The sequence below is a fragment of the Paenibacillus sp. cl123 genome (assembly GCF_900101595.1).
Taxonomy (GTDB): Bacteria; Bacillota; Bacilli; order Paenibacillales; family NBRC-103111; genus Paenibacillus_G.
The window spans coordinates 1-43,147 of the sequence record NZ_FMYY01000035.1 but is presented as its reverse complement, the minus strand read 5'-3'; the positions used below and the strand labels follow the sequence as shown (position 1 = coordinate 43,147).

36 protein-coding genes and 1 pseudogene are annotated in these 43,147 nt (G+C 56.8%); 8 read left to right on the top strand and 29 right to left on the bottom strand.

What is annotated here, in order from left to right:
- Nucleotides 1-262, top strand: a pseudogene (locus BLR08_RS31510) (integrase); the annotation flags it as partial.
- Between the two features lie 160 nt (nt 263-422).
- Here BLR08_RS31510 and srtB read toward each other — a convergent pair.
- From srtB to isdC, 8 genes are all read right to left on the bottom strand, one after another.
- Nucleotides 423-1,232, bottom strand: coding sequence for a class B sortase (srtB, locus tag BLR08_RS29425; protein ID WP_072338139.1), 810 nt, complete (start codon nt 1,230-1,232; stop codon nt 423-425).
- A gap of 28 nt (nt 1,233-1,260) precedes the next feature.
- Nucleotides 1,261-5,820, bottom strand: a complete 4,560-nt coding sequence (locus BLR08_RS29420; protein ID WP_072338138.1) for an NEAT domain-containing protein — start codon at nt 5,818-5,820, stop codon at nt 1,261-1,263.
- 115 nt (nt 5,821-5,935) lie between these two features.
- On the bottom strand, nt 5,936-6,394 hold the full coding sequence (locus tag BLR08_RS29415) for a hypothetical protein (protein WP_072338137.1): 459 nt from the start codon (nt 6,392-6,394) through the stop codon (nt 5,936-5,938).
- 448 nt (nt 6,395-6,842) lie between these two features.
- Entirely contained in the window at nt 6,843-7,619 is a 777-nt protein-coding gene (locus BLR08_RS29410) for an ABC transporter ATP-binding protein (protein ID WP_072338136.1), read from the bottom strand.
- Nucleotides 7,609-8,592, bottom strand: a complete 984-nt coding sequence (locus tag BLR08_RS29405) for a FecCD family ABC transporter permease (protein ID WP_072338135.1) — start codon at nt 8,590-8,592, stop codon at nt 7,609-7,611. The genes BLR08_RS29410 and BLR08_RS29405 overlap by 11 nt, the downstream gene beginning before the upstream one ends.
- 65 nt (nt 8,593-8,657) lie before the next feature.
- Nucleotides 8,658-9,566, bottom strand: coding sequence for a heme ABC transporter substrate-binding protein IsdE (gene isdE / locus BLR08_RS29400; RefSeq protein WP_072338134.1), 909 nt, complete (start codon nt 9,564-9,566; stop codon nt 8,658-8,660).
- A gap of 35 nt (nt 9,567-9,601) precedes the next feature.
- Nucleotides 9,602-10,741, bottom strand: a complete 1,140-nt coding sequence (locus BLR08_RS29395; protein ID WP_072338133.1) for an S-layer homology domain-containing protein — start codon at nt 10,739-10,741, stop codon at nt 9,602-9,604.
- 1 nt (nt 10,742) lies between these two features.
- Entirely contained in the window at nt 10,743-11,534 is a 792-nt protein-coding gene (gene isdC, locus BLR08_RS29390) for a heme uptake protein IsdC (RefSeq protein ID WP_083537570.1), read from the bottom strand.
- Nucleotides 11,535-11,934: 400 nt separating this feature from the next.
- On the opposite strand from isdC, the gene BLR08_RS29380 reads away from it, so the two are divergent.
- The 3 genes from BLR08_RS29380 to isdG are packed head-to-tail and all read left to right on the top strand — an operon-like array spanning nt 11,935 to nt 15,087.
- Nucleotides 11,935-12,891: an ABC transporter substrate-binding protein gene (locus BLR08_RS29380; protein ID WP_072338131.1), complete on the top strand. Its 957-nt coding sequence runs from the start codon at nt 11,935-11,937 to the stop codon at nt 12,889-12,891.
- 4 nt (nt 12,892-12,895) lie between these two features.
- Nucleotides 12,896-13,894: a FecCD family ABC transporter permease gene (locus BLR08_RS29375; RefSeq protein ID WP_072338130.1), complete on the top strand. Its 999-nt coding sequence runs from the start codon at nt 12,896-12,898 to the stop codon at nt 13,892-13,894.
- A complete protein-coding gene (isdG, locus tag BLR08_RS32050; protein ID WP_083537569.1) occupies nt 13,891-15,087 on the top strand; it encodes a heme oxygenase in 1,197 nt (398 codons plus the stop codon). The genes BLR08_RS29375 and isdG overlap by 4 nt, the downstream gene beginning before the upstream one ends.
- A gap of 123 nt (nt 15,088-15,210) precedes the next feature.
- On the opposite strand, the gene BLR08_RS29365 is transcribed toward isdG, so the two are convergent.
- From BLR08_RS29365 to BLR08_RS29345, 6 genes are all read right to left on the bottom strand, one after another.
- Nucleotides 15,211-15,627: a VOC family protein gene (locus BLR08_RS29365; RefSeq protein ID WP_072338129.1), complete on the bottom strand. Its 417-nt coding sequence runs from the start codon at nt 15,625-15,627 to the stop codon at nt 15,211-15,213.
- 234 nt (nt 15,628-15,861) lie between these two features.
- Nucleotides 15,862-17,817, bottom strand: coding sequence for an FAD-dependent oxidoreductase (locus BLR08_RS29360; RefSeq protein WP_072338128.1), 1,956 nt, complete (start codon nt 17,815-17,817; stop codon nt 15,862-15,864).
- Between the two features lie 285 nt (nt 17,818-18,102).
- Nucleotides 18,103-18,279, bottom strand: coding sequence for a hypothetical protein (locus BLR08_RS31355; protein ID WP_176835632.1), 177 nt, complete (start codon nt 18,277-18,279; stop codon nt 18,103-18,105).
- 107 nt (nt 18,280-18,386) lie between these two features.
- Nucleotides 18,387-18,836 carry a D-aminoacyl-tRNA deacylase gene (gene dtd / locus BLR08_RS29355; protein WP_072338127.1) on the bottom strand — a complete coding sequence of 150 codons (450 nt, stop codon included), beginning with the start codon at nt 18,834-18,836 and terminating at the stop codon, nt 18,387-18,389.
- A gap of 139 nt (nt 18,837-18,975) precedes the next feature.
- Entirely contained in the window at nt 18,976-21,174 is a 2,199-nt protein-coding gene (locus BLR08_RS29350) for a RelA/SpoT family protein (protein ID WP_072338126.1), read from the bottom strand.
- A gap of 159 nt (nt 21,175-21,333) precedes the next feature.
- The gene (locus BLR08_RS29345) at nt 21,334-22,398 is read right to left on the bottom strand and encodes a CotH kinase family protein (protein WP_072338125.1); all 1,065 of its coding nucleotides are present in this window, start codon (nt 22,396-22,398) and stop codon (nt 21,334-21,336) included.
- Nucleotides 22,399-22,804: 406 nt separating this feature from the next.
- Between BLR08_RS29345 and BLR08_RS31350 the strand changes: the two genes are divergently transcribed.
- Nucleotides 22,805-23,437: a hypothetical protein gene (locus BLR08_RS31350; protein WP_143151570.1), complete on the top strand. Its 633-nt coding sequence runs from the start codon at nt 22,805-22,807 to the stop codon at nt 23,435-23,437.
- Nucleotides 23,438-23,537: 100 nt separating this feature from the next.
- Here BLR08_RS31350 and BLR08_RS29335 read toward each other — a convergent pair whose 3' ends face one another.
- The 6 genes from BLR08_RS29335 to BLR08_RS32215 all read right to left on the bottom strand — a co-directional run bounded on the left by BLR08_RS29335 (nt 23,538) and on the right by BLR08_RS32215 (nt 30,934).
- Nucleotides 23,538-24,050, bottom strand: coding sequence for an adenine phosphoribosyltransferase (locus BLR08_RS29335; RefSeq protein WP_072338123.1), 513 nt, complete (start codon nt 24,048-24,050; stop codon nt 23,538-23,540).
- 49 nt (nt 24,051-24,099) lie between these two features.
- Complete coding sequence (gene recJ, locus BLR08_RS29330; protein WP_072338122.1) at nt 24,100-26,514, bottom strand: single-stranded-DNA-specific exonuclease RecJ; 2,415 nt, start codon at nt 26,512-26,514, stop codon at nt 24,100-24,102.
- Nucleotides 26,515-26,546: 32 nt separating this feature from the next.
- Nucleotides 26,547-27,488 carry a cation diffusion facilitator family transporter gene (locus BLR08_RS29325; RefSeq protein ID WP_072338121.1) on the bottom strand — a complete coding sequence of 314 codons (942 nt, stop codon included), beginning with the start codon at nt 27,486-27,488 and terminating at the stop codon, nt 26,547-26,549.
- 95 nt (nt 27,489-27,583) lie between these two features.
- Nucleotides 27,584-28,525, bottom strand: coding sequence for a protein translocase subunit SecF (gene secF, locus BLR08_RS29320; RefSeq protein WP_072338120.1), 942 nt, complete (start codon nt 28,523-28,525; stop codon nt 27,584-27,586).
- On the bottom strand, nt 28,515-29,747 hold the full coding sequence (gene secD / locus BLR08_RS29315) for a protein translocase subunit SecD (RefSeq protein WP_072338119.1): 1,233 nt from the start codon (nt 29,745-29,747) through the stop codon (nt 28,515-28,517). Before secD ends, secF begins: the two co-directional genes overlap by 11 nt.
- A 302-nt stretch (nt 29,748-30,049) precedes the next feature.
- Nucleotides 30,050-30,934 carry a post-transcriptional regulator gene (locus BLR08_RS32215; protein WP_371117864.1) on the bottom strand — a complete coding sequence of 295 codons (885 nt, stop codon included), beginning with the start codon at nt 30,932-30,934 and terminating at the stop codon, nt 30,050-30,052.
- Between the two features lie 175 nt (nt 30,935-31,109).
- On the opposite strand from BLR08_RS32215, the gene spoVB reads away from it, so the two are divergent.
- Nucleotides 31,110-32,690: a stage V sporulation protein B gene (spoVB, locus tag BLR08_RS29305; RefSeq protein WP_072338118.1), complete on the top strand. Its 1,581-nt coding sequence runs from the start codon at nt 31,110-31,112 to the stop codon at nt 32,688-32,690.
- Between the two features lie 12 nt (nt 32,691-32,702).
- Here the strand turns inward: spoVB and BLR08_RS29300 are convergent, their stop codons facing one another.
- Nucleotides 32,703-33,389 (bottom strand): DUF421 domain-containing protein, encoded by a 687-nt coding sequence (locus BLR08_RS29300; protein WP_072338117.1) that lies wholly within the window; start codon nt 33,387-33,389, stop codon nt 32,703-32,705.
- A gap of 152 nt (nt 33,390-33,541) precedes the next feature.
- Here BLR08_RS29300 and BLR08_RS29295 point away from each other — a divergent pair, with 152 nt between their 5' ends.
- Nucleotides 33,542-33,901, top strand: coding sequence for a TIGR04086 family membrane protein (locus tag BLR08_RS29295; RefSeq protein ID WP_083537568.1), 360 nt, complete (start codon nt 33,542-33,544; stop codon nt 33,899-33,901).
- A gap of 155 nt (nt 33,902-34,056) precedes the next feature.
- On the opposite strand, the gene yajC is transcribed toward BLR08_RS29295, so the two are convergent.
- The 8 genes from yajC to BLR08_RS29255 form a co-directional block, all read right to left on the bottom strand.
- The gene (gene yajC, locus BLR08_RS29290) at nt 34,057-34,362 is read right to left on the bottom strand and encodes a preprotein translocase subunit YajC (RefSeq protein WP_072338116.1); all 306 of its coding nucleotides are present in this window, start codon (nt 34,360-34,362) and stop codon (nt 34,057-34,059) included.
- A gap of 45 nt (nt 34,363-34,407) precedes the next feature.
- Entirely contained in the window at nt 34,408-35,541 is a 1,134-nt protein-coding gene (gene tgt, locus BLR08_RS29285; protein ID WP_072338115.1) for a tRNA guanosine(34) transglycosylase Tgt, read from the bottom strand.
- A gap of 15 nt (nt 35,542-35,556) precedes the next feature.
- Nucleotides 35,557-36,615 (bottom strand): tRNA preQ1(34) S-adenosylmethionine ribosyltransferase-isomerase QueA, encoded by a 1,059-nt coding sequence (gene queA / locus BLR08_RS29280; RefSeq protein ID WP_072338114.1) that lies wholly within the window; start codon nt 36,613-36,615, stop codon nt 35,557-35,559.
- Nucleotides 36,616-36,704: 89 nt separating this feature from the next.
- Nucleotides 36,705-38,840 (bottom strand): SpoIID/LytB domain-containing protein, encoded by a 2,136-nt coding sequence (locus BLR08_RS29275; RefSeq protein WP_176835631.1) that lies wholly within the window; start codon nt 38,838-38,840, stop codon nt 36,705-36,707.
- Nucleotides 38,841-38,898: 58 nt separating this feature from the next.
- A complete protein-coding gene (ruvB, locus tag BLR08_RS29270; RefSeq protein ID WP_072338113.1) occupies nt 38,899-39,903 on the bottom strand; it encodes a Holliday junction branch migration DNA helicase RuvB in 1,005 nt (334 codons plus the stop codon).
- 147 nt (nt 39,904-40,050) lie between these two features.
- The gene (gene ruvA, locus BLR08_RS29265; protein WP_072338112.1) at nt 40,051-40,686 is read right to left on the bottom strand and encodes a Holliday junction branch migration protein RuvA; all 636 of its coding nucleotides are present in this window, start codon (nt 40,684-40,686) and stop codon (nt 40,051-40,053) included.
- Nucleotides 40,683-41,186, bottom strand: coding sequence for a crossover junction endodeoxyribonuclease RuvC (gene ruvC, locus BLR08_RS29260; RefSeq protein WP_072338111.1), 504 nt, complete (start codon nt 41,184-41,186; stop codon nt 40,683-40,685). Before ruvC ends, ruvA begins: the two co-directional genes overlap by 4 nt.
- A gap of 224 nt (nt 41,187-41,410) precedes the next feature.
- On the bottom strand, nt 41,411-42,124 hold the full coding sequence (locus BLR08_RS29255) for a BofC C-terminal domain-containing protein (RefSeq protein WP_072338110.1): 714 nt from the start codon (nt 42,122-42,124) through the stop codon (nt 41,411-41,413).
- A 127-nt stretch (nt 42,125-42,251) separates the two neighbouring features.
- On the opposite strand from BLR08_RS29255, the gene lepB reads away from it, so the two are divergent.
- Nucleotides 42,252-42,800: a signal peptidase I gene (lepB, locus tag BLR08_RS29250; protein WP_072338109.1), complete on the top strand. Its 549-nt coding sequence runs from the start codon at nt 42,252-42,254 to the stop codon at nt 42,798-42,800.
- Nucleotides 42,801-43,147 lie beyond the last annotated feature (347 nt).

Here is a 43,147-nt window from a genome sequence, read left to right as displayed (position 1 = left end):
CGTCGAAGTCCGTGTGACGCTAGACGAAGAAGTCATTTTGTGGTTTCAGGGCAAGGCAGTTGCGCTTAAGCCAACGGAACGGCCGAAACGGATTTCTGCGCCAAAAGAAAAAGCGGGCTCTGCGCAGCCACGCAAACCCGCCAGCAGTCATCCGTGGAGAACCGCGGAGACTCAAAACCAATCCAAGCGTACCACATCCAAGAGCTCATTCCAAGATGCCATCTATTCACAGCACAACCGCTATTCGGAGGCCTCCTGGTAGGCGGCTTCCATTTATTCTAAAAGTGACATTTTCTCGGAAAAGTTAAGGTGACATTTTCTCAGACGATTGACAGCCGTGCACTTCACTTAGAAGAAAGTACTTTGGACCGCGGACTGTGAGCGGAGTGCTGTCAAGCAAATCCAGGCGGGATCAAGTCCGGTCACTCCGCCCGCTTCAGCCGGGCATGCACGACAAATCGTCCGTTTACCGGATCGAGCAAATAATCGCAGGTCGACAGCGTCACGATCCGGTCCTGCACGGAAATCCCCATGTCGCCGTTATACAGCGAGCGCCGCTTGATTTGCTCCAGAAATGCGCCGAAGGCCGCGTCGTCGGCAAATTCCGTTTCAATATAGTTAAATTCCGTCGTCGTGTAATAGGCTGAAAAAACTTCGGCGATATAGGATTCATACAACGTATCCAGCCGAAATTCACGATGCGCGTCGTAATACTCCCGCTCCGTATAATACTTCAAATCGCCGAACATCGTGCCATCCTTCATCCGGTGGCCGTACAAAATCGTATGCCGTTCCTCTGCCCCCGGCCGATTGCGGAAATCCATAAAAATGCTGCCTGCCCGCGACTCTTCACCTTTATAATTGCGATGCAAATACCATTCGTTATCGGGCCCCTGAACGACCGGATAATCGATCCGGCTGCCATTCAGCTTGATCCAGCCGGCGATATCCGGGTTCAGCTTCAGCAAGGGCTGGAATATAGAGCGAGGCTGCGGCAGCCGCTCCGGGTGTCCGTCTTCCCCATAAGCGTAAACGCCAACTGTAACCGGAAACTCTCCTCCCCATGCTGCATCCGGTCGCGCCTCCATCCATAAATCCCTGGCTTCGCCCAGAGCTTCGCGGTTCTCATAATATCCCCAGCCAATCGCCGCCAGCCGGATTGCCGCATAGAGAAAGACCGCAATCGCCGTCATCGTCCAGCAATGGCGCCCCAACAGCCGCTTAACCCGCATCGCTCGATTCAGCCCTCCTAGCTGCCGGTTATTTTACTTCATTAAATAAAGCAAGCATTAACGTGACGGCCTCCGCTCGCGTTGCGCTTTCATTAGGTGCAAAAAGATTGTTGTCTCTGCCATTAATGATTCCACGCTCATGCGCTGCCGCAACTTCCCTCAGCGCCCATGCCGGGATGCTGTCCGTATCCGCGAAGCTTGGTCCTGCCATGGCGTCGAGCTCCAGCTCCAGCGCCCGGGATACGATAACCCCCAGCTCGGCCCGGCTGATCCTTCGTCCTGGGCGGAACGTGCCGTCTTCATACCCTCCGATCAATCCTGCCTTGGCGACCGCGCTCAAATACGGCTTTACCCAATCCGGAATATCCGCTGTATCGGCGAAGCTCAGCTCCTCCGCGCTTTCTTCCAGCTTCAGCGTACGGCTCAGCAGCGCTGCAAACTCTGCCCGGGTTACGACGTCGTCCGGACGGAACGTTCCGTCTTCGTAGCCGTTAGCCAGACCAAGGCCGACAGCACGCTCGACCACCGCTTTCGCCCAGTGATTTTCCACATCGGCGAAGCTGCTCGCGAGAACGATTCCAGGCTTGCTGCCCGGCTGTACGCCGGCTTGGCCCTGCCCGTCAGCCTGCTCCTTGTAAGGTTTAATGCTTGTTCCATCGAGAATAAATTCTACCTCATATTCGCCGTTATACTTGCCGGGCACAGCCATGACCAGTTGAGCAAATACTTTGGATTTCGTATCCTTGACTTCAAATCGTACCGTTCTTTCATTACGCTCCTCATTCGTCGAGATCACTTCCGCATCGGTCAGCACGCCGTCTGTTTCAATCTTCAGCCCCGTGACTTCCTTATGCGACACCGTGACCTGCATATAGCTTTTGCCGTCCTTCACCACCAGCTTGGCCGGCTGCTTGATATAATCGCTTGTCACCGACTTCCGGCTGGTTCCGCGCAGATTTACCGCGAAGTCCAAGGAGTAATCGCCCGGTGTATAAGCTTGAACGAATGGCTTCGCATCCACTTCGCCCGGATTTTGTCCGGGATCAAGCCGCTTGAGGGACGAACGGTCCAAAGTGAGATGTATATCGTATTGATGATCGTACAGGAAATCTGGGGTAACCTGCCAATAAACTTTCACCCAGCCCTTCAGCTTCGTATCCAGGTTGCCGATCTGGAATTGAACCGTCCGGGTGTTTGCCTTTTCGTCTTCCTCTACTGTAGTTGGCGTGGAAAGCCCGCTGCCGTTGTCGATTTGGAAGTCAGTCACTTCCTTGCTTTGCTTCAAGGTCATTTGAAAACGCATCGTTCCGTTTTCGACGATAAGCTTACCCGGCGTAATAACGTAATCCTGCATCACTGAAGTGTCGTTGATGGTTCCATACTTCACAACCTTATAGGCAATGCTGTAAGTGCCATCCGAGATACCATGTATATTCACCGGCCCCGGGTTACCTGTTCCAGGTCCAGGACCCGGATTGCCGCCAGGATTGCCGCCTTCTTTAGTAACGGTGAGCTGGGCAAATGGAATTTCGAACGCCTTCTCCTGACTGTCAGCCCCAATCAAAGTCAGCACGTAGTCAGCCGTCCGATCCACTTCAAAGCTGATTGTCGTACCTGCTGTGCTCAAAATGGTTACGAGTCCGGCTTGTTTGAAAGCCAGCTGCGGCTGGATTGCGACATCTTCCAGCGTTCCGTCTGCCTTGCGCTTCTCCACCTTCTTCAGCGTTACTCCGCTGGCCAGCCCGAACTTGGCGACCTGCTTGCCTGCGGAAATTTCCAGCTTGGCTCCGCCGGATACATAGCTGCTGATCGGCGTTCCGTCAGCGGACTTGATCGTGTCCGGAAGCTCCACTTTATAGCTGGCTTCTTCCAGCCTACTAGAGGCGGCAAACCGGCTTACCGCCTGCTGCAAAGCCCCAACAGCCGCGTCTACCGTCTGCTGCGAAGCCGACACGCTCGTATTCGCCGCCTTGGCCGCATCGATCGCCGTCTGCAGCGCCGCCTTGGCCCCAGCTGGGTACTGGCCGACCTCCGTTCCTTCGACTGCTGCGTCATGCTTGCCTTGCGCCGATGCGATCAACGCCGCAAGAACTGCTTTATCCGCTTCATACAGCTTCAAGCGGATCGCGTGATCCATTTCATACGGCTGCCCGTTAGCGACGGTCGAGATATGCACTTGACCGTTCAGCAAGGTCGCCAAGTCCGCCGTCTCGAATTGCACAACCCGGGTATTGGCGGCCGTATCCGTGCTGATGACCGTCGTTTCCGTCAGCACGCCGTTTTGCTCCACCTTAAAGCTTGGAATTATCGTGCTGTCTTTCAGCGTCAATGTGATCCGCTTCTTCCCGTTGACATCGCTGTAAACACCCGGCTTCAGGAAATAATTATTCATCGAGGACAGCTGGTCCTTCGTGCCATGAAGCACCGAGAAATTCAGTTCACGCTGCTCAGGCTGATTCGGAATAACCGGCTCGCCGAAGCCAAGCTGCACTTCATATTCATGATCATACAAGCCGATTGGCGGAGGCAGCAGCCAGTAAATTTTCACCCAGCCGTTCAACCGCGCCTTCAGATCGCTGACCGGGAAGCTGACAACCCGCGTATTCGCCGCCAGATCCTCGCTGACTTTGTCCGTCTCTACCAGAGCGCCGCTGCGTTCGGTCTTGAACGACAAAATCTCCGCGTTTTGCTTCAGCGTAAACGAAACGACCTTCTGCCCGCCCTGAACCGTCAGCTTGCCGCTGTCCTTGACGATATAGTCGTACATGACGGACGCGTCATTGCTTCCTTTTTTATAAATATTGAAAGGGATCGCATACTCGCCGTCAGGAAGCTGCTCGCCGCCTGCAGCCGGACCTTCCACAATGCCCGACGCCTTGAAGGTGTCAACCGCCGTTTGCAAAGCAGCCTGGGCAGCCCGGATCGCCGGCCGTCTGGCCGCCAAATTATCCGCTACCGGCTGGGCCGTATCGATAGCCGTTTGCAGCGCCGCTTTTGCATTCGCATAGGCCGCAGCGTCCAGGCTGCCGGCCAGCGCCGTATTGTGCAGCCGCTGGGCCCCGGTAACCGTCAGCTTCAGCTCCTCGAGCATATCCGCATTGAAGCTCAAATACACATCCCTCGTAACGTTCCCCACGCTGTAACGGATCATGCTGACGCCAAGCCAGGTGCTGTCGACCGGAGTGACCACGCTGACAGGCATCATCTGATATACTTTCTTCGTATCCGTGGACTGCTCGGGGACGAATCCTACCGGCAGCGTGAGCTGATAAATCGGCTCCAGGCCCGGATAAGCCTGAACGATCGGACCGCTTGGCGTCACGTTCAAAGTCAGATTAAAACGGGATTCCATCATATCCGTCAGATCGCTTTTTTTGGCCAAAGTAGCTGCCGTCGCTTCCAGTTCGTCTGCATATTGAGACAGCTTGTCGGTTGGCTCCAGCGTATCGAGCGCATAAAGCTTAAACGGCCTTGCCTGCACAAATTGTCCCGGCAGCACCGCTTGGTAGGCGCTCTCGAGCGTAGTTACGGCGCCGCTGATCTGCTCGGGCGTGCTGGAGCCTTTATCCAGTATGCCTTGAGCCCGCGTCAGCTCCGACTGCAGACTGTCGATGCGGGTACCCTCATACTCGCCTTCCTGAATCGGCGCCACCGCCGAGCCTGGAGAGCCTGCCGCCGTCCCTTGCTTGGAGGCTGTTTTCAGAAAGCTTTTGACCGCGTTCACACCCGAAATCAACAAGGTGCGGTCGGCCAGCTTTTGCGCCGTTTGGAAAAAAGCCAATGAGCCGTTCAGCGCATTGTAAATTTGCCCGTATGCCGTTTCATTGCCGTCCTCGGTCATCGAAAGCATGTATTCGGCCTGGGTAATGCCGCTCCAAATGATCGATTTGCTTCCGGGCGAATAATCCCCGTACTCCGTCCCTTCCCGGGCCGCTTCGTATACCGAGCGGGATACGCTGATCAGCGTCTTCACTTGTTCATAGGTCGCCTGGGTCACCGTGCCTCCGCCCGGAGACGGTTCCTCTTCGCCGCCCGACTGACCGGGAAGACTGGAGAGATCAAGCTTCAGACGCACATGATACCAATGGATATAGCCAAGCACCGGAATGTTGATATGCATAATTAAATCGTGCAGCTCGGCTACGCCAGCCAGCTTGTATCGAACAAGATAGTTGGAGCCCTCGCCGCCCGGCTGAGCGGCAGCAACCGCTTGATAATTTTCAAGTCCAGCAGCTTCTTCCCGCTGTGTAGCGGGATTCGTCGTAATGGTCGCCTTGGGCTTGCCGTCCAGTCGTGCCCCCAAGTACATAAAATAGCCGTATTCGACAGGCTTCACTTCATGCTCAAAAAACACTTCGCCGTTTTGGACCACGAGCGAGCCCTTCTGGCCCGCGGATTTCAAGTAATCATTGGCAACCGAAACGGTGTTGGAAGCAGCATGCATATAAAAATAATCGACAGGATAAGTTCCATCCGGCACAGCCGCCGCAGCCGCTTTACCGACGCCTAGCTGCAGCGAAGACAGAAGCAGCATCAGGATAAGCCCAAGCAGGGCCGCCTTCTTAAGCGTATGGGATTGCAATTGCATTATCACGTTGTTTAGCACTCCTTAGAATCATAATAGACCAGGTTTACGCTCGCTCCTGCAAGGAAACGAAGAGCGCAGCAGCGCGCCCTTCGTTGTGAATCATTTTGCCTGCGGCTTAGTTCCAGTCGATGACCAGCGTATGCACCGAGGAGTGGAAGCCGGCTACCGTTGTTTGCAGCTGGATCGGCACATTGTAAGTGCTGTTCGTCAGGCCGCTGAAAGTGAAGGTTGTATGCGTGCTTGTTGCAGAGCGCGTAGCCGTCACTTCGTAGACGCCGTCGCCTGATGGCGCGCCGTTGACGTCGGCATTCAGATAAGCGTAGGAAGCAGGCAGCGTAATGCCCATATAAGTGCCTTGGTTCTTCAAAGTGATCTGAACTTGGTAGTTCCCTGGCGATACTTCCGTAACGACGGCCGGACCGTCGATCGAAGAGGAGGCGTGCGATGTGGAGCTTGTAGCCGGATTGTAGAACGTATAGTCTTGGTCAGCTGCCGAAGCAGGGATAGCAATCGCCAGCGCAAGAACGAACAGCATCAGCATGGAAACGATCGTTTTCTTCTTGAACAATTTCATTATTGGACACACTCCTTGATTTTGGTTTTGGACTGCCATCAGCTCTGCCGATACAATGGATCTACTGTCTCACCATGCAATTTCCGGTTTCTCCCCTGCCTCCTTCCCTGTTTGATAACAGCGGCGCCATAGAAACAGGTCGTTATGTTTAGATAATGATAATCATTATCAATCATGCTGCAAAAAAAAAGCTTCTACGGCTGAGAGCATCTGATCCGGCCAATAATCAGCGTCTCATCTCTGTACTAAGCATCGAGGATGTGTACACCACCTCTCGACATCCCTATATTAGCTGTGCATTTTTAAATTTGTCAACCTTTTATTTCTATATTTTATATAAATTTCCTTGTGTAATTTTTTATCGGTTTTTCGCGCAGCAGCTAGCAGACATAGAGAATTTCCTCTATGCCTGCGGCCACCCACTCCCCTGCCCCCGTCCCATCCTCATTTATATGCCCACAGGCAGCACGGTCAGACCGGCCTCCTCATCCTCGCGGATGACGGACCTCACCCCGTAAACGTCCTGAATCGTCTCCTCCGTGATCACGTCCCGGGGAGCGCCCTGCAGACGGACTCGGCCGTTCTGCATCACTACGATATCGTCGCTGTATCGGATGGCTTGATTGATATCATGCAGTACCATGATAATCGTCAGGCCATGCGACCTATTCAAGGCTTTGATGAGCTCCAGCACCTCCAGCTGGTAATACATATCAAGAAACGTCGTCGGCTCGTCGAGAAATAAAATCCTCGTCTGCTGGGCGAGCGCCACCGCAATCCATACCCGCTGCCTCTCGCCTCCGGATAGCTGATCGAGTGTCGCTTCCCGCTTCTCCAGCAAATTCGTGCAGCGCAAAGCCCATTCCACAGCCTTGTCATCGGCTTCCCCGTGGGCAGAGAACAGCCCCTTATACGCCATGCGGCCGAAGCTCGTCAGCTTCTCCACGGTCAGATCATGCGGAGCCTCGTTCTGCTGATGAACGACCGCCAGCTTCTGCGCCAGCTCCTTCGGCTTGTAGCCGGCAATCGCTTTGCCATCCAGAATAACCTCTCCGCTGCGAGGCGTATAGTTTTGGGACATGACTCCGAGCAGCGTCGATTTGCCGCAGCCGTTGGGACCGATGATGGTCGTAATTTTGCCGTGCCGAAAGCTGCAGCTGATCTCCTGAAGCTGGAGCTGTCCGCGCTTCGGTTCGTATGAGAAGCTCAGCTCCTTAATGTCCATAGACGCGATCACTCTTTCTCAGCAAAAAGATTAGAAACGGACCGCCGATCACGGTCATAATAATCGAGGCGGGAATTTCCGCAGGGGCAAGCACTGTTCTTCCGAGCGTGTCCGCCGTCAATATAAGCAATGCTCCCGCCAGCGCCGAGAACGGAATCAGCACCTTATGATCGGAGCCGACGAGCAGACGGGCGATATGAGGAACGAGCAGCCCGACGAAAGCGATCAGCCCGCCCACCGCAGTCGCTACCGCCGCCAGCAGCACTGCAACAGCCGATATCCACAGACGGGCCCGCGACACATTCAGCCCGACATTGCGGGCCGACTTATCCTGCAGCGCGAGCAGATTGCACCAGGGACTCACGATCCACGCCAGCACCAGCCCGATCAAGCCGTAGAGCAGCATGATGCGCACATCTCCCCAGTTTTTCATCGTCAAAATCGACGTTACGGCTTGATTGACACTCGTGACCGCGTAGCTGCCCCGGTAATTGAACGATTGCCCCAACCCGCTGAAGGTAGCGTTGACGGCGATGCCGACGAGAATAATCCGAATCGGACTTAGTCCCGACTTCCACGCGAACGAATAGACGAGGAAGCAAGCCACTGCTCCTCCCAGGCACGCGAACAACGGCATCCAGAAGAACAGATTGGGGAAGATCGAAATTGTTAGAATCGAGACAAAACCCGCCCCGGACGAAATGCCGATCACGCCCGCATCCGCCAGCGAGCTGCGCATGACCGCCTGCAGCAGAACGCCGGACACAGCCAGCGCCGCCCCGACGAGCAGCGACACGATAATCCGGGGCAGCCGCAGATCGCGGATAACCTCCACCTGCTTGTTCGTGCCGGTAAACAACCCTTCGATCAGCTCAAGTCCGCCGACCTTGATGCTGCCTGTGCAGGCCGAGTAGATTGCTACTCCGAGCAGCAGTGCGAGCACGCTCCATATGCTCCAAACTTTTTTAGTCATATCCAGCTTCCTTCATCCGGTTAAAATGTTTCATGGCAATCTGCCCCGCCTTAAAGGCAGACTGTCTACGGATACAGCATTTTCACCGCAGCGTCCAGCGCCTCCGCCACCGCGAAATTGCCCGTCGTCGGGAACAGCTCCTCCGGCAAGTCATACACTCTGTTGTTCTGCACGGCCGAGAAATGCTTCCAGATGTCGTTTTTCTTAAACTCCTTCTCGAACATCTTCACAACCTCCTCCGGCATGCCATGGGCTGCGCGCAAAATAACATCCGGATTGGACTGCTGCAAATATTCCGTATTCGAAGCCAGATACTCGACCTTCTCGCCTTGCACGATATTTTTGCCGCCTGCCAGCCGCACCAGATCGCCGATGTACGAATGTTCCGTAGCGACCAGATAACTGCCCGGCACGCCAAGCAGAATAAGCACCGTCGGCTGCGGCTTGCCTTCCGTTTGCTTACGAATCTGCTCGACCTTGGCGTTATAGCCGTCGACCAGAGCCGAAGCCTGCTTCTCGCGCCCGTACCGCCGCCCGATATCCAGGATCGCCTGATTCATCTTCTCCAGGCTCGTAAAGTCCAGAAAATTCCCCTGAATGCCCGCGTTCTTGAATACCGGGGCCAGATCATATTCCAGCGTCGTTACCGACAGCACTTCGGTCGGGTCCAGCGACTTCACAATTTCCATGTTCGGGGTCATCGGATTGCCGACCTTCGTTACGCCGTCATAGCGCTTCGGCAGCTCCTTGGAGCTGGTCGGAATGCCCACAAGCGCCAGCTCCAGCGCATCGGTAAATTGGGTGGCAGCCACCGTCGTAGACACGATGCGGTGCTGCTCCTCTGCCGGCTTACCGCCTGCTCCGGCTGCGGCAGGAGCCTCTCCGCCCGCAGGCGCGCCCGTCGCCGAATCGCCGGAGCAGCCGGACAAGAGCAGCGCCAGCGCCAGAAACGATGCGCTCCATCCTATTTGCATACTTTGCCAACGCATAAGCCATGCACCGCTCCCTTCTACTTGCCCGACAACTGGTGCAGCGCCATAACCAGACTGACCGCCTCGGCTCGTGTCGCGCTTGCCTCCGGATCGAACCGGTTGTTGTCCCGCGCGCCGATCAAGCCCGCCTCATGGGCGGCAGCCGCTTCAGCCTGCGCCCATAACGGGATGGCAGCCGCATCCGCGAAGGCCGGCTTCTTCCCGGGCTCCACTGTCAGCTTGGATGCCCGTACCCCGATCACCGCCAGCTCCGCCCGGCTGATCTTGCGTGCCGGACGGAAGGAGCCGTCCTCATAGCCGCCGATCAACCCGGACTCGGCAATGGGCGCCAGATGCGGCTTCACCCAGTCGGGGATGTCGGCCAGATCGGTGAAGCTCAACTGCTGCGAGCCTGCCTCCAGCCCAAGCGCCCGGCTGAGCAGCGCGGCAAATTCCGCCCGGTTAATCTCGCCGTCCGGCCGGAAGGTGCCGTCTTCATAGCCGCCGGCAATGCCGAGGCTCACAGCCCGCTCCACCGCTTCCTTCGCCCAGTGACCGCCCAGATCCTTGAAGCTGACTTCCGACGAAGACTTCGTTTGCCCGGATTCAGGCTGCGTTTCCTTGCCGGGACTTGGCGAAGCCGGTACTGCCAGCTCCTTCAGCGACGATGGATCGAAGGTCAGATGGATGTCGTATTCGTGATCGTACAGAAACGTCGGAGTGACCTGCCAATAAATTTTGACCCAGCCCTTGATCGTGGCAGTCAAATCTTGAACCGCAAACTCCACCGTGCGCGTATTGCTCTGCTCATCGCTCGCCACGACTTGCGGTTCAACGAGGCTTCCGCCCCGCTCCAGCTTGAATCCGGTAATTTCCTTGCCCTGCTTAAGCGTAATCTGCACGAGCATCTTTCCGTCCTTGACCGTCAGGCGGCCTGGGTTCACCACATATTCCTGCATCACGGAAGCTTGATCCGTATTGAACTTCTTGAACGTGTACGCCATGCTGTACACGCCGTCGGCGATGCCGTGAGGATTGGAGGATGCTGCATCCGCCGTCCGGACGGCCGCATGGCCGCCAGCCGGCTCCAGCGCGTATGCTCCAGTTCCGGGTGCCGCAGCCAGCAGCGCAAGCGCCAGCACGGATAAGGCTGCATGCTTGAACATACGATGAGTCATGCTAATGCCCCTTTCTCAGTCGATAAGCGATATATAAACCCGATGCCGAAAGCAGCCCAAACAGCGTCGCCAGCGGAGCCTCGTCCCCGGTCGCCGGATTCAGCGCAGCTGCAGCCGCAGGCGGTCCGCCGGAGGAAGATTGTGCGCCCGCTTGGCTCTTCTCGGAGCCTGAGCCGGCTACCGTTGAAGCTTCGGCTGCCGCAGGTTTTTTGACGGCAGCGGCCGCGCCTTCCGGCTTCGTTCCCTGGGCGGCGGCATTAACGCCCGAGCCGCTTTTCGCTCCCTCCCCCGTCTGTTTCTCCGCTAGCGCAGCCCCCGTACTTTTCAGCGTTTTCTGGTCGAATACAAACCGGATCGTATAATCATGGTCGTAGTCGATATCCGGCACCGTCACGTGAATTTTAGAAAGCAGCGGCTTGCTCAGATCCTCGATTTTGAACTGCACGATCCGTGTGTCCTCGTCCTTGTCGCTGCCGACAACCTTGGCGTCAGAAAACTCCCCGCCCGCAGCGGTCTTGAACACCGTAATCCATTTGCTGTGATTCAGCTGAATCCGGGCCGTAATATCCCCGTTTTTCACCGTCAAAGCAGCCGGCTTTTCAAAATAATCGTTGGCCATGGATACCGAGTCATTTTCGGCCTTCGTAATGACATAGCTGACCGTATGCGTCCCGTCCGCCAAGGCGGAAGCAGCCTGCCCCGAAGGAACGGTCCACAGTTCCAGCGCCTGAACAGCCACCAGCAGGGAAAAGGCCAGCATGGATTCCCGCAGCTTCTTTTTCCAAAACAGCATGATTCTCTTTCTCCTCCTGTGTCCGTCGCTCCGGCTTTTCAACTCGCGAGAAACGAGACAATGATTATCATTCTCAATTAAATCTCTTAAAAAAGACGCTTCTGATTGCGTCCGGCTTCCATTTTCAGCATCGGGTTCTTTGACATCGAGTTCTTCACCATCGGGTCATCGGCATCGGGTTCATGATAGTTCAAGCCATTGGAAAATGTCAACCGTTTCAAGAAAAATTGTTTACTTCTCCCATTCTGGGTAATCATTCCAAAATTGTTGTTGACATTGATATTCATTCTCAATTATTATTCAATGTGCAAGTTGCCCATCACCATTCATTCACCATCCTCGATTGCCCAGCCCATGCCTGCGCAATCGTTAAAACCATTGTCAGGAGGACTCTCGACCCATGATGAACAAAGCGGCATGGCTAAGCTCCGCTCTGGCCCTCTTGCTTGTTGCGGGCTGCAGCCAGTCCCCGGGCGCTGGCGACGGAGCTCCCGCTGCGGCCGCCCGGGCTCAAGCTGTCACCGTACAGGACTTCGCCGGAAGAAGCGTCGTCTTCAATCAGGCGCCCCGCTCCATCGTTGCGCTGAGCAGCGGAGAGCTGGATATTGTATATGCGCTTGGAGCAGAAGTTACCGGAAGACCGACCTCTGCTTCCCCCGTACCCGTGAAAGATGCCGAGAAAGCTGTGCAGGTGGGTACGGCCCACGGCATCGATCTGGAGAAAATCGCTTTGCTCAGTCCCGATGTCGTGCTCGGCAATTACCCGATGAACGCCAAGGATATCCCGTCGCTTGAGGCGCTTGGCTCCAAGGTCGTGCTCTCATCGGCTAATTCCATCGACGATATCAAGAAGCAGATTCAGCTTCTCGGCCAGCTGCTGCAGCGGGAAGCAAAGGCCGCCGAGCTGATCAAGCGGCTGGACGACAAGCTTCTCGCCCTCGCCCCCAAGGATGGCGCCGCCCGTCCCCGGGTGCTGCTCGTCTACGGAGCTCCCGGCACGTATATGGCGGCGCTGAACAACTCGCTTAGCGGCGACCTTCTCGTGAAAGCCGGCGGAGACAATATCGCGGCCGATTATCCGAAGCTGGAGAGCTACCCCCAATATGCGCAGCTCAATACGGAGAAAATTGTGCAATCCAACCCTCAGCTTGTTCTATTGATGAGCCATGCGAATCCCGATCAGGTGAAGGATGGCTTCATGAAAGAAATGGAGCAGAATGCAGCCTGGAGCAGTCTGGACGCGGTGAAAAACAAGCGGGTTGAGGTGCTGCCCGCCGACCTGTTCGGTACGAACCCCGGGACGCGGGTAATCGAAGCGCTCGAGCTGCTCGGCAAGCTGCTGCAAACGGTGAAGTAAACCGATGAATCTCGAACAACGCAGACTTCGCCGAAAATGGGCGTTCATCATCGCCCCGCTGCTTTTGTTTGTCGCAGCCTGCTCCGGCTTGACCTACGGCTCTGTGCCCATCTCGCTGCGCGATATCTGGGAAGCGCTGAGCGCAGGCGGCGATCCGCTGCATCAGAAGATCATTATGAACCTCCGAATGCCCAGGGTGTTGATCGGCCTGCTCGTCGGGGCCTGTCTGGCTGCCTCCGGCGCCCTTCTGCAAGGCGTCATGAAGAACCCGCTGGCCGATCCGGGCATCGTCGGAGTGTCCGCCGGCGGAGGGCTGGCTGCCATTTTGGCGATGATCGTCTTCCCGCAGTTCAGCTACCTGCTGCCGGCGCTGGCCTTCGCCGGCGCGCTCGCCGCCTCGCTGTGCATTTATTTGCTGGCATGGGACCGGGGCTCTTCCCCGCTGAAGATCGTGCTGGCCGGCGTCGCCGTCAATGCGCTGCTGGGCGCCGTCACCAACGGGCTGATGGTCGTGTACAGCGACCGAGTTCAGGCAGTGCTGCCCTGGCTCGCGGGCGGCCTGAGCGGCCGCAGCTGGCATCATCTGTCGTTCATGGCTCCTTATGCCATCGCCGGACTTGCTCTCTCCCTGCTTGCTATCAAGCCGGCGAACCTGCTGCTGCTCGGAGACGACGAGTCCAGACTGCTCGGGCAGAAGGTTGAGCTGCAGCGGCTGCTTATCATCGTACTTTCTTCGCTGCTCGCGGGAGCCGCGGTCAGTGTCGCCGGTCTCGTCGGCTTCGTTGGACTTGTCGTGCCTCATGCTGTCAGACTGCTCGTCGGCGACGACTACCGGTTTCTGCTCCCCCTGTCGATAGCGGGCGGAGCGGCCTTGGTCGTACTCGCCGATACGGCCGCCCGTTCGGCTTTCGATCCGATTGAGCTGCCGGTTGGCATTTTGCTGGCCGTGCTTGGCGCGCCATTCTTTCTATATTTGCTGAAGAAACGGGGGATGTCGGGATGAACGCACTAAGACAGACTGCAGCGCCGGCAGGGACGCATATCCAAACCCAATCCGCAGATGAGCCTGCCATCGAAGCCAGACGGCTGAAGCTTCAGCTCGGTCCCTTCGGACTGCAGGATCTGTCCGTGCAGATTCCAGGCGGGAAGATGACAGCGATCGTCGGGCCGAACGGCTCCGGGAAGTCCACCCTGCTGAGGCTCATCACCCGGCTTCAACGGCCGGACAGCGGCGAGGTTTCTGTGCAGGGACGTCCCGTCCAAGCGTACCCTGCGCTGCAATTTGCGCAAACGATCGCCATGCTGACCCAATCGAAGGGTCATCTGCCCGAGCTCACTGTGCGCGAACTTGTAGCCTACGGGCGTTCGCCCCACAAACGGCTGTTCGAGCCGATGAGAGCCGCCGATCATGAGATCGTGGATTGGGCTCTGAATGTGACCGGCACCGCGCGCAACGCGGACCGGATGTTTCAAACTTTATCGGGAGGTGAGCAGCAAAAGGCCCGGATTGCCATGGCACTCGCGCAACAGACGAATATTCTTCTGCTGGACGAACCGACGACCTACCTGGACATGGCTCATCAGCTCGATGTGATGGAGATGCTGCAATCGATCAACCGCGACTACGGCCTGACGATCGTGATGGTGCTGCACGACCTTCAGCAGGCCGCCGCGTACTGCCATCATATGATTGCGATGAAGCGGGGCAAGGTGGTTCAGACAGGGGAACCTCAGAGCATGCTGACCAGCCGGTTTTTGTACGAGATTTACCAGATTCACGCGAAAGTCAAATTCGAGGACGGCTACCCGGTCATTATCCCGGTCAAACCCGCCCCCCCATCCAAGGAGGAAACTACGATGATTATCGTAACCAACACTTCACAAATTACAAAAGGCGAAGCCCACAAGCTGATCGAGCGTTTCGATAAAGTAGGCAAGGTTGAGTATATGGACGGCTTTCTCGGTCTGGAGGTTCACCTGACTGAAAATACGAAGGAGTATGACGAGGTCAGCGTCGTTACCCGCTGGAATTCGCGCGATGACTTCGCGGCCTGGACCAAAAGCGAAGCATTCCGCGAATCCCATGCCCACCGGAGTACACCCGAATATATTATCTCGAATAAAATTACGTTCTACGAAGTCAAAATCGTCCGTCATCCGATCGCAACGGGCGACGCTTCCGCTACAGCCAGCTGACGGCCCCGACCTTTGCGCCGGACATAAGCCAACCAAGCCAAAGAGCGAGTCCTTAAGGACCCGCTCTTTGGCTTGGTCTGCATCGAGCGGCTTCCGCAGCAACGTTGATGCTCACCGTTAGCCTTAGCCCTGTGCCGCATCCATGTTCATGCAGTTAATGGCCCACAGATGGCCGTCCAAGTCCACGAAGCCCCAATGATACATGGACCCATAGTCTTCAGGTTCAGCGTGCAATTTCCCGCCCAAGGAGACCGCGGTATTCACGATTTCATCGACCCTTTCCCGGCTCTCGAAAGCCAATGCGATCGTCATCTGCGCATACTTGCTCGTATCGACGGATTCCTTCTCCGTGAGCGTATTAAAAAATGCTTGATTGATCAGCATAACCTGCAGGTTGTCGCCGATCACAATAGCCACCGAATTTTCGTTCTCGGGGAATTGCGGGTTGAGCTCGAATCCGAGTCCGGTGAAGAACGCTTTCGATTGTTCTACGTTTTTTACAGGCAGGTTGAAGCTCGTGAACGCGGACGTTAATGCCATTTTCAAAACACCTCTTTGTCAAATTAGTTTGTGTTTATGAATGCCTTCGTTTATATAGACGACAGCCGATCCGGGAATTCATCGGTCTCATGGATGCGGAAGCGCAAAATCAGTTCAAAAAAACAGCGACAGTCCGGGACATTATATTCTCGTCCTTGGCCGTCGCTGTTTCAATGTCAAGGCTCAGTTCAGCATAGGGAAATAGCCTCTTAGCTTGCTTGCTCGCTTAAGCTCCTATTGCTGCTTTCTCAACACTTGATAAACGTCTTTGATCAGCATATACGTATCGCCGTTCGTCAATTCCTGCTTATTGGCGATCGAATCGACAGAAGCTTTGGTAAACCAGCCCTTGCTCTCCAGCGCTGCAACAGCCGTCTCCGGAGTCGCCTCTACCTTCAGCAGAAGCGCGAACATATGAGCGGCGATGTCCAGCGTTACCGGCAGCGTCTTCGGATCGGTCCCCTTGGCGATCGCCGACGACGGCGCTCCCGGCAAAGCCTCGGGCTTGAACTTCCGCATACCTTCGAGCATGTTCAGCATGCGCTGCTGGTTGCTCTTCTCATCCAGACGGAAATTATTGTCGTAGCCGCCTGTCGTCAACCCCAGCATCACGGCTGCTTTCAGGCCTTCATAAGATTTATGCTCCATGAAAGGCTCCGGCTTCAGCGTATATTCGTTCAGAACCATGCCCTGCTTTGTCAATACCGCCTGCAGCTCGGCGATCGCCTCCTTGGAAGCGGCCATCTGCCGGAACGAAAGCTTCTTGTCCGCCGCAATCTTCGCGGCCGCGCCCGCCGCCTCTGCCGCCGCCATGCCGACAGGGATAACGCGGGCGGAGCCATGCGGCAGCGTATCAAAGCTGGCTGCCCGTCCGACGACAAGCAATCCGTCCACCTTCAGCGGCACGATGCTGCGGAACGGCACCGCATATTGCTTCGGATCGGTGACGACCGCGCCGGTATCGGCCGGCGAAATCCGCTGAATATCGACCGGATATTCGCCAAAGCCGATGCGGTCCCATTGATCCCGGTTCTCCAGCACATCGATAATGCTCAGACGGTATTCGCCCTGAATATGGCGGGTCTCCCGCACATACAGCTCAAGCGCGGTGGCGTCAAGCTCGATGCCGGCAAACTCCGGATATTTCTGCTTCATGTATTCGACGATATGCGGCAGCTCGTTTTTCGCCAGCTCGAAGGCTTCCGCCTTCGATTTCGGATCGGTGCCGTCAATACCGAACACTTGAAGCGCGTTAATCAGCATCGTATTGTCGTTCTGCCGGCCGATGTTCAGGCCCCGCATCGCGACGCGTTCCTTGTTGACCGGCGGATAATCCTTCATATCCTTGTATCCCCAGGCGCTCATCGCGTTGGCGCCGGTCCCTGCGTCTCCGTCGCCTTCCAGACGCTCCTGCACCTTCTTCCACACATCCGGCGTAATATTCTTGAGCCGGAATACAAGCGTCACCGCCATCCGCGCCTTCTTGTCGCCCAAATCCTCACGGCCAGTCGTATACGGCACGCCGGCCGCAGCCGCAATATCCGCGTCCTGGGTCGCATCGATCACCGAGGCGGCCTTGACGGTTTTCTGCGACCCGTCGGCCAGCGTCAGCTTCAGTCCGGCGACGGCTTGTCCGCTTCCTGCCGCCTGCATCAACGGCTCCATGGACTTCACCTTCAGCAGCACATCAATGTTTGGCTGTGCGGCTACGAGCTCGTGGAACGCGTTGGCAGCCGTCACTACATCGAAGGAATCGCCTTCAATCTTGCTGTACCAGGCGCTGAATATGCCTTTGTTCAAAATTTCCCGCTTATGCAGCACGCCCTTGTCAGGCTCGTAATTCATATCCAGACTGTTCAGCCAGCCAAGCGTCATCAATCCGCCCAATATGGCGCGGTCATGACCGTCAACCAGCAGCGTTTTCTGTCCGTTGCGCGCGGCCGAGACAGCCGCGGCTACGCCTTCGGGGTCCGTTCCGGCCACGATCACATCATATTGATCCTGAGGCGTTTGAACGGTCTGGATTTCCTTCAGCGTCTGCACTTTGCTTGCCGTTACCTTGTGCTTTAATGATTGGGTCTTCCACACATAAAGGCCGCCGGCAGCAGCCGCAATCACTACAAGCGCTGCCAAAATGCCGATATACCCCTTCAGGCTGCCGCCTGAAGCATACCTTGAATTGCCTGCCATGTCACACCTCTTGTATCAGGAATAAGTACAACGAATCCACCGCGGCAATTTCCTTGAAACTGTGCCGCCCATGGACTCCTAACCTATTTATACGATTCAAAAGCCCTCAAAGTTGCAGATTTTGCGGAAATACGACAATATTAGGCCAAATGGGCCCATTCCCCGGCGTTAATCCCTCCGTTTCTTCCCTTGACGGCCTCCAATGCGGTTATTCTCGCTTTGCCTAAGCCGAGAAACGGACCGTCACTTCTGCCGGCTCCTGCGGCAAGTAACGGTCCGTTTCGCTTAGCGGTATGATTTGCGCGGCGTCCGCTTCAACTGCTCCTGCGGGGACGAATGCCCGGCGCTCCACGAGCCGGCACCTCTCTCTGCCGAGATCAGCGCCGCGGCCTCCTCTACATGTCCGAGAGCCAGGTACAGCTCCGGCATAAGCGCAATCTGCTCTTTGGGGGATCGGAACATCGCTTGATTCTCCCTTGCCTGTCAGATTTCGGCCAAGAATGCCTACATCCGATAGGATTCCCCAAAGCGCCCCGATTTACACCCGGTCAGGCATCCGCCGCGTCGCGTTACCCACGGCCCTGACTCTCGAGGATCAGCGTCACGGGGCCGTCGTTCACGAGCGCCACATCCATCATTTCGCCGAAGCGGCCCGTCTCCACATGCAGACCCTGCGCACGCAGAAGCTCATTGAACCGTTCATACAAAGGCTCCGCCGTTTCGGGGCGGGCAGCGGCCATGAAGTTCGGCCTCTTGCCCTTCCTGCAGTCGCCATATAAGGTGAACTGGGAGACGGATAAAATCTGTCCGCCTGTATCCAGCACCGACAGATTCATCTTCCCGCCTTCGTCCTCGAAGATGCGCAAGCCGGCCACTTTCTCCGCCAAGTAGCGGGCATCCTGCTCCGCATCTCCCTCCGCCACGCCTACGAGCAGCACAAGTCCGGAGCGGATGCTGCCCACGATATCGCCGTTTACGCTGACACTGGCTGCCTTGCTGCGCTGCAATACGACTTTCACTGGATGTCATTCCTCGTTTCTCACAACTTAATCTCGGTTCGTAAAGTCCGGCGAATAACACCCAGCCTGCGTCGGATCGGGGGATTCACTCGCTGCTGCCATTCTCCGTCGGCTCTCCGGCCTCTCGTTCGCCGGACTTTTATGCCTGCATAATCCGCTGAACGGAATAAACGTCCTTCACCCGCTTGATCTTCTCCACGACGGCATGCAGATGATCGATATTGCGGATAAGAATCGTCATATGAATCATCGCCATCTTGTTCTTGTCCGAGCGGCCGGATACCGCCGACAGCACCGTTTTCGTTTCCGAAACGGCCTGCAGCACTTCATTCAACAGTCCCCTGCGGTCATGGCCTGTAATCTCAATCTCGACATTGTAGTTGGCTTCGACCTGTTCAGCCCATTCCACATCAATGACGCGGTTGCCTTCATCACTGCACTCCGGCGAAGGGATATTCGTACAATCGGCCCGGTGCACGGAAACTCCGCGTCCACGGGTTATATAGCCGATGATGGCGTCGCCCGGCACAGGGTTGCAGCAGCGGGCGAACCGGACGAGCAGGTTGTCGACTCCTTTGACCCGTACGCCGTTCGTCGGCCGTCCCTTGCGTTCCTTGTCGATCGAAGGAGCCTTCATCTCCTTCACCTCGGAAGTCAGCTGCATCGCCTGCTGCTGTGCTTCCTCCGCTTCCTTCCGCACCTTCTCCGTAAGTCTGGTCACGATCTGCGCAGCCGTAATGCCCGAGAAGCCGACGGCGGACAGCATGTCCTCCACTTCATTGAAGTTGAACTTCTTGGCGACCTCCATCATCTCGTCGTCCTTCATCATCTGGGAAGGCTCGTACCCGAGGCGCTTCAGCTCGCGTTCGATCATTTCATGGCCCTTGACGACGTTCTCTTCACGGCGTTCTTTCTTGAACCACTGCCTGATCTTCGTCCGCGCGTGCGACGACTGGGCAATCTTGACCCAGTCCTGGCTAGGGCCGTAGGAATGCTTGGACGTCAAAATTTCGACGATATCTCCGGTGCTCAGCTTGTAATCCAGCGGAACGATACGTCCGTTAATCTTCGCCCCGATCGTCCGGTTGCCGACCTCCGTATGGATACGGTATGCAAAATCAAGCGGCACCGACCCGGCCGGGAGTTCGATCACTTCGCCCTTGGGCGTAAACACAAATACAAGATCGGAGAAGAAGTCCATCTTCAGCGACTCGACAAATTCGGAGGCATCCTCAGCTTCATTCTGCAGCTCGAGAATTTCCCGGATGAACTGCATCTTGTCCTCGTAGCTGCCGGACGGGACATTCGTGCCGTCTTTATAAGCCCAATGCGCGGCAACCCCGTATTCCGACGTGCGATGCATCTCAAATGTACGGATCTGCACCTCTAGCGGCTCGCCCTTCGGCCCGATCACGGTCGTATGCAGCGACTGGTACATATTCGGCTTCGGCATGGCTATATAATCTTTGAACCGGCCCGGCATCGGCTTCCACAACGTGTGGATGATGCCCAGCGTGGCATAGCAATCCCGGATATTGTCCACGATAATCCGCAGCGCCAGCAGATCGTAGATTTCATTAAACTGCTTGCTGCGCGCGGTCATTTTCTTATATATGCTGTAAATATGCTTCGGCCTGCCTGAAATATCGCCCTCGATGCCCATCTCGCTCAGCTTGTCGCGGACGTTATGAATGACATCGTTGATGTACTGCTCCCGCTCGGTGCGCTTCTTCTGCATCAGATTGACGATCCGGTAATACTGCTGCGGGTTCAGATAGCGCAGAGCGATATCCTCCATCTCCCACTTGATCGCCGAAATCCCGAGACGGTGAGCGATCGGACAGAAAATCTCCAGCGTTTCGTCCGCAATCCGGCGCTGAGCCTCCTCGGATTGATGCTTCAGCGTGCGCATATTGTGCAGCCGGTCGGCGAGCTTGATCAAAATAACGCGTATATCTTGAGCCATAGCAACGAACATTTTGCGGTAGTTTTCGTTCTGATGCTCTTCTTTGCTTTTGAATTTGATCTTCTCCAGCTTGGTCAAGCCATCCACAATCATCGCACAGGTCGCCCCGAACTTGTCCCGTACGGACTCGAGCGAAACCGTCGTATCTTCCACGACATCGTGCAGAAGCGCAGCGATGATACTGATGGTATCCATCTGCATATTGACCAGAATCTCCGCTACGGCGAGCGGATGCAGAATATACGGTTCGCCAGACTTGCGCACCTGACCATAATGGGCTTGATCGGCAAATTCATAGGCTTCCCGAATACGCGCGAGATCCTGCTCTTTGATATATGTGGATGCCTTCTCAAGAAGCTGCTCTATCCCCATGGGTCTATCCATTCCCTTAATAACGATTTTAATCCATTATGCCCTTGAACTATGCCCTGCGTCAAGAATTTGCGGGACAAACCGACATATTGCGGCAAATATGCGGCAGATGACATTCCGCTCAGCCGTTTGCGAAACGCCCTCCCCCGCTTTAGCCCGCTACCAGAGCTCCAGCGCCGCCTTCACGATTCGTCTGCGTTCCTCCACATACCGGCGGATGACATCCCGTTCGCCTTCGAATTCGGCAAAGGTCCATTTCCGCTTCGCATCGCGTCGGACATGCTCCCGGATCGAGTCGTGCATCTCATGGGCCGCCGACATGATCCGTTCGGTCGTGAAGGCGGTTCGCAGCAGGCTGCGAAGCCTGCGCTTGTAAGCCGCACGAAGCTCCGGCACGCCGAGCAGCTTGCCCGTCAGCTCATTGTAGCCCTCGAGGCGGACAAGGTCGCTGCCGCACAGCTTGCCGTAGCAGTTGCGCCCCCAGCTCCCTTCGTAGTCCCACGGAATCATCCGGTACTTGTCCCGGGCGCCTGTCCTCGTCCTGCCGCTGTATAGCGCATAGTTATGCACGAACCCGTCGTAATTGCCGGTCAGCACCGCTCCGGCCAGCCAGCGCATATAGTTATCCGTATCCAGCAGCTGTCTGATGCTCCGGGCTTTCCCCGGGCGAGCGGCGCCGATGCGGCGGATAAACAAGGCCAGCTTGCGGCTGTCCGCTCCGGTCCCAAGCTTGCGCTGGTACCCGCTCAGCAGAGAAGTTTTCCGCCTGCCCGCCTCCGTCCGCAAACTGAAATTCGCGCGATCGTCCACCGCGTAGAACAGCGCCTTCGCCTTCAATCCTCTGCTGCGGAAAAACGCCCGGTTCACCCCCTCGATCTCCAAATAAACGCCCAGCGGCTCCCCGTTCATCACGAGCAGGCAATGCCGGGCTTTCGGGCTGGGCACTCCGATGCGATCGAAGAAGCTGAGCGAGAGCCTGTTCCGCAGCAAGGACGGGTCTTCGTATTCCGCATTGAAATGTCGGGTTCGCGCTCCAGCCCGCACTTCAAAAGACCGTTTGGGATAGGCGCGCGTGTGTCCTCCGCGATAACGGAGCCGGATAGGCATCCGCTTAGCGCCCTCATTCATTTCGGCTGCGACAAACCGGTCGCTCCAGAGATTTTGCTTCAACTGGTTGAGCTGACTTTCCACGATCACAATATGTCTTTGCGGGATATGTGCCATGTCCCGCCGCCCCTTCCATCCTCTCGCAAGATTTGGTCTCCGCCAATCGGATGACGGCTGCCAATCGTGCTATGAGGGCCGCCTTCCGGGCGAGCACCGCGCTTGGTCCATCTCCGCCACTCCCACCTTATGCGCGAATTCTCCATCGGCGACGGCTGCAGCCCTCCGCTTCTCCCCAGGCTGCCCAGCCTCGCTGCGGGCAGTTGGTCGTTCGCGGATGTTGCCGCACCGCTGGATGATTGACCATACCGCAGGGACGAGGAGGTCATATACATAGAGTACGGGTTGATCCCCTGGAGCGAAGCCGATACCTTTCTGCTTGGAGTCAGGGGAGGCCGCTGCTTGCTGACGAAGCCTCAGGGCGCGGAAGGCAGTTGGCCACAGACCCTGGAAAGGAGCACATCCAATGGCTAGCAGCAAGAAGCTTACTAAGGTGAATCGTCCGCGGGTGGCAAGCCTGACGGGAGAATCCGAGCATGCCTCTCATCAAAGCGGACAGACAGGACATCGCTCCTCCTCGCTTGCCCATCGTTCGCCAGGCCATGCGCAGCGCAACGGCCAGCTTGCCCACCGTTCAGGCAGCGGGGAGCAGATGCTCTCCTTCGGGGAACAAGGCCTATGGCCTATGCAGCAGCCAGGCTTGCCGGAAACCTTGCCGCTCCCTGCAGTCGTTCAGCCGGAGGAGGATTGTCCGCCGGAGCCGCCCGGCCATAGAGGCGGGACAGGCGGCGGCGGTTCGAAGCCGCGGCATCGCCGTCATCCCAAAGGGTGCAGGCGGATCTGCCGCTGCGTGAAGCCAGCGGGCTCACGGACGAAGAGACGTACCGGCGCGGCAACGAGGCGAACCGGTACAGGTACAGGCAGCGGAACGGCAAGAAGGAGGACGGGTGGCGCGACAGGCGCACATCGAGGCTGCGGCTGTGCGCCCAGACGCATAGGCTTGCGCCCAGGCTGTAAAAGATGCGGCTTCTCGCCTCTCCGAGGTCTAAGTCCGCTGGGCAGACGCAGCTGCGGATGCCGCAGAAGCAAGTCCAGATAAGAAGTTCCCGGGATAGGCGAAATGCACAAAGAACCGTCAGGCTTCCTAGCGCCGAACGGTTCTTTGTGTTGAAAACCTTGATGGGCTTGCAGCAAAAGGCTTAATATTTCACCAGAGAGAGCACCTCGACGCCGTCCAGCTTATCCCGGCCGTTTAACTCCGCCAGCTCGATCAGAAAAGCTGCGCCAATGACTTCGCCGCCGAGCTGCCTGACCAGGTTGATCGAAGTGGCGATCGTGCCTCCGGTAGCGAGCAGATCGTCGGCAATCAGCACTTTCTGACCCGGAGAGATCGCATCGGCGTGCATGGCCAGCTTGTCATTGCCGTATTCCAGGGCGTAGTCAGCTTCGATGGTTTCCCCAGGCAGCTTACCGCTTTTCCGGATCGGAATAAAGCCCACGCCAAGCGCCACAGCCAGTGGAGCCCCGATGACAAAGCCGCGGGCTTCAGGTCCGGCGATGCAATCGATATGCTTGTCCTTCAAGCGTTCCGCAAGATCGGCAATGACCGCGCGGTACGCCTCGCCGTCCTTCAACAAGGTGGTAATATCTTTGAAGCTGATGCCGGGCTGAGGGAAATCGGCAATTTCCCGAATATAAGATTTGTACTCCATGAAGTAATCTCCTCCAAATTAAGTTGCCTTCCATTGTTGCCTGCCAAACTCAGGCGAATCGCTCCAATAGCTCCTTGGCCGAGGAGTACAGCAGAGTTTGTTCAACTTCCGGCCGCCTCATTCTGGCTTGATACAGCGAGGACGTCGACAGCTCGCGCTTCGCGGCGGCCGGGACGAGCTTGTAGCCTCCTCCGGGCGTCCTGGCGGCAATCCCCAGCTCGGCAAATACCTCCAGCATAAAGCTGACCAAGGAAGGCGATAAGCCGGTGCGATTGGCTACGGTCTGACAGAAGCCTGCGCCGGCAGCGTCCTCGCCCGTCTTCTCCAGCATGGCGACGGCCCCGTAGACGGACTTGAACATATCCCGCCCCGGCATTATCCCGGCTTGGCGGTCATTCTCCGTTTCCCCAAACACGGCATAATAACGTCTTACAGAGCGGGCCAGCTCGGACAATGCCTCGATCTGCTCCAGTTTGTCCGGGACGTTGAAGACGATAATATCCTCCGCTTCGGACAGCGCCGACGAGCGAGCTTGTTCCGTATGCGGGTGAATGTCCAGATGAATGTCCATTGTCCAGATCGCCGTCTCCGCTGCGAAGGGCCTTAGCGCGGGGGGCGGTATACGGCCGAAGACGACAATGGCGGGAGGCGTCTTGCTGCCCGCTTCGCCCGGAGGCTTGCGCTTGCATTTATCCAGCAGCTCGGCAACCCTGCGCTCGGGCTTGGTCGCTCCGCGCCAGTCGAACAGCTGGACCTCGCCAATACGCAGGTCCTGGATCAACAGCTGGGGCCGGCGGATTCCGTTCCATTCGTTGACGGACAACTCGCCCAGCACATCAACTTTCGCCGACGGAGAGATCCACTCCGAGAGCGCCCCCTTGCCGAAGCCGATCGCCTCGATGCTCGCGCCTTGATCCGTTAGCGTCAGCTTCAGATGATTCCTCTCCTTGCCGATCGTCCTCATCTCGCCGAGGTTAAGGCCGGTAAGCATGATACGAGGGACGGGATTGCCCATGCCGAACGGCCCGAGCTGTTCCAGCTGTTGAATATTTTCGAGCGTAAGCTCCTCCGCCGCACAGATCAGATCGGCCTCAATCTTGGGGATCAAGTCCTCGGGACCGAGCCACTGGCGGGCCAGCTCGTTCAGCTGCTTCGCGAGCTCCGGCAGCGAGCCTCTCTCCACCGTCATCCCTGCAGCCATCTGATGTCCGCCGAAATGATCGAGCAACCCATGACAATGCGTCAAAGCCTGGTACAGGTCAAAACCCGGAATGGACCGTGCCGAGCCTTTGGCCATGCCCGTCTCCTTGTCGATGCCAAGCACAATCGTCGGGCGATAATACCGCTCTACCATCTTGGAAGCTACGATTCCGATAACGCCTACATTCCAATCCTCCTGCGCAAGCACAAGAACGTGGGGCGGGTCGCCCTTGTCGTCTTTCAGCTGCTCGGCCATGCCTGCGGCTTCCCGGGTCATATCGTCGACAATCCGCTGACGCTCCTTGTTCAGCGCGTCCAGGCTGTCCGCCAGCTGGTTGGCTTCCTGCTCATTGTCCGTCGTCAGCAGCTTGACAGCCGCATCCGCGCTCAGCAGCCGGCCGCTCGCATTAATTCTCGGCGCCAGGGCAAACCCGATATGCGTCGAATTGACTTCCTTCACGGCAACGCCGGCTACCTCCAGCAGCGCGCGGATACCCGCGTTCGTCGTGCCGCGCATCCGCTCGATTCCCCGCTTGACCATGACCCGGTTCTCGCCCGACAAATGCATCAGGTCGGCGATCGTGCCGATCGCCACATATTCCAGCAGCTCATCCGGCCAGCGGCCCAGCAGCGCGTGCGCCAGCTTGAAGGCAACCCCTACGCCGGCCAAATGCTTGAACGGATACGGGCAGTTCGGCTTCTTCGGATTAACGAGCGCGCAGGCTTCGGGAAGCTGTTCAGGCGGCTCGTGATGATCCGTCACTACGACATCAATGCCCAGCGAAGAGGCGTAAGCTATCTGTTCCACAGCGCTAATGCCTGTGTCGACGGTCACGATCAGGCTTACGCCTTGTTCCTTGGCGGCGTCGATGGCCCCGATATGCAGCCCATAGCCTTCCTGCACACGATGAGGAATATAATAGTCGAACCGGCAGCCAAGCTGACCCAGCAAGCTGACCATAAGCGAGGTGCTGCTTACGCCATCGGCATCATAATCGCCGTAAATCCGGATTTTCTCGTCAGTTTCAATTGCCCGGCGGATGCGCGCCACCGCCTGCTCCATGCCGTCCAAAAGGAACGGATCATGTGCCTGATCCGTTCCTCCGTGTAAAAATTCAGCCGCAAGCCCGACATCCGTAAATCCCCGAACCGCGAGCAAGCGCGACAGCAACGGAGAGACGTTTAATTCCTTCTCAAGCACCTGGGCCTGGGCCTCGCATTCTTCCGCTTGGCCGACGGTCCATCTTGCTTTTCCTTGCAGCATCCGGTAAAGCCTCCTTATGAATTGCCCTTCTGTCAATGAAGCAGCGTAGGCATGTCATCATGCTCCACATTCCCATGCTTGTACGGATAGCCGGGATCATAGGGAAACACCTGCACCATGACATCGGTCACGTGAATAAATCGCTTCATCAAAACCTGCTTGACCGTCTTGGCAATCTCATGTCCTTCATATATCGTGATCCGCGGGTTCACGCTTATTTTCACGTCGACCCGGACATAATGTCCTTCTTCCTTGGCCTGCAGATCGTCGATCGAGATGACCCCCTTAATGCGCTGGACCGTTTCCAGCAGATCCTGGGCATCCTCCTGATGCAGCGTTCTCGGCTGAGTGCGCTGCGCTCCGCTCAATAAAAGACGGTAGCTTCTCCCCATGACGGAAGCCGCAATAATGATACCCGCCAACGGATCAAGCATGTACAAGGCGGGAAGACCTGCGTAGCTGGCAGCCCACGAGCCCGAGATGCCGATACAGGCTGCGAGCGATGCGAGCAAATCGCCTCGCCGTCCAAGAGTCGCCGGGGAAATCTGCGATCCGCCCGTTTGGGAAGCGACCCGCCGCTGATACTGGGCCCATAATTCCTGTACGATGATGGAGCTTACGATAATGATAAGTGCGGTCATTCTCGGGGGATGCTCGACCCCCTGCAGGATCGACTTGACCGCTGTGACAGCGATTTCGACGCTGCCCACCATAAACAGTACGGCCAGCAAAATCGTCGCCACCGGGCTCAACCCGGACTTCGAGATGGGGGAAGCCTCCCGGGAAGATGCGGTTCGACCTTCGTTCATGGCGGCTATCGCGCCTACGGCATGAGCCCCCGTATATAGAGCGTCGGCCAGCAGCGCCTTGCTTTGCGCCGCCAATCCGAACACTCCTTTCACCACCGCCAATGCCAGTTGAAACCCGATTCCCGTCCAGGCGCCTGCCGCCTGCTTGTACCTATCCTCAGTCATGGAGCCACTCCTCTATGAAAAGTGATATCCGCCCAGCGGTGAAAAAGAGAGAAGCCGCCGCATATGGGTTGACGCGACGGCAAGAGTATGTTTGCTTACGCAGCGGCCTTTTTCTTCGAACCCAGCGCTTTGTTTTTCAATTCGTACCAGAGCGGACCTGCAATACAAATGGATGAATAAGCGCCGCTGGTCAAACCGATGATTTTCGCAAGCGCGAACAGCTTGATAGCCGGGCTGCCGAAAATCAGCAGACACACCGCTGCGATCAGAACAGTAATAACTGTATTGATATTCCGTTTCATGGTTTGCCAGATGCTGTCATGCAGCATATTGGACAAATCCTCCGTCGTTTTCAGTCTGGCAAAACGGAGATTTTCCCGGACCCGGTCGAAAATAACGATCTTATCGTTGATGGAATACCCGATCGTAGTCAGAATCGCCGCCATAAACGGAAGATTGACCTCCATCCGGAAGATGGCGAAGAAGCTGATGACGACAAAGGCGTCATGAAGGATCGCGATAATGGAAGCGAGCGCAAAGCGCCACTCAAAACGGATCGTCACATAAAGCGCTATCGCTACGCTCGCCACCCCGATAGCCAGCAGCGCCTTGTTCTGCTGCTCGATCGCCATGTCCGGGGTCACCGTATTCACTTCCTGGGAGACAGTGTCGCCATACGCTGCGATAAAGCCTTGCTTGACCTTCAGGACGGTAGCATCGTCCAGAATGTCACCGAAGCGAACCGACAGTCTTGTCCCATTTTCGCCGCCCAGCGTAATCGTCTCCGGCTCCGCGCCGCTTGCCTTCAGCAGCTCCTCGGCCTTGGCCTTGTCGAAGGACTGTGATGCCGAGATGTCCATCGACGTCCCTGCGCGGAAGTCAACCCCGTAGTTCAGACCTTTCCAGGACAGCATAATTATGCCGAGCAAGCAGATAATCAGAGATACGGCATAAAAGTATTTCCGGTGCTTGACGAAATCGAAATAGTTTTTAAAGTAATCATGGGTATTGGTTACATGTTTGGTTTTAGAGTGCACTTATTTCCGACTCCTTTACGCCAAAGTAAGAAGGCTTCTTGAATACATTGGCGCGAATCAGCAGGATAAGCAATAGCCGCGCGAAGAAAATGTTGGTTACGATACTGAGCGCAATACTTAGCATATTGGTCAGCGCAAAGCCCCGGATCGCGCCGTTCCCGATGTAGAAGAGCACCGCACCGCAAATGATGTTGGTGATGTTCGCATCCATAATCGTACGGAACGAATGCTTGGAGCCCGCCTTGAGCGACGACAGAATGCTCTTGCCGCTGCGGATCTCCTCCTTGATGCGTTCTGCTGTAATAATGTTGGCGTCAACCGCCATCCCGACCCCGAGAATAAAGGCGGCAATACCCGGCAGCGTCAGCGTGGCATTGACCAGCTCGAAGACGAGCAGCAGCAGCCAGGCATACGTGATGATGGAAATCGCTGCGACCAGTCCCGGAATCCGGTAGAAGAACAGCATAAACAGCAAAATAAGGACGGAGCCGATCAGCCCGGCCTTTACCGTCTGATGGAGCGATAACAAGCCCAGCGTAGCGCCCACGCTCTGCGTATATTTTTCCGTCAGCTTGAGCGGCAGCGCTCCGAGATTGATCGTATCGGCCAGCTTCTTCGCTTCATCGTACGTGAAATTGCCCGTTATCGTCGCCTTGCCGTCCGGCAGCACCTCTTGAATCCTCGGCGCCGACAGCAGGGTCTCATCCAGATAGATGGCCAGAGGTTGTCCGAGCAGCTTTTCCGTCACCTTGCGGAACTTCTCTTTATCCTTTACTTCGATAGCGATCATCGCGCGATTCGTCTGATCGAACTGTACGGTTGCCGCTCCTTCGACGAAGTCGCTGCCGAGCATTTCCTTGGTCCCGTCCGGCCCGCGGAATGTGAGCTCCGCCGGTTCTTTAATGACCTTCCGAACTTCCTCTTCATTGCTAACCCCCGGGAATTTCACACGGATGCGATCCGTTCCCTCTGTCGTGACTTCCGGTTCTGTGACCCCCAGCGAGTTGGCACGCTTCTCCAGACTGATAGCCGTCTGGGTGAGCGAATCCTTGTTCACCGTCTTGCCGGCTTCGATAGGCTCCGCCACGTACAAAATTTCGAAACCGCCTTTCAAGTCGAGACCCAGCTTGACGTTTTTGACCAGCTCAGGGCTCGACAGCCCGATCGAAGTAAATACGATCAGGATGATCGCTAGAAAAGCAACGATGCGTTTGATGTCCATAAGGATCTCCTTCCACACTCAATAGTCCTATTATACCCACCTGCGAAAATCGAGTCAATTTGCCTTTTTGACCCATGAAAACCAGATTATCCGCGGATGCGCGCCTGCCGCTTCTCAAAATTATGCCTTTCTGTATTCCCTCCATTGCATGCTATACGATTTAGAGAAAATTTCCCGCATGCTTCGTTCCGTTCTGTTCTGTAGAAAGTTAAAAATTCCGGCTACGCCAAAAAAAGATACAGCGCCTTCTCATTTTTGAAGGACTGTACCTTTATCTAAAGGGGGAATGTTTCAGCGGCTTCTTACCTGAGGCCGGAGTCCTTGTACGCGCTCATCGCCACCCAGTTCATAAAAGAAGTTACTTTAAGCGACAAAATATCATTCACGATCCGGTGGAGCGCAGGAAGCCCTTGCTTGCGGTATTTATCGCTGACGCACTCCCATACTTCCGAGCCCGTCACATATTCGTAGCCCAGCATGTGGAATTCCTGAGCCTTGCTTGTACAAATCTCTTCAATCATCATGCTCAGCTCTTCGCCGCTCATCACGGGCTCTTCTTCCTCTGCGTCGTGCTGCTCGTCTTCCCGCCCTGAGCCGGCCTCCAGCACGAAAACGGCGGCTGCCGCGGCCGCGGCAGCCTCAGCATGTCCTGCAGTCCCGGCCTCCGAACCGTCCTCGCCATCGTCCGTCTCGCCTTCGCCGCCCGCTCCGTCCCTATCCTCTTCACCGTCTTGTGACGCAGCCTCGCTCTCTTGAACCGGGAATTCAGGGAAACCCGCATCCGGCTCCGCCGCATAAAAACGCTCCATATAAGGAATCTCGGCTTGCGAGTCCGCCGGCTTATCCGGCAAAGCATGGTCCCGTATCTGATCTGCATCCGCTGCCGTCAACGAGACAGCCTCCTCGCGATCTTCCGTCTGAATCAACCTGTCCGTGTCGTGCTGATCATCCGTCTGATGCAATCCGTCAGTCCGATGCGAAGCCTCCGTCTGAAACAACTCACCCGCTTCGTGGCGGTCATTCGTCTGATGCAATCCCTCTGCCTGATGCGGCTCTTCGGTTTCCTGCAGCTCGCAGTCCTCATGCTTCCCGGCTGCCGCTTCCGCCGCTCCAAGGTCTGCTTCATGCCCCGGATCTTCATCTGCCGACCGCCGCGGCGCCCCCATCTGTTTGCCGTCGTCCCCCATGCGTTATCCCTCCCGATGCGAAGCCGTTCTGTGCTTGTGCTGTATGTATTCGCTGCTGAGCGCGAATCTCCTGCTTGGCGGCCAAGCAGGGCTTGTATAAAAATGTGTGCATGCTGTCCCACTGGTCCCGCATATCCATTACTATACTCCAGCCGTGAGAAAAGAGGTTATCCCCTTGACCAAACAAACCTTCATCAAAGGAACAATGATTCTTCTCGCCGCCGGTATTATCAATCGCATCCTGGGCTTTATTCCGCGCATGGCCCTTCCCCGGGTTATCGGAGCGGAAGGGATCGGCTTATATCAGATGGGCTGGCCGTTTCTCGTCGTTATTCTAACGGTCGTCACGGGCGGCATTCCCGTTGCGGTGGCCAAGCTGGTCGCGGCGGCCGAGGCGGAAGGCAACGAAGCGCGTGTCCGGAGCATATTCCGCATCGCCCTTACGCTCGCCGGCACCCTGGGGCTTGCGTTCACCGGGATTATCCTGTTCGGCGCGCGGTGGATCACCGACCATCTGTTCACCGATCCTCGGGTGTATTACACCTTTTTATGCATGACGCCCATCGTTCCTTTGGTGGCCGTATCCTCGGTGTACAGAGGTTATTTCCAGGGTAGGCAGAACATGATCCCGACAGCGCTCTCCCAAGTCACGGAGACGCTTGTACGGATCGTCACGGTGCTTGCTTTCGCTTACATGATGCTTCCTTACGGCATCTCTTATGCCGCGGCGGGAGCCATGGTCGGCGTGCTGGCCGGAGAGATCGCGGCGATGCTTGTGCTGCTGCTGTTGTACAAGCGTGACTTCAAGCAGCAAAAGCCTGCAGCTTCCTTATCGGCCGCGCAGACAAGCAGCAAGCGAAAGCCCGCCTTCGGAGGTCCCTCCAACTTCAAGCAGCTGCTGCGGCTTGCTCTCCCCGTGACCGGCAGCAAGCTGGTGGGCTCCGGCTCTTATTTTCTCGAATCGATCCTGATCGTGCAAAGTCTGGCCGCCGCCGGCGTCGCAACCGCCATGGCTACCGCCCAGTACGGAGCGCTGCAAGGAATGGTGATTCCCGTTCTGATGCTGCCCAGCGCGCTCACTTATTCGCTTGCCGTCTCCTTGATCCCTTCGCTTTCCGAAGCCGCGGCCAAAGGAGATATGAAAACCATCCATATGAGACTCCACCAGTCGCTCCGGCTGGCGCTTGTGACCGGCGCCCCGTTCTCCATCCTCATGTATGTGCTGGCCGAGCCGATCTGCACTTATATGTATGCCCAGCCAGAGGTAGGCGCCATGCTGCGTCTGATGGCTCCAGCAGCTTTGTTTATTTACCTGCAGGCTCCTCTTCAGGCGGCGCTTCAAGCGCTGGATAAGCCGGGGGCCGCGCTGATCAACACGCTTATCGGCTCTGCGGTCAAGCTGTCTTTGATCTATTGGCTGGCAAGCCGTCCCGAATTCGGCATTTTGGGGGCTATCGTCGCCATCACGGTCAACATTATGCTTGTCACCATCCTGCATGGATACAGCGTAGCCAGACTGCTGCAGTTCAAGATGTCGGGACTTGACTTCGTAAAGGCCGGTATCAGTATGGCCGGCGCAGGTCTCGTCAGCGCGCTGCTTATGAAGTCGCCCTGGATTGAAGACGGCTTGAGCCGTTTTCTGGCCGCGTGCGCAGCCGGCTTTATGCTCTATTTGGTTTTGGCCCTGCTGACACGGCTGATCGACCGCCAAGACTTCTTCCGGATTTTGTGGCTGAGCAAAAAATTTGTGAAGTAGCCCGCCGGCCGCTTACCGGTTTTTATCGATAAACCATTTGCCCCGATGATCGACCGAACAGAAAAAAACATCCTTGAAGTCCTTGATTCCTCTGGCCCGCAGCTCCTTTTTCAGCCAAAACCGGGTTTGGCCAAGCTTGCTCAAGCTCTCCTCCTGCACTATGCCGTCCATAATCAGCGGAAGCGGCAGCCCTTCGTACCGGAAGGCCCGCTTCGGCTCAGACGAATCGCTTCCATTCGAGGCTGCAGGCGTTTCTTTGGGCTTGACCGTCAGCTTGCCCGACGTTTCCAGGATAGCGAACTCCACATCGGCCGGATTCATGACTTTATTTTCCCTCAGCTGAAGAAGCAGATCGTCCAGGTTGTACCGCTGCCGGGCCATCTCCTTGCGGTTGAGCTTGCCGTTTTCGATCAACGGAGCCTCCCGGCCTTCGATCCAGCGGCGAATTTTTTCATTTTTCAGCGAGACATAGGCGATCAGAATTTGTACGGCGACCAGCGTGACCATCGGCAGAAGCCCCTCGATCATCGGCTTGCCGACGTCCTCAAGCACGAACACGGCGATTTCCGCGATCATGATGGAGATGACCAGATCGAATATCGACAGCTTGCCGATTTCCCGCTTGCCCATGATGCGCATCGTCAAAAACACGATGATATAAACCAGGATCGTTCGCAAGAACAAAGTCCACAGCTCCATGAGACATGCCTCCCGCCTGTCGGTTTATTCACGTATTCTGGCCTTGGCCGGGATTCGGCATTCGGGTGAAATGTTGGTAACCGGACTTGTACTATTCCCGCAGGCAAGCCCATACAATGAAACATGATGATATGGAGGAGGTTCCCGGTCCTATGAGTCGTTCGCCGCTTTTATCCGGCTTGATGCTTTCCGCCGGCGTCGCGCTTATCGGTACGCTGCTCGCTTCGCTTCTCATGCTCGGCACCGGCTTGTCTGAAAATTCCTGGCTTGCGGTCACCCTGATCATCCACGGGCTTGCTTTGACAGCGGGAGGATTCGTAACCGGCAAGCGCAGCGAATCCAAAGGCTGGTACCGCGGCGGCTTGCTTGGCATTATGTATACCTTTGTCGTCTGGCTGATCGGCTTCCTGGCCTATGACAGCAGCATAACCCGCGAGCTGATGATGATCGCCGGGCTTGCGCTTGCAGCCGGAGCATTCGGAGGGATGGTAGGCGTCAATGTCAAGAAATAACCCGCCGCCCACATCGAATAAGCTGCCGGCTCAAATACCGAAGCGGATACGCGGCGGAGCATCCGGCCCTATACGCAGAGAAGACCTGTACCTGCGGAAATTCGCAGATACAGGTCTTCTCTTTGGCAAGCCGGCCGAAGCGCCGGTCAGCGCAGTTATTCTGAAGAGGATTGAACCGCATTGATGGCGGAGCGTTCGAAGGTGAGCTTGGTCACGTCGTTGACTCTCAGGATGACCGTATCGTCCGTCAACTCGAGAATAGTGCCGTGAAGGCCGCCGATCGTAGTGACCTTGTCCCCCTTCTTCAGGTTGCCCAGCATCATGTTCCGCGTCTTCTGACGCTTCTGCTGCGGACGGATCAACAAGAAATACAAAACCACGAACATAAGAACGAGCGGCCCGTAGGTCATCAAATAACTTTCGATGCCGGCCGGAGCCTGTTCTGCCGTTGCCAAAAACATAAACGATTCCTCCCTTTTTGAATAACAGCTCTATATAATGGTTGATTAGAACCCTTTGCTATGCTCGTCAATCCCGTAGCGGGCGAAAAACTCATCCCGGAAATCAAGCAGCCTGTCCTCGCGGATCGCTTGACGCACGCCGCGCATCAGCTCAAGCAGGAAGTGCAAATTATGGTAAGTGGTCAGCCGGATGCCGAACGTCTCATCCGCCTTGATCAGATGCCGGATATACGCACGCGAATAGTTGCGGCATGTATAGCAGCTGCAAGCCGGGTCGAGCGGACCGAAGTCCTCCGCATACTTGGCATTGCGCACCACCAGTCGTCCTTCGCTCGTCATCACGGTGCCGTTGCGCGCGATCCGGGTCGGCAGCACGCAGTCGAACATATCGACCCCGCGGATCGATCCCTCGACAAGCGCATCCGGCGATCCGACGCCCATCAGGTATCTCGGCTTGTTCGCCGGAAGCAGCGGAACGGTGTAGTCCAGCACTTCCAGCATCAGCGGCTTCGGCTCGCCGACGCTCAATCCTCCAATAGCATACCCCGGGAAATCCATGGAAGTCAACTCGGCCGCGCTCTGCTTGCGCAAATCCTCGTACATCCCTCCTTGGACGATAGCGAACAGTCCCTGATCGTGCTTGCGGCTATGAGCTTCGAGGCAGCGTGCCGCCCAGCGCGTCGTTCTCTCCAGCGATTGCTTCGCGTAGGCATGGTCTGCCGGATAAGGAGGACATTCGTCGAACGCCATAATAATATCGGACCCAAGCGCATTTTGTATTTCGATCGACTTCTCGGGCGAAATAAACAGCTTGTCCCCGTTCAAGTGAGAGCGGAACTGCACGCCCTCCTCGGTAATTTTCCTCATCTCGCTAAGCGAAAACACCTGGAAGCCGCCGCTGTCCGTCAAAATCGGCCTGTCCCAATTCATGAACTTATGCAGCCCGCCCGCGCGCTTGACGATGTCATGACCCGGACGGAGAAACAGATGATACGTATTGCTCAAAATAATATGGGCGTCCATCTGCTTGAGCTCTTCCGGACTCATCGTCTTCACGGTCGCCTGCGTGCCTACGGGCATGAAAGCAGGGGTTTCTATCGTGCCGTGCGGCGTATGCACTAGCCCTAGTCTTGCGCCGGACTGCTTGCAGGTTTTAATAGGTTCGTAAGTAATAGCCATTCGGGGTCACTTCCTTTAATAGATAAACATGGCGTCGCCAAAGCTGAAAAACCGGTATTCCCGCTCGACGGCTTCCTTATAGGCAGCCAGCACCCGCTCGCGGCCAGCCAGCGCGCTGATAAGCATCATCAGCGTGGACTTGGGCAGATGAAAATTCGTAAGCAGCGCATCCACGATACGGTACCGATAGCCGGGATAGATGAAAATGCCCGTCCATCCGCTGCCCGCCTCCAGTGTGCCGTCCTCCCGCGCCGCTGTTTCCAGCGTACGCGCGCTTGTCGTTCCGACCGCGACCACACGGCCGCCCCTGGCTCTCGCCTCATTGATTTTCCGCGCCGTCTCCGGGGTTACTTCATAATATTCCTCGTGCATGTCATGCTCTTCGATCGTATCCGCGGCGACGGGACGAAAGGTCCCAAGCCCCACATGCAGCGTAACATACGCTAATTGTATACCTTTTTGTTCCAGCCTATGCAGGTATTCCTCCGTAAAATGAAGCCCTGCCGTCGGGGCCGCCGCCGAGCCTTGATGCTTGGCGTATACGGTCTGGTAGCGTTCTCTCTCCGGCAGCTGCTCCTTGATATAAGGAGGCAGCGGCATATGGCCCAGCCGGTCCAAAATTTCATTGAAAATGCCTTCATACGAGAAGCGGAGCACGCGCGTTCCCATCTCGCCTTCCGATTCCACAGTCGCCGTCAGCAGCGGTTCTTTCCCGCCGTCCTGCCCGTCATCGGAATTTCCGCCAAATTGTATACGGGCTCCGGCCCGCAGCCGCTTGCCCGGACGAACAAGCGCTTCCCAGGCATCGCCTTCCAGCTGCTTTAACAGCAGCACCTCGGCTTTTGCCCCCGTATCCGGCTTCACGCCAAAGAGCCGGGCTGGAATTACCCTCGTGTCATTGAGCACGAGCACATCCCCGGCTTGCAAATATTGCTCCAGCTGCTCGAACCCATGATGCCCGATCTCCCCGGTGCGCTTATCCAGCGTCAGCAGCCGGGACGCTGTGCGGTTTGCCAGCGGCGTCTGGGCGATCAAGGATTCAGGGAGCTCGTAGTCAAACAAATCGACTTGCATGGATTGTTCTCATTCCCTTGGTTTATATAGTTCGCCTCAGCGCGCGTCAGGCCCGCAGAAGAGCCCGCCGCGCGTCACATGGCGACGGATCATGGCGCTGACTTGGTCAATGCAACGCCCGTGTAATAGGTTTTCAGTATATACGTGTAATCATGGCCGAGCTCGGCTAATCCTTTGGCGCCCCACTGGCTCATGCCAAGCCCGTGGCCGAATCCGCTGCCAGTGAACACAAACTGCGGCTTGACCGATACGGCTTTCACCGTTCCGTCTCCGCTCAAGGCGAAAAACTGCTCCGGCTTATAAGCCTGAACGGCCCCCGAGCCGCCGGCGACATACAAAGGCTGGCCCGAGCTCCCGTCGCGGGATGCTCCTCCGGCTCCTTGTATAGTATAGCGTCCCCATTCCTCAATTTCAAACCGGGTGCTCGGCAATCCGCCAAGAAGAGACCGCAGCGCATCCGGATAAGACGACTTGACTGCTTCTCCGTTGACGGATACCTCCAGCGCTCTTCCCGACGGTCCCCGCTTGGAGACTTCCAGGCTGCGTACCCCGCCGGCTGCGCTTGCAGGGAGCGAGCCTCCGAGCAACTCCTTCAGCTTGGCTGCGTCATAAGGTCCGCGTATCCAGGAGTATGCATTTGACTCCATCGTCTCGCCGATAACGACATAACGGCTGCCGGCCTCGGTCTTGGCTATCGCCGGGTTGGCCGTATTATCGACGTAGGGAGCCGAGCGGATGTTGACATCAGCCGCGTTCGCTTCGTAGATAGGGAATCCGGCCGCATTTTTCTGTCCGGTATCCTTGGCATAATCCGAATGAATATAACCGATGGCGCCGCTCGGGAGCACGATCCGGTACCAAAGCTTCTTGCCGTTCTGCGCGCCCTCATCGGGAGAGGGTACGCTAACCAGATAAGGTACGGGATTGCCCCATACTTCCGTGGAATCGGCCGTCAGTCCGCCTGCATTCGAGAAAAACAAAGGATCGATCAGCGCTCCTTTATAGGTCAGCACCTCGCCCCTGGTCGCGTCCACAGCCTGCTGAGCGGCGGGAAATTCAGCCTCGATGCCTTTATAGAACTGATCCAGCGTCGTATCGCTTACATGAGCGATCTCATATTTATTGCCCTGCTTGCCTACAAAGGTGCGGGCGGCGACCGCCTGCGCCTTCAAGGCTTCGATTGGCCACGAGGGGCTCAGCTCCGACCCGAGCACCGCATACAAATAAGAATCCATCGGCACTTCGTTAATGACAGCCAGCTTCCCGCCAAATGCCGACACCTCGATGCCGCCGCGGTAGGAACGGCCGGACCGCTCCGCGACCTTAACGCCCCCGCCTGCTCCGTTCGCCGGAAGGCTCCACAGCTTGGCGTCCCCTCCGGCGATCAAGGCGGCTGCGGCTTGCAAGCCCTGCTCGCCAGGGATAAGCTCCGACCTTTTCAGTACATAGGCCTGACCCGGAGCCACGTCTGACAGCTGTACGGCCGGCAAAGCCGCAGCTATCTTCGTGCGAAGCGAAGCCAGTCCGGCTTCATCCGCTTCTGCGCCGACGAATGCGGCAAAGCCGCCGGCCGTCACCGCCACATCGGCCTCGAAGCCTGCCTGCACGAGCGCCGCCGTCTGAGCGGCAGCCTCGGCCTCTGTAGCAAACATACCCGCATTCAGATGGCGGGGACCAAGCACCGCCCCTCCCTGGACGCCCTTCGCCGCTGCATCGGCGGCCGCCTGGTTGGCATAGGGGCCTTGATAAACCGTATACTGCTGTTTCCCCTGCTTGACTCTCGCTATAATTCCTGCATGCGTCCCCGCGGCTTTCAGCGTCTGGAGCTTGGCGGATGCGGCAGCCGAATCCGGGGTTACGAGCGCTTGTATATAGAAGCCGTCCAGGTAAGCCCGGACGGCTTCCTTGCCCTGGGCGGCATGAACGGGCTTCAGGCCGGACGCCTCGCGCAGGGCTACCGTCAGCCCGGACTCCGACGATAAAGTAACGGCGGATGCGCGGCTCGTGTAACGTCCTGTCTCGATAAATAATGCGACCCGGACGTTATCTGCAGGCTGCCGGGTTTCCGTAACAGCGGCAGCGTCCTTGATCGCTCCGCCACCCGGATTCGGGGCAGCCTCCGCCGCATATCCGGTCCCTGCCGGCCATGCGCCCGCGCTAAGCGCCGTCAGCACGGCGGTACAAACCGCCATATTCAGACTGAATTTATAACTTGATGTCTTCACTTGTATTCTCCTTCCCGGTTGACTTCAAGCCGGTTGAGTTAGTTCCGATTGCTGCCGTCTACGAACGCTTGGGCATGGGCAGACCCAGATGCCGGCAGGCGTTCTCAGTCACCATCCGCCCCCGCGGCGTCCGCTGCAGGAATCCGATCTGGAGCAAATAAGGCTCGTATACGTCTTCGATAGTCTGGCTCTCTTCCCCGATGGAGGCAGCGATCGTATCCAGGCCGACCGGCCCTCCCTGAAAGCTAAGGATGATCGCACGCAGCATCTTGTGGTCAATCTCATCGAGACCCATCGGATCGACCTGCAGGCTGGTCAGCGCCATGTTCGTAATCTCGCGGGTAATAATCCCGTCGCCCTTCACCTGGGCGAAATCCCGCACCCGCTTGAGCAGCCGGTTGGCGATACGCGGCGTGCCGCGAGACCGCAAGCCGATCTCGTAAGCGGCGTCTCCGATGATCTGCGCCTGCAGCAGATCGGCCGTCCGGCTGACGATATAGGACAGCTCGTCCACCGTATAGTACTCAAGCCGGCTCACAACGCCGAATCGGTCGCGGAGCGGAGCTGACAACAGCCCGACTCTTGTCGTCGCCCCGACCAGCGTGAACGGCGGCAGATCGAGCCGCACCGAGCGCGCGCTCGGCCCTTTGCCGATCATAATATCCAGCGCATAATCCTCCATCGCCGGATACAGCACCTCCTCCACCGTACGGTGGAGACGATGAATCTCATCGATGAACAACACATCGCCTTCCTGCAGGTTCGTCAGAATCGCAGCCAGATCACCAGGCCGCTCGATCGCCGGACCGCTTGTTGTCCGCAGGTTGACGCCAAGCTCATTGGCTATGATGTTGGACAGCGTCGTTTTGCCCAGCCCCGGAGGGCCGTAGAGCAGGACATGATCCAACGCTTCCTTGCGCATCTTCGCCGCTTCTATATAAATCTTGAGATTTTCCTTAGCTTGAGCCTGCCCGATATATTCGGCCAAATACCGCGGACGCAAGCTGAACTCCGCTATCTCGTCTTCCATCATCAGATTGGCCGAAATAATTCGTTCTTCCATGGGCGGATCTCTCCTTTCCTTATACTGGCATGCACGCTTCCCCTTGCCTGCGGACGGGACGCGGCTGCCCGTGCTGCGGCAGCCTCCTCCGCGTGATAGAGAAGCTCGGCCTTCTATGCCTCTCCCTGCTCGCGTGGCTCTCTGCCTCTAATTTTTAAAGGTGAACAAAGCCTGCAAAGCAAGCTTCATCACCACGTCGGTCGTCTGAAGTCCCGTCAGCTTCGGCTGAATAGCAGCGCCCGCCCGGTCGGCCTCCGCTTCCGTGTAACCGAGCGCCAGCAGCGCAGCCTTCGCCTCCGCCCAGGCCGTATCGTCGGACGGCATGTCGATCGGGATGCCCGTCGCCATAAAGTTCTCCCCTTCTACCGCCGCTGCATAGGCTCCAAGCTTATCCTTCAAGTCCAGCACCATACGCTGCGCCGTCTTCTTACCTATCCCGGGCAGCTTGGTCAGGAAGGATAAATTCTCCTGCCGGATCGCCGATACGATCGTCTCCGGACGACCGCCCGCCATCACGCCGACAGCCACCTTCGGGCCGATCCCGCTCACATCCAGCAGCAGCCGGAACAGCGACTGCTCCTCTCTCGTACGGAAGCCGAACAGCAGATGAGCATCCTCCCGCACATGATAGTGGATGTACATCGTCACCTCGGCTTCTTTCCCATCCTTGGCCCCCACCGCATAAGGGTTCGGCGTAAACACGCGATAGCCGACCCCCCGGACGTCCAGCACAACATATTCGCTCTCCCGATGAGCTACCGTTCCCCGCAAAAAATCGATCATCTTCTCGTAACTCCGTTCAGTTTGGATTGGAGCGCCGACGAATGCGCATGGCAGATTGCCACGGCCAGCGCATCGGCGACATCGTCCGGCTTCGGGACGGCCGACAGGTGCAGGAACATTTTGACCATCTCCTGCACCTGCTTCTTCTCCGCCTTGCCGTAGCCGACGATAGCCTGCTTAACCTGCAGCGGCGTGTATTCCGCTATCGGCAGCCCCTTCTGCACAGCGGCCAGCATCAGCACGCCGCGCGCCTGACTGACGGTCATCGCCGTCGTCACATTGCGATTGAAAAACAGCTTTTCGATGGCCACCGCATCCGGCTTGTACTTGTCAATAAGCTGCACCAGTGCATCGAATACCTGCTTCAGCCTCAGCCCGTCATCCGTGTGCGCTTCCGTCTGGATAGAACCGTACTGCACCGGCACCAGCTTATGTCCCTGCTTATCGATAAATCCGAAACCGACAATCGCGATCCCCGGATCAATGCCTAAAATACGCAATTCCCCGCAACTCCCCCGTACGTTCCCAAGCCTTGCGCCGCAGCCGGCGGCAGAAGGCGAACATATGTATTCACTTGTCATTATAGCAGAAACCTCGGGCGATGAACACGCGAAAGTACGCCGGCGGACGGCAAACAGCCCGCATAGGGATCGAACGCTTAAGTTCGTTATCCCAATGCGGGCTGCTGCCGCCGCTGATCTGCGGATGGCTGTGCGGACCGTCTCTATGGCTGGTTCGTCTGCCCCATCGTCTTCTCCGTTTCCTCCACTGCAAAATCGCTGAGTGTGGAGAGCACGCTGTTGTAGTCATCCAGATCGCGGATGCGTATCCCCTGGTACAGCTGGCGCACGGTTTCTCTGGGCAGGCTGCTTTCCAAATGTCCGATGTTCAATTGAAAAAATGTGCGCAGCACATTTTCGGAACCGGAGCCCGGTATCCCCTCGAACATCGACAGATTGCCTTTTGCGTCCAGACCGAAATAGGCATGCTCCTTGCAATCCGGCGACAGGTCGTCGATCGATTCCGTGAAGAAGACGGTTCCTCCTTCGCTCAGGCTGACGACCAGAGAAGGATGCTCTTTGTAATAAGCCAAAATTTCTTCGGCGCTCAGCATGCCGATTCTTAGAGTCTCTTCGCCGCAGACATAAGTCTTGCGCGAGAACGCCTCCCGCTCGCCTTCCATTCCCCGGATGAGGCTGCGCACCTCCTCCTCCGGCTGCTTGGCTTCAGCTGGCGTATGGCTGAATACCGCTTGACTTCGCTGCTGCAGCCATGTTCGCGTGTCGTCCGTCGTTCCCGGCGTCCGGGTCGCCCATGCCCATGCCGCAAGGGAGCCGAGCAGCAGCGCCAGCGTCGCAAGGTACAGCAGCCTTCGCTTCAGACGCAGCTTGCGTTTCCATTGTCTTCTCAGATGATTCCACCATTTGTAGAGCTTCATCAGCAATCCCCTCTTTATCTGCTCCAATGTTTTTACTATTTTTGCCATGGGTGTCGACGTTTATACGGAAACTGTGTATACTTGGACATATGGATTCATTGCAGCAGGGAAGGATGTTGACGAACCGATGCAGTCTCTTATAAAAGAAGTATGGGCATGGACCCGTTCCATCGCCGCGGCCTTTATTTTAACGATCCTAATCGGCATGTTTATTTTCCAGCCGACCAAGGTGCTGGGTCATTCCATGGACCCGACGCTTCACGACCAGCAGCGCATTTATGTATCTAAGCTATCCCACACTTTCCGGTACGCGCCGGACTACGGAGACATTGTCATTATCGACAGCCGGGTGGACCGCCCCCGGACACTGAAGGACGATTTGCTCGAGCACCCGCTGCTTCGCTTGATCAGCGGAGTGGATGACCCGAATATGTATGTGAAACGGGTGATCGGCAAGCCCGGCGATGTGCTGGAGATGAAAAATCAGCAGATGTACCGCAACGGGCAGCCTTTGGACGAGCCTTATCTGAACGAGCAAATGCAAACTTCCGCCCCCCAGACATGGACCGTTCCGGAGGATCACGTATTCGTGATGGGCGACAATCGCAACCATAGCAAAGACAGCCGCGCGATCGGCTTCATCCCATACAATCATGTGCTCGGCATCAAATTCTAGACTGCGATGCAGTCTTGCCGCCCACCGAATGTTCAAACAAGCCGACTCGCCTGGTATGACGCCGGGGCGGGTCGGCTTGTTTGGTTAGGCAAGTCCGCGAACCAAAGGCCGCTATAGCTTGATGGACAAGGAGCGAACATTAACCTAGCGGCCACTCCGACTTTGATTCCGTCTTATGTTCGACTTCGAACTTTGTAAGTTTTTTCGTACAACCATGATCCATTAGCGATGCGGCTACATCTATTTGTACGATTTTTTCTGTGAAAATACGTTAAACAGATGAGTGTGCGATTTTCTGTTTTTAGGCAATACAATGCCCGGGATCTCCATTTCAATGAGTCCATGTT

What these genes read in the sequence shown, in the direction of transcription:
- BLR08_RS29375 (WP_072338130.1), top strand. Translation starts at nt 12,896, where the DNA reads ATGAATCTCGAACAACGCAGACTTCGCCGAAAATGGGCGTTCATCATC.
- ruvB (WP_072338113.1), bottom strand. Translation starts at nt 39,903, where the DNA reads ATGGAAGAACGAATTATTTCGGCCAATCTGATGATGGAAGACGAGATA.
- BLR08_RS29405 (WP_072338135.1), bottom strand. Translation starts at nt 8,592, where the DNA reads ATGACTAAAAAAGTTTGGAGCATATGGAGCGTGCTCGCACTGCTGCTC.
- BLR08_RS29415 (WP_072338137.1), bottom strand. Translation starts at nt 6,394, where the DNA reads ATGAAATTGTTCAAGAAGAAAACGATCGTTTCCATGCTGATGCTGTTC.
- isdC (WP_083537570.1), bottom strand. Translation starts at nt 11,534, where the DNA reads ATGCTGTTTTGGAAAAAGAAGCTGCGGGAATCCATGCTGGCCTTTTCC.
- BLR08_RS29255 (WP_072338110.1), bottom strand. Translation starts at nt 42,124, where the DNA reads ATGAAGCTCTACAAATGGTGGAATCATCTGAGAAGACAATGGAAACGC.
- BLR08_RS29410 (WP_072338136.1), bottom strand. Translation starts at nt 7,619, where the DNA reads ATGGACATTAAGGAGCTGAGCTTCTCATACGAACCGAAGCGCGGACAG.
- recJ (WP_072338122.1), bottom strand. Translation starts at nt 26,514, where the DNA reads ATGCTGCAAGGAAAAGCAAGATGGACCGTCGGCCAAGCGGAAGAATGC.
- tgt (WP_072338115.1), bottom strand. Translation starts at nt 35,541, where the DNA reads ATGGCTATTACTTACGAACCTATTAAAACCTGCAAGCAGTCCGGCGCA.
- BLR08_RS29345 (WP_072338125.1), bottom strand. Translation starts at nt 22,398, where the DNA reads ATGGCACATATCCCGCAAAGACATATTGTGATCGTGGAAAGTCAGCTC.
- lepB (WP_072338109.1), top strand. Translation starts at nt 42,252, where the DNA reads ATGCAGTCTCTTATAAAAGAAGTATGGGCATGGACCCGTTCCATCGCC.
- BLR08_RS29365 (WP_072338129.1), bottom strand. Translation starts at nt 15,627, where the DNA reads ATGGCATTAACGTCCGCGTTCACGAGCTTCAACCTGCCTGTAAAAAAC.
- isdG (WP_083537569.1), top strand. Translation starts at nt 13,891, where the DNA reads ATGAACGCACTAAGACAGACTGCAGCGCCGGCAGGGACGCATATCCAA.
- BLR08_RS31350 (WP_143151570.1), top strand. Translation starts at nt 22,805, where the DNA reads ATGGCTAGCAGCAAGAAGCTTACTAAGGTGAATCGTCCGCGGGTGGCA.
- BLR08_RS31355 (WP_176835632.1), bottom strand. Translation starts at nt 18,279, where the DNA reads ATGTTCCGATCCCCCAAAGAGCAGATTGCGCTTATGCCGGAGCTGTAC.
- ruvA (WP_072338112.1), bottom strand. Translation starts at nt 40,686, where the DNA reads ATGATCGATTTTTTGCGGGGAACGGTAGCTCATCGGGAGAGCGAATAT.
- yajC (WP_072338116.1), bottom strand. Translation starts at nt 34,362, where the DNA reads ATGTTTTTGGCAACGGCAGAACAGGCTCCGGCCGGCATCGAAAGTTAT.
- isdE (WP_072338134.1), bottom strand. Translation starts at nt 9,566, where the DNA reads ATGCAAATAGGATGGAGCGCATCGTTTCTGGCGCTGGCGCTGCTCTTG.
- secD (WP_072338119.1), bottom strand. Translation starts at nt 29,747, where the DNA reads ATGGACATCAAACGCATCGTTGCTTTTCTAGCGATCATCCTGATCGTA.
- BLR08_RS29350 (WP_072338126.1), bottom strand. Translation starts at nt 21,174, where the DNA reads ATGGGGATAGAGCAGCTTCTTGAGAAGGCATCCACATATATCAAAGAG.
- BLR08_RS29335 (WP_072338123.1), bottom strand. Translation starts at nt 24,050, where the DNA reads ATGGAGTACAAATCTTATATTCGGGAAATTGCCGATTTCCCTCAGCCC.
- queA (WP_072338114.1), bottom strand. Translation starts at nt 36,615, where the DNA reads ATGCAAGTCGATTTGTTTGACTACGAGCTCCCTGAATCCTTGATCGCC.
- BLR08_RS29380 (WP_072338131.1), top strand. Translation starts at nt 11,935, where the DNA reads ATGATGAACAAAGCGGCATGGCTAAGCTCCGCTCTGGCCCTCTTGCTT.
- BLR08_RS29395 (WP_072338133.1), bottom strand. Translation starts at nt 10,741, where the DNA reads ATGACTCATCGTATGTTCAAGCATGCAGCCTTATCCGTGCTGGCGCTT.
- BLR08_RS29360 (WP_072338128.1), bottom strand. Translation starts at nt 17,817, where the DNA reads ATGGCAGGCAATTCAAGGTATGCTTCAGGCGGCAGCCTGAAGGGGTAT.
- BLR08_RS32215 (WP_371117864.1), bottom strand. Translation starts at nt 30,934, where the DNA reads ATGGGGGACGACGGCAAACAGATGGGGGCGCCGCGGCGGTCGGCAGAT.
- BLR08_RS29300 (WP_072338117.1), bottom strand. Translation starts at nt 33,389, where the DNA reads ATGGAGCTGTGGACTTTGTTCTTGCGAACGATCCTGGTTTATATCATC.
- BLR08_RS29295 (WP_083537568.1), top strand. Translation starts at nt 33,542, where the DNA reads ATGAGTCGTTCGCCGCTTTTATCCGGCTTGATGCTTTCCGCCGGCGTC.
- BLR08_RS29325 (WP_072338121.1), bottom strand. Translation starts at nt 27,488, where the DNA reads ATGACTGAGGATAGGTACAAGCAGGCGGCAGGCGCCTGGACGGGAATC.
- BLR08_RS29420 (WP_072338138.1), bottom strand. Translation starts at nt 5,820, where the DNA reads ATGCAATTGCAATCCCATACGCTTAAGAAGGCGGCCCTGCTTGGGCTT.
- srtB (WP_072338139.1), bottom strand. Translation starts at nt 1,232, where the DNA reads ATGCGGGTTAAGCGGCTGTTGGGGCGCCATTGCTGGACGATGACGGCG.